At 36.3% G+C, this 57,671-nt stretch carries 58 protein-coding genes, 6 tRNA genes and 1 other annotated feature (2 of these 65 only partly in view); of the genes, 60 read left to right on the forward strand and 4 right to left on the reverse strand.

The window, feature by feature from the left end:
* From aroE to D8M04_RS01725, 9 genes are all read left to right on the forward strand, one after another.
* On the forward strand, positions 1-672 hold the 3' portion of the coding sequence (gene aroE / locus D8M04_RS01685) for a shikimate dehydrogenase (RefSeq protein WP_121520784.1). Its footprint begins 174 nt before the window's first position; only the last 672 of its 846 coding nucleotides appear in the window; the start codon falls outside the window, past its left edge; its stop codon occupies positions 670-672.
* A gap of 1 nt (position 673) precedes the next feature.
* Positions 674-964 carry a ribosome assembly RNA-binding protein YhbY gene (yhbY, locus tag D8M04_RS01690; RefSeq protein WP_121520786.1) on the forward strand — a complete coding sequence of 97 codons (291 nt, stop codon included), beginning with the start codon at positions 674-676 and terminating at the stop codon, positions 962-964.
* A gap of 12 nt (positions 965-976) precedes the next feature.
* Positions 977-1,543, forward strand: a complete 567-nt coding sequence (locus D8M04_RS01695) for a nicotinate-nucleotide adenylyltransferase (RefSeq protein ID WP_121520788.1) — start codon at positions 977-979, stop codon at positions 1,541-1,543.
* Entirely contained in the window at positions 1,533-2,108 is a 576-nt protein-coding gene (yqeK, locus tag D8M04_RS01700; RefSeq protein ID WP_121520791.1) for a bis(5'-nucleosyl)-tetraphosphatase (symmetrical) YqeK, read from the forward strand. Before D8M04_RS01695 ends, yqeK begins: the two co-directional genes overlap by 11 nt.
* Positions 2,109-2,465 (forward strand): ribosome silencing factor, encoded by a 357-nt coding sequence (gene rsfS / locus D8M04_RS01705; RefSeq protein WP_121520794.1) that lies wholly within the window; start codon positions 2,109-2,111, stop codon positions 2,463-2,465.
* Positions 2,466-2,469: 4 nt separating this feature from the next.
* On the forward strand, positions 2,470-3,216 hold the full coding sequence (locus tag D8M04_RS01710; RefSeq protein ID WP_121520796.1) for a class I SAM-dependent DNA methyltransferase: 747 nt from the start codon (positions 2,470-2,472) through the stop codon (positions 3,214-3,216).
* Positions 3,217-3,423: 207 nt separating this feature from the next.
* Complete coding sequence (locus D8M04_RS01715; RefSeq protein ID WP_246001089.1) at positions 3,424-3,927, forward strand: helix-hairpin-helix domain-containing protein; 504 nt, start codon at positions 3,424-3,426, stop codon at positions 3,925-3,927.
* A 111-nt stretch (positions 3,928-4,038) separates the two neighbouring features.
* Positions 4,039-4,602: a ComE operon protein 2 gene (locus D8M04_RS01720; RefSeq protein WP_121520798.1), complete on the forward strand. Its 564-nt coding sequence runs from the start codon at positions 4,039-4,041 to the stop codon at positions 4,600-4,602.
* 13 nt (positions 4,603-4,615) lie between these two features.
* The gene (locus D8M04_RS01725) at positions 4,616-6,898 is read left to right on the forward strand and encodes a DNA internalization-related competence protein ComEC/Rec2 (protein ID WP_121520800.1); all 2,283 of its coding nucleotides are present in this window, start codon (positions 4,616-4,618) and stop codon (positions 6,896-6,898) included.
* Between the two features lie 96 nt (positions 6,899-6,994).
* On the opposite strand, the gene D8M04_RS01730 is transcribed toward D8M04_RS01725, so the two are convergent.
* Entirely contained in the window at positions 6,995-7,129 is a 135-nt protein-coding gene (locus D8M04_RS01730) for a YqzM family protein (protein WP_121520802.1), read from the reverse strand.
* Between the two features lie 403 nt (positions 7,130-7,532).
* Between D8M04_RS01730 and holA the strand changes: the two genes are divergently transcribed.
* Entirely contained in the window at positions 7,533-8,555 is a 1,023-nt protein-coding gene (gene holA / locus D8M04_RS01735; protein WP_121520804.1) for a DNA polymerase III subunit delta, read from the forward strand.
* Between the two features lie 265 nt (positions 8,556-8,820).
* Here the strand turns inward: holA and rpsT are convergent, their stop codons facing one another.
* Positions 8,821-9,087, reverse strand: coding sequence for a 30S ribosomal protein S20 (gene rpsT / locus D8M04_RS01740; protein ID WP_121520806.1), 267 nt, complete (start codon positions 9,085-9,087; stop codon positions 8,821-8,823).
* Between the two features lie 218 nt (positions 9,088-9,305).
* On the opposite strand from rpsT, the gene gpr reads away from it, so the two are divergent.
* From gpr to D8M04_RS01930, 38 genes are all read left to right on the forward strand, one after another.
* Positions 9,306-10,406 carry a GPR endopeptidase gene (gpr, locus tag D8M04_RS01745; protein ID WP_121520808.1) on the forward strand — a complete coding sequence of 367 codons (1,101 nt, stop codon included), beginning with the start codon at positions 9,306-9,308 and terminating at the stop codon, positions 10,404-10,406.
* A 115-nt stretch (positions 10,407-10,521) separates the two neighbouring features.
* A complete protein-coding gene (gene spoIIP / locus D8M04_RS01750) occupies positions 10,522-11,679 on the forward strand; it encodes a stage II sporulation protein P (protein WP_121520810.1) in 1,158 nt (385 codons plus the stop codon).
* Between the two features lie 9 nt (positions 11,680-11,688).
* Positions 11,689-12,015, forward strand: a complete 327-nt coding sequence (locus D8M04_RS01755) for a hypothetical protein (RefSeq protein ID WP_121520812.1) — start codon at positions 11,689-11,691, stop codon at positions 12,013-12,015.
* Between the two features lie 253 nt (positions 12,016-12,268).
* Positions 12,269-14,077, forward strand: coding sequence for a translation elongation factor 4 (gene lepA / locus D8M04_RS01760; RefSeq protein WP_121520814.1), 1,809 nt, complete (start codon positions 12,269-12,271; stop codon positions 14,075-14,077).
* 95 nt (positions 14,078-14,172) lie between these two features.
* Complete coding sequence (hemW, locus tag D8M04_RS01765; protein ID WP_121520816.1) at positions 14,173-15,333, forward strand: radical SAM family heme chaperone HemW; 1,161 nt, start codon at positions 14,173-14,175, stop codon at positions 15,331-15,333.
* Between the two features lie 90 nt (positions 15,334-15,423).
* Positions 15,424-16,455: a heat-inducible transcriptional repressor HrcA gene (gene hrcA, locus D8M04_RS01770; protein ID WP_121520818.1), complete on the forward strand. Its 1,032-nt coding sequence runs from the start codon at positions 15,424-15,426 to the stop codon at positions 16,453-16,455.
* Between the two features lie 98 nt (positions 16,456-16,553).
* Positions 16,554-17,120, forward strand: coding sequence for a nucleotide exchange factor GrpE (gene grpE, locus D8M04_RS01775; protein WP_281277103.1), 567 nt, complete (start codon positions 16,554-16,556; stop codon positions 17,118-17,120).
* 36 nt (positions 17,121-17,156) lie between these two features.
* Positions 17,157-18,992, forward strand: a complete 1,836-nt coding sequence (gene dnaK / locus D8M04_RS01780) for a molecular chaperone DnaK (RefSeq protein ID WP_121520822.1) — start codon at positions 17,157-17,159, stop codon at positions 18,990-18,992.
* Between the two features lie 565 nt (positions 18,993-19,557).
* Positions 19,558-20,685 carry a molecular chaperone DnaJ gene (gene dnaJ, locus D8M04_RS01785; protein ID WP_121520824.1) on the forward strand — a complete coding sequence of 376 codons (1,128 nt, stop codon included), beginning with the start codon at positions 19,558-19,560 and terminating at the stop codon, positions 20,683-20,685.
* A 61-nt stretch (positions 20,686-20,746) separates the two neighbouring features.
* Entirely contained in the window at positions 20,747-21,682 is a 936-nt protein-coding gene (gene prmA, locus D8M04_RS01790; protein WP_121520826.1) for a 50S ribosomal protein L11 methyltransferase, read from the forward strand.
* Between the two features lie 27 nt (positions 21,683-21,709).
* The gene (locus D8M04_RS01795) at positions 21,710-22,471 is read left to right on the forward strand and encodes a 16S rRNA (uracil(1498)-N(3))-methyltransferase (RefSeq protein ID WP_121520828.1); all 762 of its coding nucleotides are present in this window, start codon (positions 21,710-21,712) and stop codon (positions 22,469-22,471) included.
* A 16-nt stretch (positions 22,472-22,487) separates the two neighbouring features.
* The gene (deoC, locus tag D8M04_RS01800; protein WP_121520830.1) at positions 22,488-23,159 is read left to right on the forward strand and encodes a deoxyribose-phosphate aldolase; all 672 of its coding nucleotides are present in this window, start codon (positions 22,488-22,490) and stop codon (positions 23,157-23,159) included.
* A gap of 142 nt (positions 23,160-23,301) precedes the next feature.
* Positions 23,302-23,478 carry a 30S ribosomal protein S21 gene (gene rpsU, locus D8M04_RS01805; protein WP_047183793.1) on the forward strand — a complete coding sequence of 59 codons (177 nt, stop codon included), beginning with the start codon at positions 23,302-23,304 and terminating at the stop codon, positions 23,476-23,478.
* 14 nt (positions 23,479-23,492) lie between these two features.
* Positions 23,493-23,939 carry a GatB/YqeY domain-containing protein gene (locus D8M04_RS01810; RefSeq protein WP_121520833.1) on the forward strand — a complete coding sequence of 149 codons (447 nt, stop codon included), beginning with the start codon at positions 23,493-23,495 and terminating at the stop codon, positions 23,937-23,939.
* 201 nt (positions 23,940-24,140) lie between these two features.
* Positions 24,141-25,481: an NfeD family protein gene (locus D8M04_RS01815; protein ID WP_121520835.1), complete on the forward strand. Its 1,341-nt coding sequence runs from the start codon at positions 24,141-24,143 to the stop codon at positions 25,479-25,481.
* 26 nt (positions 25,482-25,507) lie between these two features.
* A complete protein-coding gene (gene floA / locus D8M04_RS01820; RefSeq protein WP_121520837.1) occupies positions 25,508-26,497 on the forward strand; it encodes a flotillin-like protein FloA in 990 nt (329 codons plus the stop codon).
* Positions 26,498-26,526: 29 nt separating this feature from the next.
* The gene (locus tag D8M04_RS01825; RefSeq protein WP_121520839.1) at positions 26,527-27,042 is read left to right on the forward strand and encodes a hypothetical protein; all 516 of its coding nucleotides are present in this window, start codon (positions 26,527-26,529) and stop codon (positions 27,040-27,042) included.
* Between the two features lie 148 nt (positions 27,043-27,190).
* Positions 27,191-27,472: a sporulation protein YqfC gene (gene yqfC / locus D8M04_RS01830; protein WP_121520841.1), complete on the forward strand. Its 282-nt coding sequence runs from the start codon at positions 27,191-27,193 to the stop codon at positions 27,470-27,472.
* 19 nt (positions 27,473-27,491) lie between these two features.
* Complete coding sequence (yqfD, locus tag D8M04_RS01835; protein ID WP_121520843.1) at positions 27,492-28,718, forward strand: sporulation protein YqfD; 1,227 nt, start codon at positions 27,492-27,494, stop codon at positions 28,716-28,718.
* Between the two features lie 2 nt (positions 28,719-28,720).
* Positions 28,721-29,680 carry a PhoH family protein gene (locus D8M04_RS01840; protein WP_121520845.1) on the forward strand — a complete coding sequence of 320 codons (960 nt, stop codon included), beginning with the start codon at positions 28,721-28,723 and terminating at the stop codon, positions 29,678-29,680.
* A gap of 160 nt (positions 29,681-29,840) precedes the next feature.
* Positions 29,841-31,979, forward strand: coding sequence for an HD family phosphohydrolase (locus D8M04_RS01845; RefSeq protein ID WP_342772610.1), 2,139 nt, complete (start codon positions 29,841-29,843; stop codon positions 31,977-31,979).
* Positions 31,980-32,444, forward strand: coding sequence for an rRNA maturation RNase YbeY (gene ybeY / locus D8M04_RS01850; protein WP_121520847.1), 465 nt, complete (start codon positions 31,980-31,982; stop codon positions 32,442-32,444). It begins immediately after the preceding gene.
* Positions 32,434-32,799 (forward strand): diacylglycerol kinase family protein, encoded by a 366-nt coding sequence (locus tag D8M04_RS01855; RefSeq protein WP_342772611.1) that lies wholly within the window; start codon positions 32,434-32,436, stop codon positions 32,797-32,799. Before ybeY ends, D8M04_RS01855 begins: the two co-directional genes overlap by 11 nt.
* Positions 32,800-32,969: 170 nt before the next feature.
* A complete protein-coding gene (gene era, locus D8M04_RS01860; RefSeq protein ID WP_121520851.1) occupies positions 32,970-33,872 on the forward strand; it encodes a GTPase Era in 903 nt (300 codons plus the stop codon).
* A 97-nt stretch (positions 33,873-33,969) separates the two neighbouring features.
* On the forward strand, positions 33,970-34,113 hold the full coding sequence (locus D8M04_RS01865) for a YqzL family protein (protein ID WP_121520853.1): 144 nt from the start codon (positions 33,970-33,972) through the stop codon (positions 34,111-34,113).
* 51 nt (positions 34,114-34,164) lie between these two features.
* A complete protein-coding gene (gene recO / locus D8M04_RS01870; RefSeq protein ID WP_121520855.1) occupies positions 34,165-34,908 on the forward strand; it encodes a DNA repair protein RecO in 744 nt (247 codons plus the stop codon).
* A 147-nt stretch (positions 34,909-35,055) separates the two neighbouring features.
* Positions 35,056-35,227 (forward strand) — a binding site (T-box leader).
* Positions 35,228-35,383: 156 nt separating this feature from the next.
* Positions 35,384-36,262, forward strand: coding sequence for a glycine--tRNA ligase subunit alpha (gene glyQ, locus D8M04_RS01875; protein ID WP_121520857.1), 879 nt, complete (start codon positions 35,384-35,386; stop codon positions 36,260-36,262).
* A complete protein-coding gene (glyS, locus tag D8M04_RS01880) occupies positions 36,263-38,347 on the forward strand; it encodes a glycine--tRNA ligase subunit beta (protein ID WP_121520859.1) in 2,085 nt (694 codons plus the stop codon).
* 86 nt (positions 38,348-38,433) lie between these two features.
* Positions 38,434-39,063, forward strand: coding sequence for a transcriptional regulator CcpN (ccpN, locus tag D8M04_RS01885; protein WP_121520861.1), 630 nt, complete (start codon positions 38,434-38,436; stop codon positions 39,061-39,063).
* A 30-nt stretch (positions 39,064-39,093) separates the two neighbouring features.
* The gene (locus tag D8M04_RS01890) at positions 39,094-39,894 is read left to right on the forward strand and encodes a pyruvate, water dikinase regulatory protein (protein WP_121520863.1); all 801 of its coding nucleotides are present in this window, start codon (positions 39,094-39,096) and stop codon (positions 39,892-39,894) included.
* A 468-nt stretch (positions 39,895-40,362) separates the two neighbouring features.
* The gene (gene dnaG / locus D8M04_RS01895) at positions 40,363-42,177 is read left to right on the forward strand and encodes a DNA primase (protein WP_121520865.1); all 1,815 of its coding nucleotides are present in this window, start codon (positions 40,363-40,365) and stop codon (positions 42,175-42,177) included.
* A gap of 4 nt (positions 42,178-42,181) precedes the next feature.
* On the forward strand, positions 42,182-43,315 hold the full coding sequence (gene rpoD, locus D8M04_RS01900) for an RNA polymerase sigma factor RpoD (protein WP_187695392.1): 1,134 nt from the start codon (positions 42,182-42,184) through the stop codon (positions 43,313-43,315).
* 85 nt (positions 43,316-43,400) lie between these two features.
* Positions 43,401-43,931 (forward strand): hypothetical protein, encoded by a 531-nt coding sequence (locus tag D8M04_RS01905; protein ID WP_121520869.1) that lies wholly within the window; start codon positions 43,401-43,403, stop codon positions 43,929-43,931.
* 104 nt (positions 43,932-44,035) lie between these two features.
* Positions 44,036-44,410: a cytochrome c550 gene (cccA, locus tag D8M04_RS01910; RefSeq protein WP_121520871.1), complete on the forward strand. Its 375-nt coding sequence runs from the start codon at positions 44,036-44,038 to the stop codon at positions 44,408-44,410.
* 639 nt (positions 44,411-45,049) lie between these two features.
* A complete protein-coding gene (locus tag D8M04_RS01915) occupies positions 45,050-45,787 on the forward strand; it encodes a tRNA (adenine(22)-N(1))-methyltransferase (protein WP_121520873.1) in 738 nt (245 codons plus the stop codon).
* Positions 45,762-46,877 (forward strand): Nif3-like dinuclear metal center hexameric protein, encoded by a 1,116-nt coding sequence (locus D8M04_RS01920; protein WP_121520875.1) that lies wholly within the window; start codon positions 45,762-45,764, stop codon positions 46,875-46,877. Before D8M04_RS01915 ends, D8M04_RS01920 begins: the two co-directional genes overlap by 26 nt.
* A 20-nt stretch (positions 46,878-46,897) precedes the next feature.
* Complete coding sequence (locus D8M04_RS01925; protein ID WP_121521682.1) at positions 46,898-48,211, forward strand: DEAD/DEAH box helicase; 1,314 nt, start codon at positions 46,898-46,900, stop codon at positions 48,209-48,211.
* Positions 48,212-48,235: 24 nt separating this feature from the next.
* Positions 48,236-49,129 (forward strand): deoxyribonuclease IV, encoded by an 894-nt coding sequence (locus tag D8M04_RS01930; RefSeq protein ID WP_121520877.1) that lies wholly within the window; start codon positions 48,236-48,238, stop codon positions 49,127-49,129.
* 71 nt (positions 49,130-49,200) lie between these two features.
* Here D8M04_RS01930 and D8M04_RS01935 read toward each other — a convergent pair whose 3' ends face one another.
* Positions 49,201-49,485, reverse strand: coding sequence for a DUF2624 domain-containing protein (locus D8M04_RS01935; protein ID WP_121520879.1), 285 nt, complete (start codon positions 49,483-49,485; stop codon positions 49,201-49,203).
* Positions 49,486-49,627: 142 nt separating this feature from the next.
* On the opposite strand from D8M04_RS01935, the gene D8M04_RS01940 reads away from it, so the two are divergent.
* The gene (locus D8M04_RS01940) at positions 49,628-49,978 is read left to right on the forward strand and encodes a hypothetical protein (RefSeq protein ID WP_121520881.1); all 351 of its coding nucleotides are present in this window, start codon (positions 49,628-49,630) and stop codon (positions 49,976-49,978) included.
* 45 nt (positions 49,979-50,023) lie between these two features.
* Here D8M04_RS01940 and D8M04_RS01945 read toward each other — a convergent pair whose 3' ends face one another.
* A complete protein-coding gene (locus D8M04_RS01945; RefSeq protein WP_121520883.1) occupies positions 50,024-50,350 on the reverse strand; it encodes a hypothetical protein in 327 nt (108 codons plus the stop codon).
* A 65-nt stretch (positions 50,351-50,415) separates the two neighbouring features.
* Between D8M04_RS01945 and D8M04_RS01950 the strand changes: the two genes are divergently transcribed.
* The 11 genes from D8M04_RS01950 to D8M04_RS02000 all read left to right on the forward strand — a co-directional run.
* Positions 50,416-51,051: an NfeD family protein gene (locus tag D8M04_RS01950; protein WP_121520885.1), complete on the forward strand. Its 636-nt coding sequence runs from the start codon at positions 50,416-50,418 to the stop codon at positions 51,049-51,051.
* A 177-nt stretch (positions 51,052-51,228) separates the two neighbouring features.
* Positions 51,229-52,854: a Na/Pi cotransporter family protein gene (locus D8M04_RS01955; protein ID WP_121520887.1), complete on the forward strand. Its 1,626-nt coding sequence runs from the start codon at positions 51,229-51,231 to the stop codon at positions 52,852-52,854.
* Between the two features lie 215 nt (positions 52,855-53,069).
* A tRNA-Asn gene (locus tag D8M04_RS01960) sits at positions 53,070-53,144 on the forward strand.
* Between the two features lie 3 nt (positions 53,145-53,147).
* A tRNA-Met gene (locus D8M04_RS01965) sits at positions 53,148-53,224 on the forward strand.
* Between the two features lie 16 nt (positions 53,225-53,240).
* Positions 53,241-53,316, forward strand: a tRNA-His gene (locus D8M04_RS01970).
* 13 nt (positions 53,317-53,329) lie between these two features.
* Positions 53,330-53,406 (forward strand) — tRNA-Ile (locus D8M04_RS01975).
* A 7-nt stretch (positions 53,407-53,413) separates the two neighbouring features.
* Positions 53,414-53,506 (forward strand) — tRNA-Ser (locus tag D8M04_RS01980).
* Positions 53,507-53,545: 39 nt separating this feature from the next.
* Positions 53,546-53,621: transfer RNA gene (locus tag D8M04_RS01985), tRNA-Phe, on the forward strand.
* A gap of 385 nt (positions 53,622-54,006) precedes the next feature.
* Positions 54,007-54,618: a superoxide dismutase SodA gene (gene sodA, locus D8M04_RS01990; protein WP_121520889.1), complete on the forward strand. Its 612-nt coding sequence runs from the start codon at positions 54,007-54,009 to the stop codon at positions 54,616-54,618.
* A 92-nt stretch (positions 54,619-54,710) separates the two neighbouring features.
* Positions 54,711-55,982 (forward strand): MFS transporter, encoded by a 1,272-nt coding sequence (locus tag D8M04_RS01995; protein WP_121520891.1) that lies wholly within the window; start codon positions 54,711-54,713, stop codon positions 55,980-55,982.
* Positions 55,983-56,033: 51 nt separating this feature from the next.
* A protein-coding gene (locus D8M04_RS02000) for a peptidoglycan D,D-transpeptidase FtsI family protein (protein WP_121520893.1) crosses the window boundary here: on the forward strand, positions 56,034-57,671 show its 5' portion. It continues 522 nt past the right edge of the window; only the first 1,638 of its 2,160 coding nucleotides appear in the window; it begins with the start codon at positions 56,034-56,036; the stop codon falls past the right edge of the window.

Consider the following 57,671-nt stretch of genomic DNA (forward strand, 5'->3'; position numbering starts at 1 on the left):
GGATTTAATGTAACTGTTCCTTATAAGCAAAAAATAATTCCCTTCTTGGATAAAATAGATGAGTCCGTAGAAAAAGTAGGTGCAGTTAATACAGTTGCCTACGAGAAAGGAAAATGGGTTGGGTATAACACGGATGGAATGGGATATGTTCGTTCACTTGAAAGTAAGTTTTCCGATTCCCTTCTAAATAAGGAGCAACGTATCTTGTTATTAGGTGCTGGTGGAGCTGCAAGAGGTATCTTTCACGGATTGATTGATAATGGTTTTAGGTATATCGATTTTGCAAATCGCACAATGGATAAAGCTCTGTCCATCAGAAACAGTACAGCAAAACCAATTCACTCTAACATTATGACCTTAGAAGAAGTAGAAAAGCATATTCATTCTTACGATATGATAATTCAAACAACTTCTGTAGGAATGAATCCAAACTCGGAACAGTCCATTATTAATTTAGAAAATATTAGAGCAGGTAGTATTATCAGTGATATTGTTTATCAGCCTATTAAAACGAAGTTCCTCAAGCTTGGTGAGAATTATGGAGGCAGAATTCATTTTGGGCATACCATGCTTTTATATCAGGCGCAGCTTGCCTTCGAAATATGGACAGGAAAAAAAGTAAAAGCAGATACGATGGATGAAAAATTACAACAAATTTTGGAAGGAAGATAATATGTTAACAGGTAAACAGAAGCGATTTTTAAGATCAGAAGCACATCATTTAAAGCCAATTTTTCAAGTTGGAAAAGACGGTGTAAATGATAATATGATTAACCAAATAAAGGATGCGCTGGAAAAGCGAGAATTATTAAAGGTAAGTGTGCTCCAAAATTGTATGGAAGATAAGGATTCAGTAGCTGAACAAATAGCAGAAGGTACAAATGCTGAAATTGCCCAAATTATTGGGAACAGTATTGTACTATACAAGGAATCAAAAGAAAATAAACAATTGCAATTACCATAAGAGGGAAAAGAGATGAAGCGAATCGGAATACTGGGAGGGACATTCGATCCCCCTCATCTTGGTCATTTATTAATTGCAGAAGAAGTACGTGTGAAACTGGATTTAACAGAAATCTGGTTCATACCTACATATACTCCTCCGCATAAAGATAATGCAAAAACAGATGCTAGTCATCGAATTAACATGCTGGAAATTGCAATTGCCAATAATCCATACTTTAAGATCAACACAATTGAAATTGAAAGAGAAGGAAAATCATATACGATAGATACCATTACGGCTTTGGGAGAAGATTATCCAGACTATCAGTTCTATTTTATAATTGGCGCTGACATGGTAGAGTATTTACCCCATTGGGAACGCATTGATGAACTTGTTCAGTTAATCCAATTTGTTGGAGTAAAACGGGAAGGCTATAAATTGGAAACGAAATATCCAGTAATTGAGGTTGATATTCCATCCATTGATATATCTTCATCTATGTTAAGGAAACGACTAAGATCAAATCAACCAGTTAAATATATTGTCTTAGATGAGGTCTATCGTTATATTAGGGAGATGGGCTTATATGAAAATTAACCAGGCAATAGAAATAGTGGAGCCTCACTTAACGAAAAAAAGATTTGAACATACATTACGTGTAGCTGATACAGCAGTAGACCTTGCGGAAAAATATAATGCATCTAAAGAAAAGGCGAATCTTGCAGCAGTTTTCCATGACTACTGCAAATATCTGCCTTTACCTGAAATGGAAAGATGGATTAAAAATAGTATTTTACCGAAAGATTTATTATTGTATCACCATGAATTATGGCATGGACCGGTTGCATCTTTATTAATAGAGCGAGAACATGGAATAAATGACTTAGATATTAAGCAAGCTATTTATTATCATACAACTGGTCGAGCTAATATGACTAAATTAGAAATGATTATTTTCTTAGCTGATTATATAGAGCCAGGTAGGAGTTTTCCAGGAGTGGAAGAAGTAAGGGAATGGGCGGAGAAAGACTTAATCCAAGCTTGCAGAATGGCTTCCAGGAATACAATACAATATTTAATGAGTAAAAATGCAACGATATATCCTGATACATTTTATGCATACAATGATTTAACGAAACGTTTAGATGGAGGGAATAAATAGATGGAAAACAAAGAACTGCTACAAGTAATTGCAGAGGCTTGTGATGATAAAAGAGCTGAAGAAATTATTGCACTAGATATGAAAGAGGTTTCTCTGATTGCTGACTATTTCTTAATTTGTCATGGAAACAATGAACGACAAGTCCAGTCTATTGCAAGAGCGATTAAGGAAAGAGTAGAAGAGAATGAGGTAGAGGTGAAAAGGATAGAAGGCTTCGAACAAGCTAGATGGGTATTAGTCGATGTTGGTGATGTGGTTTGTCATGTATTCCATAAAGATGAACGTAGCTATTATAATTTAGAGCGCTTGTGGGGAGATGCTGACCGGGTATCGCTGCAAATAGGTTTAGAAGGATAAAACAATGGCATATCAACAAATGGCATATTTGTACGATAAATTAATGAGTGACGCCCCCTATGATGAATGGGTAGAATTTACATTGCAGCTCTTAGGTAATCGGAACGTTAGATATATTGCAGATTTAGGGTGTGGGACAGGAGAGATAAGCCTTCGCTTAAAAAAAGCCGGATTTGAAGTCGTAGGAATAGATAATTCTTCTGATATGCTTACCTATGCTGAGCATAAAGCGCGCAATGAGAATGTACCTATTCAATGGCTTCACCAAGATTTAAGAGAGCTTTCGGGTATAAATGGAATAGATGTAGCTGTTAGCTATTGCGACGTTATTAATTATATTACGGAAGAGCAAGATATTAGAGAGGTATTTAATAAGACTTATGAAATGTTAACAAGTGAAGGTATTTTTATTTTTGATATCCACGCGCTTTCCCATGTAGAGAGTCATTATGTAAACCAAACTTTTGCTGACGTATTAGAAGATGCAGCCTATATTTGGTACTGCACAGAAGGCGAGGCACAAGGCGAGATGTACCATGATTTAACGTTCTTTGCATTAGATGATGGAAAGTATAATCGCTTTGATGAATATCATCACCAACGAACTTATCCTATTCCTTTTTATAAGAAATTATTACAGGATACAGGTTTTCAAAATATTAAAGTGTTCGCAGATTTTTCCTTAAAACAGAATAATTTAAGTGAAGATAATAAACGAATATTCTTTTTTGCAGAAAAGAGTAAGGGATAATGCTACTATTCCTTACTCTTTTTCATATGCAGGAAAATGTTTGCTTATGTCGAATATACGATGTGACCCCATTTTTTCCATTCCGTTAAAAACTAAAAAGGATGTGTTCTCCCCTTGATCAATCTTCTAAAACGGTACTCACTCTATGTTCTCATTGGTATTATTGTCATTATGTTTTTTGTCTTGACAAAAGAGGAGCAAAGCATAATGACAGAGCAAGAAGTGGATTTTCCGTCAGATATCCCGCAAGATGAGCTGCAAAGTGAAAATTCTCCTATAAATGAAGACACGGTATTAGTCGATGTGAAAGGAGAGGTAGTAAATAAAGGTGTTTACCAGGTAAATTCGAATGCTAGAGTTAATGATGTTATAAGCAAGGCTGGGGGCTTCACAGCAAAAGCAGATGAAACTCAAGTTAATTTGGCGCAAAGAGTCCAAGATGAAATGGTCATATTCATTCCTGAAAAAGGAGAAGGAACTCAACAAATCATGGAAGGAGCTTCTAGTACAGGTACAGATAAGATCCGAATAAATTATGCAACACAGGAAGAAGTAGAAAAGCTAAGCGGAATTGGACCATCCAAGGCTGCTGCAATTATTGAACATAGAGAAGAACATGGTTTTTTTCAAACAGCTGATGACTTACTAGAAATTACTGGGATTGGTGAAAAAACAGTTGAAAATATTAAAGAAGAAATTCAAGTCCCTTAAAAAGAGAATCCGCCAATAGTGTTCTAGCTTTACTTCACCCTATTTATTGATATTGACGAGCTTTCGTTGGGACATGTACACTAAAAGGAGCATACGAAGGGAATGAGTATAATGGAAAGAATTTCTTGGGACCAATACTTTATGGCGCAAAGCCAGTTACTAGCTTTGCGGAGTACATGTACAAGACTTATGGTCGGTGCAACAATAGTAAGGGATAAGAGAATTATTGCAGGGGGTTATAATGGTAGTGTTTCTGGTAGTGTCCATTGTGTTGATGATGGTTGTTACGTCATTGATGGCCATTGTGTAAGAACAGTGCACGCTGAGGCGAATGCTTTACTCCAATGCGCAAAGTTTGGAGTAGCAACCGATCTTGCGGATATCTATGTTACACATTATCCATGCCTCCAATGCTGTAAGCAAATCATACAAGCTGGTATCAAGACAGTATATTATGCAGAGGACTATCGTAATCATGAGTACGCTATTCAGCTATTTGAAGAAGCGGGAGTGAAGACGGTTAAAGTAACCTTAGATTATCTTGCTGTAGATACAAACTATAAAGAAAAGAATGCATTCGTAAACGGCCTATTAGACGAATTAGAAAAAACAGCGAATAATCGTAACGATGTAGAAACATGGAAGGAAGAAGCAGAAAGATTATTCTCTAAATAAAGGAGAGTGTGGTGTGAAAGGGTATTGGTATATTGCCGCCTTCTCCATCATTGCAGCGGTGCTATCTGTGTATTTCAAACAATATCTCTTTAGTATAGCTTTCATCATATGGTTATTTTCTTTGCTCTATCTAAAGCGATTAAGGAAACGAATCCTATTTGTTTCCTTAGCGCTCCACTTTATCTTTGCTCTATCTCCCCCTCTTAATCCGGCAATTTCGAACGAGTTATCCACACCAGAGGAAAGTGTCATCTATGGAAAAGTTGTCACTCCTCCTACCATCACCGAACAAAAACTTGAATTTACTGTTGAAATCTACAACAGTAAAGAAAGATACCAAATTTTATATTTTCCTAAAACCGAATTGAGCTCGGATTCTGTTGATGCTAAATATGGATCGAAGTGTAAGATTATAGGAGAACTAGAGCGACCTAAGGAAAGTAGAAACCCTGGTCAATTTGATTACCGTGATTTTCTTCTTAAAAAAGGTATCACACACCAATTAATATTAACTGATCTAAATAATATTGAATGCCATGGGACTAGTTTTATGAATCGGTTTTATAAATTACGTTTGGATATGATAGAAGTGGTTGAGAACAAACTTAGCCCTTATACAGCGTCATGGCTCAATTCATTAGTTTTAGGAGAAGATTCGAAACTGGATGAGGATACAGTAGAACTGTTCCAACGATGGGGACTTTCTCATATCATAGCAATTTCAGGTACTCATATTGCGCTATTCCTAGCTTTTCTTTATTTTCTCCTAGTAAAGTTAAACATCCTTACTAAAGAAAAGGCCGGGTGGCTTATTATCTTTCTTTTGCCAGTTTATGCAATCTTGGCAGGAGGGGAACCTTCTGTATGGCGCGCAAGCATTATGGTTGTGTTAGTGATTTCGATTCAAAAGGCGAATCATGTAGTTAGCCCAATGGATATTATATCCATCGTATTTATCCTTTTTATGTTTGTGGAACCTTCTAATGTCTTTCATGTTGGTTTTCAATTATCTTTTATTGTTACAGCAAGTATAATCTTGTCTAAAAAGTGGGTAGCCCAAACAGACAACTCGATTATGCAGGCATTAAAAATTTGCTTTATTGCACAAATGATTATTATTCCATTACAATTCTCTTATTTTTCTTATTTTCAACCGTTATCTATTATTTTAAACCTGATTATTATTCCTTATTTCTCCCTTCTTGTTATCCCATTTATGTACGTTTTACTTCCCATTACTATATTATTATCCGATGTTTTCCTCTCTCAGCTTGATCGGTTATTTATAAACCTAAATGAGATTGTCATCTCCTTTATTAACTGGGTTGATTCTGTCGCAAATTATCCTTGGGTTAGTGGTTCTTTCACTTTAGAATGGTCGATTATTTATTATGTAATTTTATTAGTTTTAATGGCAAACCTAGAACAAGCTAGGTTAAAAAAGGCATTTCTCGCAGGTTGCATGCTTACTGCTTTACTTATCATATTTCTACTTCGACCTTATTTTTCACCTGCCGGAACGGTAACGATGCTTGATATTGGCCAGGGTGATGCATTTGTTATTGAATTACCCTTTCGAAAGGGAGTTATTATGGTTGATGCAGGTTCCAGAATGTCGTTTGAGAATGGAGAAGCATCAAGTTCTGTCTATAAACAAGTTATCAAACCATATTTACAGGAGCGCGGAATAAGAAAGATTGATGCTTTATTTTTAACACATGAGGACACGGATCATGTTGGCAGTGTGCCATACATTATAGAGGATGTAAAAGTTGATAGTGTATTTATTAGTCCGTATTATAAGATGACGAGTGAAGAACTTTTATCTTTTAAAAAGAATAAAGTGATAGTAAGGAAAGTGGGGAAGGGGAGTAAAATTCATATCGGAGAACAAACGATCTCTGTGTTAGCGCCTGCAAAAAAATATGGTTCCTCCAATAGCAATTCCTTGGTTCTTTATACAGAAATTGGCGGTTTAAATTGGTTGTTTACAGGAGATGTAGAAGGTGAAAGTGAACTAGCCATTGCAGAACAATACCCTAATCTGGAAGTTGAAGTATTAAAAGTTTCCCATCATGGCAGCAAAACAAGTACCAATCCTGAACTTATAGGTGAGATTGCTCCGGAAGTTGCCCTTATTTCTGTTGGTGAGAATAACATGTATGGTCACCCGTCCCCTCAAGTTATTGAAACTTTAAACAATGCAAGGATACCTATCTTTAGAACGGATATTCACGGAGCAGTACAGTATAAATTTAAAGGAAAAGCAGGAACATTTTACAGTCATTTGCCATAGAATATCATCGGATGAACATTGAACCTCTACATGACACAAAGAAAAAAAGAGACTGCGCTTTCATTTCAGTCTCCTTTCTTTGGCGTATTCCATACATTAACGAGTAACTACACTAATTACAACACCAATTGCAAAAATAAGTACAAAGAAAATAAAAGAAAAAACAAACCCATTGATAGAATCTACAACATCATTATTTTTTGATTGTGGATTTTGTTCAAATTCGTTCATTTTTACCCCTCCTGTTTCATGAATAAGTATATAGGAAATAAATGCAAAAATCTACTTAAGAAAGAAAATTGTCACAAAATAAAGCTGTTTAACCAGAATTAGAAAGACTTAACAACTATACTTTTGTGAAGAAGACATAAGCTATACTCAAATATCGTTTGCCAGCTTGTTTCTAGGGCAAGCAGACAAACGTTTATATAGATTTAGGGGGAGATTTGCTCTTATAAAGATCAGCGAGGATTCCCCCTTTACTATTACTGCCTTTATCATTTACCATATAATATAGATGGATAAACAAACTGGCTATTACTTCCTGCTCGTCCCTCATTTACACCACTATTTTTGTGAGGTAGGAAGTACAGCCAGTATGTCTGCTATTAAAGGAACAATGGAGTGAATATGAATGTCCTACATAGAAACATTAAAGAAGTTAAAGAAGAATAGTATTTCCCCGATCTATTTTATTTATGGTACTGAGAACTTTTTTATAGAGAATATTAAGAAGGAAATGATGAAGCAAGTTGTAAATAACAATGAAGATAATATATCTGTGTATAGTTTAGATGAAGTCCCTATTCAAGAAGTAATCCAAGACGTTGAAACTTATCCTTTTTTTGGTGAAAGAAAGCTAGTCATAGCAAATAATCCAGTTTTTTTAAAATCTAAATCAGAAAAATTACCATTTGAGCACGATTTGTCTGCATTAGAATTTTATTTAACAAACCCGGTTGATTATACAGTTTTTGTTATAATAGCTCCCTTTGAAAAGCTGGACGAACGGAAGAAAATAAGCAAATCATTAAAGAAATATACATCGATGGTAAATTGTGAACCAATTAAAGAGAGAGAAATACGGGCATGGATTGAAACAATTATTAATGGGCTTCACATTACACTTGATAAAGAGGTATATGACCTGTTGGAGGCTGAATTCTCTACTAACCTTCAGTTATTAGAAGTGGAGTTAGAGAAGCTGGCATTGTATGCTGGAGAAGAGGGACATATTACAAGAGAAATAGCGGAGAATATCATTGCACATAACATAAATAGTTCCTCATTACGGTTAGTGGATGCTGTGATAGAGAATGATTTAAAACGAGCAATCTCGATTTTTAAAGATTTACAAATCCTTAAAGAAGATCCCATCGCTCTGATCGGTCTATTAGCTTTTCAATTTCGAACTATACTAAGAGTTAAATTACTTAAACAAAAAGGTTACTCGCAGTTTCAAATGCAAAAACAATTAAACGTGCATCCCTATGTAATTAAAATTGCATTGGGAAGGGAAAGGCAATTTACTATCCAAAAATTACAGCAAATTATCAACCAATTAGCAAATACAGATGCGATTATGAAACAGGGGAGAATGGAAAAAGAGATTGCGTTTGAGCTATTGATATATAATATCATTTATAAAGCAGCGTGAACTTGTCAATTAGTAAAAAAAACGATCCTTAAGGGGATCGTTTTTTTACAGTCTAGCAAATTATAAAATGAACGAACTGTGGATATTTCTTATCATTAAGAAAAGCCAAGTCCGGCTCCAGCGCCCAGCAACTAGCAAACTTCACACTCCTCCACTACGATAAGTCAACATCGACTCCCTACGGTCGTCGTGTTTCCTTTATCTCATTGCGGAGCGCTCCAGTTTGTACGTTGCTAAACGGGCGCTTGCGCCTTTGTTCCAATAATTATGCACCTAAACCATTTACTTTATTAGTTAGACGAGTTTTTTGGCGATCTCCATTGTTTTTATGGATAATACCTTTTTGAACTGCTTTATCAATATACTTCATTGTATCTTTTAATGCAGCCTTTGCGTTTTCCGCATCATTTGCCTCAACTAAAGCTTCAACGTTTTTGATAGCTGTACGCATCTCAGATTTTTGTGATTGATTTGCTACACGCTTTTTATTATTAATACCAATACGCTTGATTGCTGATGGGTTATTTGCCATTCTTTTCACCTCCTAAACAGGATATGATTAGATTTCAAATTGAACATTGGTCAAATTAGATCTATTCATTGATATCCATTCTAAAGAAAGATAACAAATGATATTTTACCAAAGGATTTCACTCTTTTCAATAGAAATGTTATTTACTTCCTGATTTTGTATGTTTTTCGTGAACTTGAGAATTCTAATATTAAGATTATAGGAAAGGAAGTATGTAAGTGGAAGATAAAGTCGTACCATACCAAGTAAGAACGGATTTAGCGGTTGAAGCAAGGGATATGTATGTTCAGACAGATCAAAAAGAACAAAGGAGTGAACTGAAAGGCGTTACGTTTAAAGAAAGACATCAAGATGATATAAAAATCTCCTACGTTGAGGTTGATCAAGAAGGAGCTAAATTAATTGGGAAGAAGCCAGGTTCTTATGTAACCATTTATGCTGATGGTGTGAAAAGGCAGGACACCAATCGCCAAACAGCAGCTGCCAAGATTTTAGCGAAAGAATTAGAAGAATTACTTAAAAAGAATCAAATTGCGCTGGATGGAGTTGGTTTGATTGTTGGATTAGGTAATTGGAATGTAACTCCAGACGCTCTAGGCCCAATGACAGTTGAGAAAACATTAGTAACTAGTCATCTATTTAGGCTGCAGTTTGAATCAGTGGCAGAGGGGTATCGACCAGTAGCGGCAGTGACACCTGGAGTAATGGGAATTACTGGAATTGAAACAAGTGATATTATTTATGGGATTGTTGAAAAGTTAAAACCAGACTTTGTTATCGCTATAGATGCACTTGCAGCTAGATCTATCGAACGCGTAAATGAAACCATACAGCTATCTGACTCAGGAATTCATCCGGGTAGTGGAGTAGGCAATAAACGAAAGGAACTAAGCAAAGAAACACTTGGTGTACCTGTTATAGCTATCGGAGTTCCAACAGTAGTAGATGCGGTTACTATTACTAGTGACACAATTGACTTTATGTTAAAGCATTTTGGAAGAGAGTGGAATGAAAAGGACCAGCCGTCGAAAGCATTGGCTCCTGCTGGGATGCGTTTCGGTTCTAAGAAATTAACGGAACAAGATCTTCCCAATCAAGAAAAACGACATACATTTATGGGGATCGTAGGAAATTTATCAGATGAAGAAAAAAGAAAACTGATTACAGAAGTACTCACCCCCATTGGACATAATTTAATGGTAACACCTAAAGAAGTAGATGGATTTATGAAGGACATGGCAACTCTAGTTGCTGAAGGAATTAATGCAGCATTACATGAAAATGTAGATGTGACAAATTTCTCTGCTTACTCCAGGTAATCTCTATTATATCTACTAAATTTAAAAATTCAGTCTCGTACTTTCTCTTTTTTGTTCTACTTTTTGACCTTTACTCATAGAGTTTAATAAGCATAAGGTCAGGAAGGGTGGAAACATGCCTTATAAATATAAGGAAAGAGGAAAAAGCATTTATAAACAGGCTGGGTTGTACTTAATAAGTATTTGTTTATTATTTATTCTTATTGGCATATTTACTACGATTCAACCTGCATATCGCATCTCCTCCGATGTTATCTCAAATTGGACAAGTGATATTGATGGGGCAGTGTTTATCCATTTATTTGGAATGGAAAATAAAGCTTTTAATAAAGCTTTTGATAATGAGACACAATTACCAACGCTTTCAGGTGCTGCATTTGAGGTCGTAACAAGTCTTAAACCAAACGATCCTAGAAGTTTACTTGGTAATGAAATACCTGGATTTGCTGTCTTTGACAATAGAATATTAATTGCTGGAGAAGGAACAGATTACACAAACATCCCGTATGAATCATCCCCGCCACTGGAGGAAGTTCTCAAAGACAGAGAAGCTGTTTTAGAAGAGCCAGAAGAAAAGAAAACACCGGAACCAAAGGGAAATGGCCAATCGACAGGAGATAAAGATGTTGTGTTTATATACAACTCACATAATAGGGAGTCCTTTCTCCCTCATCTTCCAGGTGTAACCAATCCAGATGCTGCTCATCATGACGAAGTAAATATTACAAAAGTGAGCGAACATTTAGCACAGTCACTTGAAGCTAAAGGTATTGGGGCTATGGTTGACGAAACGGACATTATTGGAAAAGTGTTAAAAGAGAACCAGATGGAATATTGGCAAGCGTATGAAGCGTCTAGAGGAGTTGTAGAAGAAGCATTCGCTACAAATCGTAATATTCAATTTATTTTTGATTTACACCGTGATGCTCTACCGAGAGAGAAGACCACAAAGGAAATAAATGGCGAAGATTATGGAAGAGTTGTATTTGTTGTAGGAAATGAACATGAAAATTATGAGAAAAATTTTGCTCTAGCAACAGAAATACACAACTTATTAGAAGAGAAATATCCTGGTTTAAGCAGAGGTGTTATCCCACAAGGGGGAGCGGGCAACAATGGTGTCTATAACCAAGATCTAACAGAAAATGCACTTCTAGTTGAATTCGGAGGAGTAGAGAACACGCTAGAAGAATTGTATAGATCTGCTGAAGCATTGGCAGAAGTATTTAGCGAATTCTATTGGGAAGCAGAAGCTGTAAATGCCGATGTATAGGGGGAAAAGATGTTGCGAATCATAAGCACAATTTTATTATTGGCGGTCTTCTTTCTTTCAGGTGCTGTGTACGGAATGAATCAGGAAGATAACAAATTCAAGCTTTCGGAGAATCCAGAAGTTTCGATAGAAGAAAATATCGCTTTAAGAACAGAAGAAGATGAGATAATTAGCTATTCTAACCCAGTTGATCAATCTGTTTCAGAGGATGTTCTTTCTGCTGAGGGTAAGGTAGAATACACACAAAAAACGGCATCCTTTTTAGAAACCAGTGTACAAGGGTTCTATGAGATAATTGTCACTATTTTATATCAGATAGCAAATATATTTTTTTAATGACAATAGATATATCAAGTAAATTGCAATCAGCGGAAGCTTTTCATCTTCGCTGATTGTTATTGTATACGAAATAATTGGGTTTCCACCTCATATACTTTGGGTCTATAAAGGTCATGCAGTGCATAAATCCCAGTTGAAAAGGTAATGATTGAATATCCGCGAGTCAATTGCTATAATCAACATTATTGATTACCGTTTTATTTTAGCTTCTCTACTCTGGTAGAAAAGCAATGTAGGAGTGAACATCAGAATGGGGAACAAACAAAGGAAAGTTCGAAACTTTTCAATTATAGCTCATATTGACCACGGTAAATCCACTCTAGCCGACCGTATTTTAGAAAATACGCAAACTCTTTCTAAAAGAGAAATGAAAGAACAAGTATTAGATGGAATGGATCTAGAGCGTGAACGTGGAATTACGATTAAGCTGAATGCTGTACAGCTGAAATATATAAGTAAAGATGGCGAAGAATATATTTTCCATCTAATAGACACACCTGGACATGTAGACTTCACATATGAAGTATCACGAAGTCTAGCAGCATGTGAAGGTGCAATTCTTGTTGTTGATGCTGCACAAGGAATTGAAGCACAAACATTGGCAAATGTTTATTTGGCGATGGAAAACGATTTAGAAATTATTCCTGTTATTAATAAAATTGATCTTCCTAGTGCAGATCCAGATCGAGTTAAACAGGAGTTAGAAGATGTACTTGGTATTGATGGTGACGAGGCGATATTAGCTTCTGCGAAAGCGAATATTGGAATCGAGGACATTTTAGAGCGTATAGCAGAAGTAGTTCCGGAGCCTGCTGGAGACCCAGATGAACCACTTAAGGCGCTTATTTTCGATTCTTTATATGACTCTTATCGTGGTGTCATTGCATATGTTTGTATTAAAGAAGGTTCGGTTAAAGTCGGTGACAAAATAAAAATGATGGCGACTGGTAAGGAGTTTGAAGTGAATGAGGTCGGTGTGTTCACGCCAACTGCAACCAAGCGCGATGAATTAACCGTAGGCGATGTAGGTTATATCACGGCTTCTATTAAACATGTGGGGGATACTCGAGTTGGTGACACCATTACTAATGCGAATCGTCCTGCTGCTGAAGCATTACCAGGCTATAGAAAGTTAAATCCAATGGTTTATTGTGGGCTATATCCAATAGATTCAAATGATTATAATGATTTACGTGAGGCATTGGAACGATTAGAACTAAATGATTCTGCCTTACAATATGAACCAGAAACGTCTCAAGCATTAGGTTTTGGTTTCCGTTGCGGTTTCTTAGGTCTATTGCACATGGAAATTATCCAAGAACGGATTGAGAGAGAATTTAATATTAGTTTGATTACTACAGCACCAAGTGTTATTTTCGAGGTCGAAAAAACAGATGGAGAAGTTCTAAATGTAGATAATCCATCCAAAATGCCTGACCCTCAATCCATTCAAGAAATAAGAGAACCATATGTGGAAGCGACGATCATGGTTCCGAAAGATTATGTCGGAGCAGTTATGGAGATTTCCCAGAAAAAGCGTGGAAACTTTATTGATATGCAATACGTGGATGATATCCGAGTTAATGTTGTATATCATATACCATTATCAGAGATTGTTTATGACTTTTTTGACCAATTGAAATCCCAAACAAAAGGGTATGCATCCTTTGATTATGAATTAATCGGATATCAGCAATCAAAACTAGTGAAAATGGATATTCTATTGAATGGGGATACAATTGATGCGTTAAGTTTTATTGTACATCGTGATTTTGCATATAATCGCGGGAAGCAAATTGTAGAAAAATTAAAAGAGCTTATTCCACGTCAACAATTTGAAGTTCCTGTTCAAGCAGCAATTGGAAATAAAATTGTAGCACGTTCTACTATTAAAGCTGTTCGTAAAGACGTAACTGCTAAGCTTTATGGTGGAGATATATCTCGTAAGCGTAAATTGTTAGAGAAGCAAAAAGAAGGTAAAAAACGTATGAAAATGGTTGGTTCAGTGGAAGTACCTCAAGAGGCATTTATGGCTGTACTGCAAATGGACGAAGATTAAAATTAATTTAGGAGGGAAAGCTTTGATGCATGAGAGTGCGATTCGAGGTTTTCCTCTTTTCATTTGCTCGCAACGCAATAAGGAGAGAAGAAAAGATGGAACAAGTCCAATCGGTTTATATTCATATTCCTTTCTGTCAGCAAATTTGTCATTACTGTGACTTTGTGAAATTTTTTTACAATGAAAAATTAGCAACAGAATATTTGTATGCATTAGAAAAAGAGATAAATACAAGTATAAAAGGGAAGAAAAATAAAGTTAAAACTATCTATATAGGTGGAGGAACTCCAACAGCACTTAATTTTGAGCAATTAAAATTTTTATTGAAATTAGTAAACGAGAAATTTGACATTGCTAGCTGTGAAGAATTTACTATTGAAGTAAATCCAGGTGATATTGATGAACAAAAAACAAAATTGCTAAAGGAATATGGAATTTCTCGTATTTCATTTGGTGTACAAGTGATGGACGATGATTTGTTAGAAGAACTGGGGAGAGTGCACCGCGTTCGCGATGTATATCATACCGTTGATTTGTTTTATCAACAAAATTTCACGAATATTAGTCTTGATCTCATGTATGCCTTACCTCATCAAACTGTAGAGCAATTTAAAGCATCGCTTGATGAAGCTCTCACATTTAAGCTTCCTCATTATGCTACTTATGGGTTGCAGATTGAGCCGAAAACGGTATTTTATTTAAGGCACCAAAAAGGAAAATTACACCGTCCATCAGAAGACGATGAAGTTCATATGTACGAATTATTAAGAGAAACAATGGCTTCCCAGGGCATAAAACAATACGAGATAAGTAATTTCGCAATTCCAGGGTATGAGAGCAAGCATAACCTGACATATTGGGGTAATGGATATTATTATGGATTCGGTGCTGGAGCCCATGGTTATTTGCCAGGGAAGCGAATAACCAATATCAGACCATTGCCTGCTTACGTAAAGAAAGCTTATGAAGATGGTAAACCAGTATTACATGTAGATGAAATCACTCTAAAAGAGAAAATAGAAGAAGAAGTATTTTTGGGGTTGCGGCGAATGAAGGGAATAAACACAGAAGAGTTTAACAGGAAATTTGGTATATCTTTTGATACATTATATAAACAAGAGTTAGATACTTTAATGGAACGTCAGTGGCTTCAAAAGGAAGAGTATTCATATCGGCTAACGGATCAAGGATTATTAATTTCAAATCAGGTCTTTGAGAAATTCATGCTAGATGATGTAGATTTAGCCTTCGTCTAATGCATCATAATTGACAAAAAAATAAGGATTTGATACTTTATTATTAGTATTAGCACTCTGTCGGTGCGAGTGCTAACAGGGGTGAACATCATGCTAACTGATAGGCAATTATTACTCTTACAATTGATTATCGATGATTTCATTGAAACAGCTCATCCAGTTGGTTCGCGTGCACTTTCAAAAAAAGACAAAATCCCATATAGTGCTGCTACAATTAGAAATGAAATGGCAGACTTAGAAGAATTGGGCTTTTTGGAAAAAACCCATTCATCTTCAGGAAGGGTACCATCTGAAAAAGGTTACCGATATTATGTGGATCATTTGGTTTCCCCGATTTCTAACCCAGAAGGTATTAAGTTCATTAATGACATAATGAAGGATGGTTTCTTTGAATTTGAACAAATCGTCCAAATGTCAGCTGAAGTATTATCTGAACTAACAAATTATACCTCGATTATTCTTGGGCCGGAATTAAACAGCACGAAACTAAAACAAATACAAATTATTCCACTAACATCTCATACTGCTGTCGCCATCTTAGTGACAGATACAGGACATGTGGAGCATCGTTCTTTCTCCATTCCAGATGTTATACAACCGTCTGTGATTGAAAAAATGGTTAATATTTTGAACGATAGGCTTCAAGGGGTGCCAATAGTACAGTTGGAAGAAGTATTTCACAAAGAAATTACTAATCTGATGAAGAAGTATATCCAGGATTTTGATAAGTCTTATGAATATTTGAAATCTATTTTTACACAAGAGCATCCGGTTAAAATTTATGTTGGTGGGAAATCCAATATTTTGTTGCAGCCGGAGTTTAATGATGTAAATAAAATTCGTGCATTCTACGCCATGATGGATAATGAAAATGAAATCGCGAATTTACTAAAGAACTCGAAGCATGGTATTGAAGTAACTATTGGAAATGAAAATGAGTTTGAGGCAATTAAAGATTTTAGCTTAATTACTGCTTCTTATCAGCTTGGTAAAGGGCAATTAGGAACCATTGCGCTTATAGGTCCTACTCGAATGGAGTATAAAAAGGTCATTTCCTTATTGTCGAGTTTATCTAAGGAGATGAGTGAAGCGCTATATAAATGGTATAAATCCTACAAATAAGTTCACTTGTTTACCTAATGGTAGGGTGGCCAGCCTTACCATCTTTTTTGGAGCACTATCACGAGAAGTGATGAATAGCCGATTAAGTTATAGTGGAGGTGTCATTGGTGGAAGAAAAAAATAGTGCATTTAACGAGGAAGAAAATGAGGAAGTAGTTGAAGAGACTAGTTCTGTTGAAAATGAAGATAGTAATGTTGAATCAGCAGCCGCAGAACTAGAAAGCGAAATGGAAGCACTAAAAAAAGAAAAAGATGAAACTTTTCAAAGACTACTAAGGCTTCAAGCGGAATTTGACAATTATAAGAAGCGAACGCAAAAAGAAAAAGAAGCTGATAGAAAATACAAATCTCAAGACCTTGTAACAGAGTTATTACCAGCTATTGATAATCTGGAACGCGCGCTAGAAATAGAAGTTACCGACCAGACAAAAAGCTTAGTAGATGGTATTACAATGGTACTTAGACAATTCATTGAAGCATTGAAATCACAAGGTGTCGAAGTTATTGAAACAGAAGGAAAAGAGTTTGACCCAAACCTTCATCATGCAGTAATGCAGGTTGAAGACGACTCAGCCCCTTCTAACATTGTGGTAGAGGAATTGCAAAAAGGGTATATACTTAAGGACCGTGTTGTAAGACCAGCAATGGTAAAGGTAAATAAATAATAATACTTGGAACAGTTGTTAAGGAGGAATTTAGTTATGGGTAAAATCATTGGTATTGACTTAGGTACAACAAATTCTTGTGTAGCCGTAATGGAAGGTGGAGAAGCGGTTGTTATTCCTAATCCAGAAGGAAACCGTACGACTCCATCAGTAGTAGCTTTCAAGAATGGCGAAAGACAGGTTGGAGAAGTTGCAAAACGTCAGGCAATTACTAACCCTAATACAATCCAGTCTATTAAACGCCATATGGGAACAGACTACAAAGTAAAAATCGAAGACAAAGAATACACACCGCAAGAAGTATCAGCTATAGTTTTACAATACATTAAATCATATGCAGAAGATTATATTGGTGAAACAGTAGATAAAGCTGTTATTACTGTTCCTGCATATTTCAATGATTCCGAACGACAAGCTACAAAAGATGCAGGTAAAATTGCTGGCCTTGAAGTAGAGCGTATTATTAACGAACCAACGGCTGCTGCTTTAGCATACGGTATTGATAAGAATGATCAAGATCAAACAATCCTAGTATTTGACCTAGGTGGTGGTACATTTGATGTTTCCATTCTAGACATCGGTGATGGAACATTTGAAGTTATTGCAACTGCTGGGGACAACCGTCTAGGTGGAGATGACTTTGACCAAGTTATTATTGATTACTTAGTTGAAGAATTTAGAAAAGAAAATGGCATTGACCTTTCTAAGGATAAAATGGCAGTACAACGCTTGAAAGATTCAGCTGAAAAGGCGAAGAAAGATTTATCTGGAGTTACTCAAACACAAATTTCATTACCATTTATTACTGCAGGGGAAGCAGGTCCATTGCATTTAGAAACAACCCTTTCTCGTGCGAAATTTGAAGAGTTATCTTCTGAATTAGTTGAGCGTACTATGGTACCAACACGTAAAGCACTACAAGATGCAGGATTATCAACAAATGAGATTGATAAAGTGATCCTAGTAGGTGGTTCTACACGTATTCCTGCAGTGCAAGAAGCGATTAAGAAAGAAATTGGCAAGGAAGCATCCAAAGGAGTAAACCCTGATGAAGTAGTTGCTTTAGGTGCAGCGATTCAAGGTGGAGTTCTTCAAGGAGATGTTAAGGATGTTCTATTACTAGATGTTACACCACTTTCATTAGGTATTGAAACAATGGGTGGAGTATTTACGAAGTTAATTGAGCGTAATACAACAATCCCTACAAGCCATTCTCAAGTATTCTCTACAGCAGCAGACAATCAAACTGCAGTAGATATTCACGTGCTTCAAGGAGAACGAGAAATGGCTCAATATAATAAAACACTTGGTCGTTTCCAATTAAGTGATATTCCACCAGCACCAAGAGGAGTACCACAAATTGAAGTGTCATTTGATATTGATGCAAATGGTATCGTAAATGTACGTGCAAAAGATTTAGGAACAAATAAAGAACAATCTATTACTATTAAGTCTTCTTCAGGACTATCTGATGATGAAGTAGAACGTATGGTACGTGAAGCAGAAGAGAATGCAGAAGAAGATAAAAAGCGTCGTGAAGAAGTTGACCTTCGCAACGAAGCTGATCAACTTGTATTTACAACAGATAAGACATTGAAAGATTTAGGAGACAAGGTTTCTGAAGATGAAAAACAAAAAGCAGAAACTGCTAAAGAAGAATTGAAAAAAGCTTTAGAGGGCAATGACATCGAAGAAATTAGAGCTAAGAAAGATGCTCTTCAAGAAGAAGTACAACAATTGTCTGTTAAACTTTATGAACAAGCACAGCAACAAGCACAAGCTGCACAAGGAACAGAACAAGCAGGAAATGCAGATGATGATGTAGTTGATGCGGATTATCAAGAAGTAGATGACGATAAAGATAACAAATAATAATTGATGATTGTCTAATTAAAAGTCAAAGTCAGGAATCTCTTGGCTTTGACTTTTTTTCTCAAAGCTATGTTACAACTATGAAGCTTACGTAGAAAATAGATAAATTTCTGATTTAGTTAATTCGGTTTTTAGTGGATAACCGAAACACACTGGAAATATGTGCTGGTGATTTCCGCTGAGGGCAGTACGCTTTCCGCGGGCAACGCCTCAGCCTCCTCGGAAGAAAACCACTTCCTGCGGGGTCTTCGGCTGTTGCTTTTCCCGCAGGAGTCGACTGCCCTCCGCTATAATCACTTCTATATGTGGAGTTGTGTTTCCTAATTTAGCACCATACCAGCGTAGTGTATTTCCGGAGCGGTGTTACCCACGTTTTGAATTAAGTTAATACACAGTTACTATAAACTTTGCTGTTAATTTAATTCACATTAACTATCAATTTAAAAGAATAAGCATCAAAAGGATTTTTATTGATTAACTTGTTGCACACAAGTATTTGCTACAGTAACATGTAGATGATAATATAAAATTTATTCAGGTAGTGAGTCGGGAGAGTGATTTGTCAGTGAGTAAGAGAGATTATTATGATGTGCTTGGATTAGAAAAGGGTGCTTCAAAAGAAGATATCAAAAAGGCATATCGTAAATTAGCAAGAAAATACCACCCGGATGTAAATAAAGAAGCAGATGCGGCGGATAAATTTAAAGAAGTAAAAGAAGCATATGAAGTATTAAGTGATGAAGGAAAGCGTGCGCAATATGACCAGTTTGGCCATGCAGGACCTAATCAAGGCTTTGGTGGCTTTGGAGGAGGAGCGGAAGACTTTGGCGGCTTCGGAGATATTTTTGATATGTTCTTTGGTGGTGGAGGACGCAGGCAAGATCCAAATGCTCCTCAACAAGGTGCAGATCTTCAATATAGAATGGTCTTAGATTTTGAAGAGGCTATTTTTGGGAAAGAAACCGATATAACCATCCCCAATGAGGAAACATGTGAGACATGTGACGGTTCTGGTGCTAAACCTGGAACGAAGGTTGAAACATGTTCACACTGTCATGGGAGTGGTCAGCTAAATCAAGAGCAAAACACGCCATTTGGCAGAGTGGTAAATCGCAGAGTCTGTCATTACTGTGGTGGTAAAGGGAAAGTTGTTAAAGAAAAATGTAACACCTGTGGTGGGGCAGGAAAAGTGAAGAAGAATAAAAAAATTCATATTAAAATCCCTGCAGGTATTGATGAAGGGCAACAAATTCGAATTGCAGGTAAGGGAGAGCCTGGTGTGAATGGCGGACCTGCTGGAGATCTGTTTGTTGTAGTTCAAATCAGACCACATGATTTCTTTGAACGCGAGGGAGATAATATTTACTGTGAATTACCAATTAACTTCGCACAAGCTGCACTTGGAGATGAGTTAGAAGTCCCTACTGTTCATGGAAAAGTGAAATTAAAAGTTCCTTCTGGCACCCAAACTGGAAAAATGTTCCGCTTAAAAGGTAAAGGAGCACCGAATGTACGGGGCAGAGGACAAGGTGACCAGCTTATCAAAGTACGTATTGTAACACCTACTAACTTAACAGAGCGTCAAAAAGAACTTCTTCGTGAATTTAATGATTTGCGAGGTAACGATTCTACAGACGAACAAGACGGTTCCATCTTTAAGCGATTTAAAAATGCGTTTAGAAACAATGATTAACGGTGTTGTCCAGACAACATCGTTCTACATATTTGTAATTATATGAAATGGGTGGTTATAAATGAAATGGTCAGAGATTTGCATCCTGACAACTAATGAAGCAATTGAGCCAATCTCCAACATTCTTCATGAAACAGGAGCAAGTGGACTAGTAATTGAGGATCCTTTAGATCTAGTGCAATTACATAATGATCAGTTTGGAGAAATATATGAACTGGATCCAAATGATTATCCCGAAGAAGGAGTCCGTATTAAAGCATACTTACCCGTAAATAGTTTCTTGGGAGAAACTGTAGAGGAGATTAAACAAGCCATTAATAATCTTTTGATTTATGATATTGACCTTGGCAAAAATCAGGTTACATTATCTGAAGTTAATGAAGAAGAATGGTCTACTGCGTGGAAAAAGTATTATAAGCCAGTAAAAATTTCCAAGAGAATTACAATTACCCCGACCTGGGAAGAATATAATCCTGTTGATAGTGATGAACTCATTATTGAACTTGATCCAGGTATGGCTTTTGGAACTGGTACCCACCCAACAACTGTTCTAAGTATTCAAGCATTAGAGCAGTATATTGAAAAAGACGATATAGTCATCGATGTTGGCAGCGGTTCAGGTGTATTAAGTATTGCCTCCGCATTATTAGGAGCGAGTAAAGTTCATGCTTTTGATTTAGACGAAGTAGCAGTTAAAAGTACTAAATTAAATGCAAAGGTCAATAAACTTAATGATGTTATTTTTTCTAAGCAAAATAACTTACTTGATCATATAGACTTAAAAGCCAATATCATTGTTTCTAACATACTTGCCGAAATTATTGTCCGTTTTGTGGATGATGCTTGGAATAACCTTGTACCTGGGGGCTATTTTATTACCTCGGGTATAATCCAAAACAAAAAAGAATTGGTAAAGGATACATTAGTTCAACAGGGATTTGAAATCATAGGAATGAATGAAATGGAAGATTGGATATCCATTATAGCTAGAAAATAACCATGATATAAGAAGTAGGTGCAAAGATTGCAACGATACTTTGTTTCATCGAGTAACTGGAATGGAAATGAGGTTACTATCCAAGGAGAAGACGTTCACCATATTGTGAAAGTGATGCGTAATAAGCCAGGAGACAACATTATCTGTAATGATGAGCTAGGCAAATCTGCCATTTGTGAAATAAAACAAATGGAAGTTAGCAGTATAATAGCAGAGGTCTTAGAGTGGCTCGACGAAGATGTGGAAATGCCAATTCATGTAACCATTGCACAGGGTCTTCCTAAAGGGGATAAACTTGATTTAATCTTGCAAAAGGGTACAGAACTAGGTGCCTCAGCTTTTATCCCTTTTCAATCTGATCGTTCTGTAGTTGTTTGGGATAATAAGAAGATTGTAAAGAAAATGACACGTTTCTCGAAGATTGTAAAAGAAGCCAGTGAGCAGAGCCATCGTACCAGAATACCGACTCTCCATGAACCAATGAATCTGGACGGAATTATAAAAGAAGGATTACTTTATGATAGAAAAATTTTTGCATATGAAGAGGAAGCTAAGGGAGAGCATTACCATTCATTCGCTTCTATCTTAAAGGATCTGGTTAAAGGTCAAAAACTGCTTATTGTTATTGGACCGGAGGGTGGATTTTCAGAAACAGAAGCACAACAATTAAAGAGCAATGGATTTGAAACCGTACGATTAGGACCAAGGATATTAAGAACAGAAACTGCTCCCTTATACGCATTAGCAAGTATTTCTTATCACTTTGAAGAATTTCATATTAATGAATGAAAGAAGGAAGTTTTGGATGGATATTCAATTAGCCAAATATATTGACCACACGTTACTTAAACCTGAATCAACAAAGAATCAGATTGATAAAATTATTAATGAGGCAAGAGAATATGAATTTGCATCCGTATGTGTAAATCCGTATTGGGTATCCTATTGCTTCGAAAAGTTAAAGGATACTCCTGTAAAAGTATGTACGGTAATTGGTTTTCCTCTGGGAGCTACTTCAACTGCATCAAAGGTCTTTGAAACGAAGCAAGCTATTAAAGATGGTGCTAAAGAAGTTGATATGGTTATAAATATTGGAGAGCTTAAATCAGGTAATGATAATCAAGTTAAAGCAGATATAGCAGCAGTAGTAAATGAAGCGAAGACTTCTGCTATCACAAAAGTGATTATTGAAACAGCATTATTAACGGATGAAGAAAAAGTTCGGGCTTGTAAGCTGGCAAAAGAGGCCGGTGCCGATTTTGTGAAAACATCTACAGGTTTTTCTAGTGGGGGAGCAACTGTGGAGGATATTAAATTGATGCGGGAAACAGTTGGACCAGATTTAGGTGTGAAAGCTTCTGGAGGTGTCCGTGATTACGATGCTGTTAAAGCAATGATAGAGGCAGGCGCAACACGCATCGGAGCAAGTTCAGGAGTAGCAATTGTAAATGGAGAAAAGGGTACTTCAGAATACTAAATGCTAGCCATCCATTTATTTTTAGAAAAAGAATAAGTTGACCAATTTGTGGGATTATATTATACTTTAAAAAGGCATGTGGGAGGACTTTACATATGCCCTTACAATTTTGTTTTTGTGCTTCGGAGGGAGGGAAATTAGCATGTCAAATACAACTCGCGTTCGTAAAAACGAGTCTCTTGAAGATGCTCTTCGTCGCTTTAAGCGTAGTGTGTCAAAAAGTGGTACACTATCAGAATATCGTAAGCGTGAATACTATGAAAAACCTAGCGTTCGCCGTAAGAAGAAATCTGAAGCTGCTAGAAAGCGTAAATACTAAGAGGGTGCTACTGCATGGCGTTACTGGAAACATTGAATCAAGATATGAAGCAAGCGATGAAAAACAAGGATAAAGAAACCCTAAGTGTTATTCGCATGATTAAAGCTTCCATTCAGAATGAATCAATTAAACTTGGAAAAGATACTCTTACTGAGGATGAAGAATTAACCATTCTCTCTAGAGAGGTAAAGCAAAGAAAAGATTCCCTCCAAGAATTCAAATCAGCTGGACGCGATGATCTTGTAATTAAGGTTGAAAATGAATTATCTGTTGTTAAAAGATATATGCCGGAACAGCTTTCTGAAGAAGAACTAATTAAGATTGTTCAGGAAACGATTCAGGAATTAAACGCTTCTTCAAAAAAAGAAATGGGTAAAGTGATGAGTGCGGTTATGCCAAAAGTAAAAGGTAAGGCAGACGGAACTCAAATAAAAGACGTTGTTTTACAACAATTAAAATAATTTATCAGAAAAACTGTCGTCCACGGATGACAGTTTTTTATTATTCCATTTATTACATAATAAGCAAGGAAAGATCCCGAAATTGCTTTTATATGTCTAACTGATTGTGATAGTATCTAGTTAGGAAATAATTCATTCCAATATGAAACCTTTTTTTATTTAAATACGTAATTATATTGTTAGTCAATAAGGGGGTGATACATGTTGGTATCAAAAAGGCTACCTTTATACATAGTACTCATTAGCTTAATGGTATTTGCAGTAATAGCAATATTAACAGATGTCTCCACCATAGCAGAAGCCGAAGAAGGTGAAGGCGAGCTTGTTTATATTATACCCGTCGAGAAGGAAGTGGAAAGAGGGTTAGAAGCCTTTTTAAAAAGGACAACAAACGAAGCGATAGAAAACGGTGCTGACCACATCGTTCTAGAAATCGATACACCAGGAGGAAGAGTTGATTCAGCAGGTCAAATTGGCACGCTCTTACAAAATCTGGAATTGCCAACCACTTCTTTTATCGTCAATGAAGCATTATCTGCAGGTTCATATATTGCGTTAAATACGGATAATATATATTTTGTACCGCATGCAACAATGGGGGCAAGTGGCGTAATTAATAGTGATGGAACTGCAGCAGATAAAAAAGCTCAATCTGCATGGATTGAACGGATGAGTGCTGCAGCAGAATCGAATGGTAGAGACCCACTTTATGCTGTTGCCATGGCTGACCCTAGCATTGATTTATCAGAGTACGGAGCACCCGAAGGAGAATTTCTTACTTTAGGCCCACAAGATGCAGTAGAAGTTGGTTATGCGGAAGGAATAGTAAATGATCGGGTTGAATTACTCCATGAACTTAATCTTTCTCGCGCAACAGTTGTTGAAACACAACCTACACTTGCAGAGGAAGTTGCACGCTTTCTCACTAACCCGGTTGTTTATTCTATCCTGCTTTCTATAGCCAGTTTAGGCTTGATCGTGGAGCTTTATTCTCCTGGATTTGGTGTACCAGGGACAATGGGATTAATCTCTCTTGTTTTATTCTTTTACGGACATATCGTTGCTGGCTTAGCAGGTTGGGAAGCGATTATACTCCTGGTTGTAGGTATTATCCTTATTATTGCAGAATTCTTTGTCCCTGGGGGTATTCTTGGTTTCCTAGGGGTTGCTGCTACTGTCTGCTCTTTACTAATGTCTGGCTACGATATAGGTCAAATGGCTATGAGTGTAGGGATTGCCTTTTTAGTTGCGATTGTCGCAAGTGTTATCCTCTTTAGGAGAGTTGGTTTAGATAAAGGTGTATTTAGGCACATCATTCTAAAAGATAGCACAACCACTGAAGAAGGCTATGTTTCATCTATTAACCGACTTGAGTTAATAGGATTAGAAGGGGAGGCTATCACTTCATTACGTCCCTCTGGCATAGGTGAATTTGATCATGAAAGAATTGATGTGGTTTCAGAAGGAGCCTATATAGAGAAAGGAACAAGATTAAAAGTAGTTAAGGTGGAAGGTCACCGTGTTGTAGTTAAAAGGTTATAAAATCTAAAATATTAGGAGGAAATTCTATGGATCTTCAATTATTGTTTCCAGTAATTATTATTGCAGTCATTCTGATTGCTGCAGCGATTTTGTTCACATTTATTCCTGTAGCACTTTGGATTAGTGCTCTTGCTGCAGGGGTAAAAGTAAGTATCTTCACGTTAATTGGGATGCGTTTACGTCGAGTAGTACCAAACCGAGTAATCAATCCCTTAATTAAGGCACATAAAGCGGGACTTAATGTAACAACGAACCAATTGGAAAGCCATTATTTAGCAGGTGGTAACGTTGACCGTGTGGTTAATGCATTAATTGCAGCCCATCGAGCTAATATTGAACTTACATTTGAACGCGCAGCTGCAATTGACTTAGCTGGCCGAGATGTTTTAGAAGCTGTACAAATGAGTGTAAATCCAAAAGTAATTGAAACACCATTTATTGCTGGTATTGCAATTGACGGGATTGAAGTGAAAGCGAAAGCGAGAATTACTGTCCGTGCAAATATTGACCGCTTAGTCGGTGGTGCTGGTGAAGAAACAATCATTGCTCGTGTCGGAGAAGGGGTTGTCAGTACGATTGGTGGGTCCGATACCCATGCAAAGGTCCTAGAGAATCCAGATATGATTTCCCATACCGTATTATCTAAAGGCTTAGACGCAGGAACTGCATTCGAAATCCTGTCGATTGATATTGCTGATGTAGATATTGGCAAGAATATTGGTGCTATTTTACAAACAGACCAAGCAGAAGCGGATAAAAATATTGCTCAAGCTAAAGCAGAAGAACGCCGGGCAATGGCCGTTGCACAAGAGCAAGAGATGGTTGCGCGTACTCAAGAAATGCGTGCAAAAGTTGTGGAAGCAGAAGCAGACGTACCACTAGCCCTTGCAGAGGCATTGCGTTCTGGGAAAATGGGTGTAATGGATTACTTAAATTATGAAAATATAAATGCTGATACAGATATGCGTGATACAATTGGTAAGTTAACTAAAGACAATGATGATCATGATAAATAATCGTTGTATTTACAGAAGGAGGGATTAGGGTGGAAGGATTATTAGATTTAATCTTTGAAAACTTTTTTGTTATATTAATTCTTCTATCAGGTCTATTAGGGTTGTTCGGCAAAAATGAGAAGGATAAAAAAACAGATAAGCCTCATCCAAAAAGGCCTTCTCCTTCAAACACAACAATGGAACAAAAAAGTCAGAGAAAAGTTCAAGAGCCCAGTTCCCCGATACCGACTACGATCTCTATAGAGGATCAGAAGAAAGAACAGATGGAACGTTTGGCGAGTCAGTTAAAAACGGATGTAAAAGCTTCTATGGAAGCAATAAATGGCCGTGAAATTTCCAATCATAGTTTTGATGCCTTTAAGGGGAAGGAACTACAAAGAAAGGCTGAACAATTATCAGAGGAACAAAAGAAATTAAAGAGAGAGATTGGAAATAACCTAACAAAAAAGGGCCTGGTTCAAGGAATAATCATGTCAGAGGTGCTTGGGCCTCCGCGTGCCAGAAAACCATTTCGAACTGTTAGTGATGAACGGAAATTCAAATGAAGAAAAACCATCAACCTATTTAGGTTGGTGGCTTTTTTTATACCAGGAAACAGATGCTTATGTTATTCTCCAATATTTTACTTTCCTTCTCAAATGTTCTTAAACGTTATTTACTCTCATATGATGTATGTGAGAGGGGGATGCATACATGAAAAAATGGCAACAGCGCGTTCGATCCTTATTAATTAATTCTTTTGCACTTCCTTCTGATGTCATTCTTGAATTGCCTCGAATCACAGTTATTGGCCAAATTCATGTTTATATTGAAAATCATAAAGGATTAGAAATTTATTCAGATACAGAGCTTAAGTTAAAAGTGAATAAGGGGTATGTGCAAATAACCGGTAATGCTTTTGTATTGAGAATGATGCTTCCAGAGGAAATATTACTCGAGGGTACGATTACTGATATTAAATTTATACCAAGCTAAACATGTCTAGGAGGGAGCAATGAAACAAGTTCAGGGCACATTTATAACTGGCTATGTAACTATTTTAATTCGTGGACATTATCCAGAGCTTTTCTTTCAGAAATGTACAAACCATGGTATTACTGTATGGAATATTAAAAAAATAAATAATGAAGCCTGTGAAGGAAATATGAAACTTTCTGATGTCAAAGAGGTTAGAAAGTTAATTAGGAAAACTCATTATAAGCTTTCATTTATCCAGAAGAAGGGATATCCCTTTCATTATAAGCGGTTTATTAGAAAGAAACCGCTCCTTTTTGGATTGATTATAAGTTTATTTTTTATATTTTTCCTTTCCAATATAATATGGGATATTCGAATATCTGGGGTACCAAAAGATATAGAAGAGAAGATAGAAAAGCAACTAGAGCAGTATGGGATTCATAAAGGCGCCTGGATATTTTCTATTGATTCGCCAAATTCTATTCAGCAAGAGCTAATTAAGGATGTCCCGGAATTATTATGGGTAGGTGTCAGTCAAAAAGGGACAACCTTTATGTTAGAAGGAGTAGAGAAGTTAGTAGTAAAAGAGGAGAAGCCATTGGAACCAAGGAATTTAATTGCTTCTAAAAAAGGTGTTATTTCAAACATTTATGTTGCTAAGGGATTGCCGATGGTGAGTGTAAATGATTATGTAGAGCCAGGTGATATGCTAGTCTCTGGTAAAATTGGAGAAAATGAGATTGAGCAGGAAGAGAAAGATGATGAGGGGAAAGAAATGAATTATGACTATGTTGCAGCAGAAGGTGATATTACTGCTAAGACGTGGTATGAGGTGAATGTAACAGTGCCTTTTCATTATAATTATGAAGAGTTAACTGGTCGTAAAGAGAAAAAGTATCACCTGAAATTTGGTGATTTTCAATTGCCAATCTGGGGATTTCAAGCTCCAGAATTTGAAAATATTCATTATGATCCCTACGAAAAGCCAATTCATTTTTTTAAGTGGAAATTGCCTGTGGGCTTTGTAGAATCCACCCTAAGTGAAAAACAAGTATTCCAAGGAAAACGAACAAAAGAAGAGGCTATTCAAGTTGGAGTGGAACAAGCGAAGTCAGAATTACTGCTTGGTTTGGGCCCAGAAGCCAAAATATTAACAGAAAAAGTTTTGCACGAAAGTATAGAAGATGGTAAAGTAAATTTAAGCATATATATTACAGTTGAGGAAGAAATTGCTACAGCTCAACCTATAAATCAAGGAGATTGAATATGTCGGAAAACCTTACAGAGATTGATTTACAATTATCAACACCCAATGATGCTTTGGCGTTATTCGGGGCAAACGACAAACACCTTAAATTAATTGAAAAACAACTCCAAGTTTCCATAGTAACAAGAGGGGAGCTGGTAAGAGTCTCTGGTGATAAAGAGGCTATCACTCTTGTGCAAGAGATATTAATTACATTGCTAAATGTAATTAATAAAGGTATAACGGTATCCGAACGAGATATTGTATATGCTGTTGATTTGGCTAAAAATGGAAAGATTAATCAGCTAGAGACATTATTTGAAGATGAAATTACGAAAACTGTTAAGGGGAAATCGATTCGAGTAAAAACACTTGGCCAGAAAAAATATATTGCTGCTATTAATAATAGTGATCTAGTATTTGGAATAGGGCCTGCCGGTACTGGGAAAACATATCTTGCAGTAGTTATGGCTGTTAAAGCATTAAAAAGCGGACATGTAAAACGAATTATACTCACAAGGCCTGCCGTAGAAGCTGGCGAAAGCCTTGGATTCTTACCAGGAGATTTGAAAGAAAAGGTAGACCCTTATCTGCGCCCATTATACGATGCCCTGCATGATGTTTTAGGTGCGGAACATACACTTCGTTTAATAGAAAGAGAAACGATTGAAATAGCTCCATTAGCATACATGCGTGGGCGTACGTTAGACGATGCATTCGTCATATTGGATGAAGCACAAAACACAACAACCGCTCAAATGAAAATGTTTCTTACCAGGCTTGGTTTTGGATCAAAAATGGTAATTACAGGAGATATTACGCAAATTGACTTACCTAAAGGGGTTACCTCTGGTTTACAGGTGGCAGAGAATTTATTATCTCAGGTTAAGGGTATATCCATTATTCATTTAAACCAAACAGATGTAGTTCGCCATCCACTCGTACAAAAGATTATCGAAGCTTATGAAAAAGAGGTATAGATTCCCTATGATAAGACCCAATTATAAAGGGGTCTTATTTGTACGTTAGAAGCAAATTTAAGTGGATAATGTAGAGGAATACGAACCCATCAAGAAAGAAGGAGCGAGTGTAATTCGTTCTATTGTATTTATTACCTCCGTGATAAGGTAGGGGAGAAAGTTGAGCAAAAGGTACAATAACTTAAAGTCATATTTTGGAAAGATGAAGAATGGTATTCTGATTTATCTGACAGTTATCGTGCTAGGGGTTAGTTTCTTTGTCATGACACTTAATAATGTCTTCACTGAAACATATGATATAGAGCGATTTAGTTTAGCGTCAGAAACCATACGTTCCCCGATTACAATAGAAAATGAGCAAGAAACCGAAAGAAAAACCAGAGAAACGGTCCAAGGGGTTGCAGATCGATATAAGATTTCGGATGAAGTAAGTCAGGAGCAATTGAGTTATATACGAGAAATTTTTGACGCAATTTCGATTCTCGAAAAGAAAAGCAATGAACAGGAAAAAGAGAATAGTAATGTAGTTGTACCAATTACAAACCAAATGAAAATCGAACAATTAAAACAAATCCTATCGGAAAATATTACATCAAATATAAGTGATTCAACCTTCCTCGCTTTAATAAATGTGCATCCGGAAGATCGTACGACAGGGAGCGAGATTTTTTTAAATGCAGTGGAAGAAACACTAGGAAATGGAGTTAGGACAGAGAATATCCAGACAGCGATTTCAAATGTAAATGAAGCAATCAAATATAATACAACAATAAATGAATCATTAAAAGAACCTTTAATGGATCTTACTAAGTTTGCAATTGTGGAAAATTCCTTTTTTGATGTTGAGAAAACTAGCGAAGCAAGAAAAGAAGCTGCAAGCAGTGTAGAACCAGTGATGATTCGCGCAGGAGAAGTGATCGTGCGGGAAGGACAAACGATCACGAATGAAATTTATGAGAAATTAAATTTAGTCGGTCTGTTGGATAAAGAGAGGAACGTTTTCCCAATTGTTGGACTAGTTCTCTTGATTGTTGTACTATGTGGAATGATTGTGTATGAAATGAAATTGTTAGATAAGCAACGTGATTTAGATAAAAGCAAGATTATTTCCATCATCAGTATTCCTTTTATTAATATTTCCTTAATGAAAATTGTTAGTCTATTTATGACAGAAGAAAACCATTTATTTCTTATTGTTCCAGCTGCAACGAGTGCATTATTGACAAAATTACTAATTAATGACCGAGTTGCATTCGTATTATCAGCAATTAACGCTATTTTTGGCAGTATTATTTTTAATGGAGAAATAGCGGGTAGCTTAAACACGGAAGCAGGTATATATTTCTTTATTTCACAACTTGCTGCTATATATCTGTTAGTGAATGTAAAGGATCGAACTGCTATCTTAAAGACAGGATTTGGAATTACGGTAGTAAATCTCTTAATCGTACTAATATTCATATTTCTATCCTTTGAAAAATATTCACTATTAGATTTAGTTCTGCATTCAAGTCTCGCTATAGCGTCGGCACTTCTTTCAGCTGTCTTAACAATTGGACTGCTGCCTTTCTTTGAAACTGGGCTAGGTATATTATCAGATATAAAATTGTTACAATTATCAAATCCAACTCAACCTTTGCTAAAGAAGATTCTGACAGAAGCTCCCGGTACTTATCATCACTCGGTAATGGTTGCAAATCTTAGTGAAACAGCTTGTGAAGCAATTGGAGCAAATGGGCTGCTAGCTAGAGTTGGAGCATATTACCATGATATTGGAAAAACAATCAAGCCTCAATACTTTATTGAAAATCAATTGTCTATCCGTAATCCACATGATTTTATAGAGCCTAAGGAAAGTGCAGACGTTATTATCCGTCATCCTTATGATGGGGCTGAGCTGTTAAGAAAGCATAAGATACCAAAAGAGATTATTGATATAACTATGCAGCATCATGGGACAAGTTTACTAAAGTTTTTTTACTACAAAGAAAAGGAAAGTAATCCAGATGCAGAAGAGTCTAGATTTAGATATCCTGGGCCCAAGCCTCAGACAAAGGAAGCTGCCATTGTATGTATTTGTGATTCAGTAGAGGCGGCAGTAAGGGCATTAAAAGACCCCACTGAGGAAAAGATAGAAGAAATAGTAGCAGCAATTATTAAGGACAAGACAACAGATGGACAATTAGATGATAGTCCAATCACATTAAGGGAATTAAATCAGATACAAAGAACAATCTGTGAAACCCTAAAAGGTATTTTTCATTCCAGAATTCAATATCCTACAAAGGAGGCTAATTAAATGAATATTGATTTTCATGATAGTACAAATAAAGTGGAAACGGATGATATTGATCTGTTAAATCGTCTATTGGAGTTTGCGGCAGAAAAGGAAAATGTCCCGAGAGAAGCTGAAATCTCTGTAAACTTTGTTGATAATAAGGAAATTCAAGAATTAAACCGTAACTACAGACAGAAAGACGTACCAACTGATGTCATTTCGTTTGCGATGCAAGAGAAAGTAGAAGGAGAAATGTCTATTATTGGAGAAGATATCCCATTAACACTAGGAGATATTGTTATTTCACTTGATAAGGCAAAAGAACAGGCGGATGAATTTGGTCACTCACTACAGAGAGAGTTGGGCTTTCTGGCTGTTCATGGCTTACTTCATTTACTTGGGTATGACCATATGAATAAAGAAGATGAGACCAAGATGTTCGGCAGGCAAGAACAGATTCTAGGTGAATTTGGACTTGAGCGTTAAGAAACGTAACATAGGTTTCTCTTATGCTTGGAGTGGCATTAAACAGGCTTTCCAAGAGGAAAGGAATTTCCGTATACATCTTGTAAGTGCCATTCTTGTTATAATGACAGCCGGAATGCTGCGCTTCCAAGTTCTAGAGTGGGCTATTTTAATATTAGTAATTGGACAGGTACTAGTTGCTGAGTTAATTAACAGTGCGATAGAAAGAATGGTGGATTATTTTAAACCAGATTATCACCCTGCAGCAGGATTCATTAAAGATGTAGCCGCAGGTGCCGTATTGGTTGCTGCAATAATAGCAATCATGGTAGGTTCATTTTTGTTTTTACCAAAGTTATATGATACTTTTATGTAACAAGCCCAGGATCCAAGGGCTTGTTTTAATTTTCTTGTTTGAGGAATAAAATAAGAAGTGACTTAACAGATAATATAGAGAGATTTTTTTAGAGCTTTTGTCGAAAAGATGAAAACGAGTACCATAATGTAGTATTATAAATATGAATGACACGCTTCGGAGGATTAGACATGGAAAATAATTATAAATCAGGATTTATAGCAATAATTGGCAGACCAAATGTAGGGAAATCTACTTTTTTAAATAGGGTTATCGGACAGAAAATAGCGATAATGAGTGACAAACCACAAACAACCAGAAATAAAATACAAGGTGTATTAACATTAGATGATGCACAGATGGTATTTATTGATACTCCAGGAATCCATAAACCAAAACATCGTTTAGGGGATTTTATGATGAAGATTGCGGAGAATACCCTGAACGAAGTGGATGCGATTCTATTCATGATTAATGCTAAAGAGGGGTATGGAAAAGGGGATCAGTTTATTCTGGACCGTTTAAGTAAAGTAAATAGTCCAGTTTTCTTGATTATTAACAAAATAGACTTGATACAACCTGAAAAATTGCTTGAGCTAATTGAACAATACAAAGATAAAGGGAATTTTGAAGAAATCATCCCAATATCTGCTCTCCAAGGAAATAATGTGACACATCTTCTTGAAGTGCTAAAAGGTCATTTGCCAGAGGGACCACAATATTATCCAAAGGACCAAATAACGGATCATCCGGAACGGTTTATCATAACTGAATTGATCAGGGAAAAAGTATTGCAATTAACAAAAGAAGAAGTTCCGCACTCTATAGCTGTAGTGATGGAGAATTTAGAAAAAAGAGATTCAGATACTATTTTCATTCAGGCAACCATCATCACTGAGCGAAAAACACAAAAAGGTATATTGATCGGAAAACAAGGAAGTATGCTGAAAAACATTGGTAAGAATGCTAGGAAGGATATTGAATCACTTCTGGGTTCCAAAGTATATTTAGAACTATGGGTTAAGGTGAAAAAGGATTGGAGAAATAAGCAGAGTCAATTGCATGAGTTTGGTTTCCGTAATGATGAGTATTAAATTAGCATACATGGTAATTTTTTTAACTAATTAATAGTTCCAGTGTGGTCATGCTAAATATAGAGTTACATTATAAAACTTAGAAAGGTGGGTTTTGATGATCGACCTTACATGGAAACTTTTTAGTCAAACAGGAAATATTGAAACCTATTTGTTATATAAAGAGTTGGAATTTGAAAGTAGACAAGGGGATTTGCAGGAAGATAATAATGAAGAAATACCTTTGGAAACAAAAATGTAACTTTAATTGGCACGGGCAGACTGGATACGATGGAAAAAAGGATGAAGCTTGGTGCTAGAGAAAATTGATGGGATCATTGTGAAAACAAAAGATTATAGTGAGACACATAAACTGGTTACTATTTTTAGTAAACGACTTGGGAAATTTACAGCATTGGCTAGAGGAGCAAAGAAACCTAGAAGTAGAATGGCTGCAGTTGCGCAGCCTTTTATCTACGCCCAGTTCTTTGTTTATGTAAACAAAGGTTTAAGTACAATCCAACAGGGAGAGGTCATTGATTCCTTTCGCAGTATTCGTGAAGATATCATTAAGACGGCATATGCTGCCTATATTATGGAGCTTACAGACAAGATTTTAGAGGACAAATCTCCTGATGCCTTTATTTTTGACCAATGTTTAAAAACGATGCAATGGATAGGGGATAAGGAAGATGCTGAGATTCCTATTATGATGTACGAAATGAAGCTGTATAAGAAAGGCGGTTTTGCCCCATCTGTACGTGGGTGCAGTAATTGCAAGAATACAGAAGGGCCCTTTTGGTTTTCTTATAGGGAAGGTGGTTTGCTTTGCAGTAGATGTAACCATCTTGACCAAGAAGCTACTTTGCTGCCTGAAGCAATTCCTAAATTACTCTACATGTTCCTTGAAGTCGGATTGGAAAGGGTAGGAAATATTTCTGTAAAAGATGACAATCAGAGAATTTTGCGTCACCTTCTAGATTCTTATTATGATCAGTATGGCGGTTTCTATCTGAAGTCCAGAAAATTTTTAAAGCAATTGGATAAATTTAGATAAAGAGGAAGGAGCCATCTGATTAGGACAACAAGGACTTGTCTACAGTTGGCTGAGCACTGATAACATAATTTAATTGACAGATTGAGATGGATAAAGTATTATTTTTAAATAAAGAAAAACATATTTATATATAAAAATGATTACATATGAATTGCAATGATAGAGATGAGTACCTATTTACCCCATTTATAGCGAGTTCAGGTTGGTGAAAGCTGGATATTAGGGGAATAGGGAAGGGCACTCTTGAGCAATGCAAAGATAAAGCGGCTCGAAGTATGGAGCAAGTAGGGTGGAACCGCGGCAAAAAGCCGTCCCTATGTCTATTTTATTAATAGACATAGGGACGGCTTTTTGCCATATTTAAGTATAAATCTATTCAGCAATATAATAACAGGTATGAGAAAACTACCACATTTGCTAAAAGTTGAGCTAATGAGGGTAAATCTAATTAAATTAAATAATGGAGGTTTATCACATGAATATACAAGAAATGATTTTAACGCTTCAAAATTATTGGGCAGACCATCAATGTGTTCTCGTTCAGGCTTATGATGTTGAGAAAGGAGCAGGAACGATGTCGCCAATGACGTTACTCCGCAGTTTAGGACCCGAACCTTGGAATGTTGCATATGTAGAGCCTTCAAGAAGACCAGCAGATGGAAGATATGGTGATAATCCGAATCGCCTATACCAGCATCATCAATTTCAAGTAATTATGAAGCCATCTCCAGACAATATTCAAGAATTATACTTGAATTCACTTAAGCAATTAGGCATCGATCCATTAGAGCATGATATTCGCTTTGTCGAGGATAACTGGGAAAATCCTACATTAGGCGCTGCGGGTTTAGGCTGGGAAGTATGGTTAGATGGAATGGAAATCACTCAATTTACCTACTTCCAGCAAATAGGTGGATTGGAGGCCAACCCTGTTACTGTTGAGTTAACTTATGGAATTGAACGTCTTGCATCTTATATACAAGATAAAGAGAATGTTTTTGATTTGGCTTGGAATGAATCATTCACTTATCGCGATATCTTTTATCAGCCAGAATTTGAGCATTCTAAGTATACATTTGAAGAATCAAACACAGACATGCTGTTTGAACTGTTTTCTATGTATGAACAAGAAGCGAAATCTACTATGGAGAAAGGGCTCGTTTTTCCTGCTTACGATTATGTATTAAAATGCTCTCACACATTCAATTTGCTGGACGCTAAAGGGGTTATCTCTGTGACCGAGCGTACGGGTTATATTACAAGAATACGTAATTTGGCACGGAAGATTGCCAAAGCTTATGTTGATGAGAGAGAAAGACTCGGTTTTCCGATGCTAAAGAAGGAGGACAAGTAAATGGCTAAAGATATTTTGTTCGAAATTGGCTTAGAAGAACTTCCTGCACGATTTGTAGATAGTGCAGAACAACAATTAAAGGAGAAAACAACATCCTGGTTAAATGAACTTCGTATAGACTTTCATTCTATCAACACTTATTCTACTCCGAGGCGGTTAGCTGTATTGATTCAAGGAGTAAGTGAGGAGCAAACAACGATCGAAGAGGAAGCAAAAGGACCTGCTATGAAGATAGCACAAGACGAGCAAGGGAACTGGACCAAAGCTGCGATTGGTTTTACCAAAGGTCAAGGAGCTTCGGTTGATGATATTTATGTGAAAGAGATAAAAGGAACAAGCTACATTTATGTAAAAAAACACGTTGAAGGGAAACCAACAGAAGAATTATTACCGGGCTTTAAACATATTATTGAATCTATACAATTTGGTAAGAACATGCGTTGGTCTACAGAAACATTAAGGTACGCACGACCGATTCGTTGGCTTGTTGCGCTTTACGGCTCCAAAGTAATTCCATTTGAATTAGCATCGGTTAGAACAAACAATAAAACATATGGACATCGATTCTTAAGTGGAGAACTTACTATTAATGATCCATTAACATATGAATCCTTGCTAAAAGAGAATTACGTCATGGTTAATCCAAAGGAAAGAGAAACAGAAATATTAAAAGGAATTCATCAAATAGAGGAAAAAGAGAATATTTCAATTCCTGTTGACGAAGATTTATTGAATGAAGTTCGTAATTTAGTGGAGTACCCTACAGTATTTGTCGGTTCATTTGAGGAGAAATATTTGCAATTACCTGCAGAAGTTCTTATTACCTCTATGAAGGAACATCAACGTTACTTCCCTGTTAAAACAAAACAAGGTGAATTACTTCCAAAGTTTGTTGGTGTCCGAAATGGGGATGAAAATGGAATTGAAACGGTTGTCAAAGGAAACGAAAAAGTACTTCGTGCAAGACTTTCTGATGCCGAATTTTTCTATGAAGAAGATCAAAAACACAGCATTGATTTTTATTTAGAAAAATTGCAGAAAGTTGTATTTCAGGAAAAATTAGGTACGTATTCGGATAAAGTGGAAAGAATTGTCGAGATTACAAAAGAAATATCGTCGCTACTGCAGCTTGACAAAGCTATAGAACATCGAGCAATCCGTGCTGCTGAGATCTCGAAATTTGACTTGATGACAAATATGGTAAATGAATTTACTGAGCTGCAAGGTGTAATGGGAGAAAAGTATGCACTCATAAAAGGTGAAGAGCAAGAGGTTGCACAAGCCGTTCGGGAACATTATTTACCTAAGCAGTCCCATGGTGAAATGCCAAATCATGTTATCGCTTCAGTGGTCAGTGTTGCGGATAAACTGGATACGATTGTTGGCTGTATTGCTATAGGTCTTATGCCAACAGGTTCTCAAGATCCATATGCCCTGCGCAGACAAGCAACAGGTATTTTGCGAATTGCAGGAAAAAATGAATGGAATATTTCAGTAGAACAATTACTTGACGTGGCACTTGTCGTTTATCGTAACAGTAAGTTAGCAATAGAAAATCCCGAGCAAGTTATAGAGAAGTTAAAAGAATTTTTCCAATTAAGAGCAGCATTCTTATTAAAGGAAGAAAACATCGAACAAGATGTTATTCAAGCTGTACTAGAGAAAGAGATTGGAATCTTTGATTATACACAGAAAAAAGCAAATTTATTATCGAAGAAACGTTCTGACGAGACATTTAAGCCTGTTGAAGAGGCCTTTGTACGTATATTAAAATTGGCCAATAAAGCAGAAACTGCTGAAGTCATAAAAAATGTATTGGAAACTGAATCAGAAAAAGATTTATATAAAACATATCAGGAAATTGTAGATGCTTATCAACATGCTGCAATAAATAAAGATGCTGAGCTTGCTCTGGATACCTTAAGTCAGCTAGCTGACCCTATTCACCTCTTCTTTGAACATAATATGGTGATGACCGATGACGAAAAAGTAAGAAATAATCGACTAGGCTTAGTTAAACAAATTGCAATGTTAATTGAGTCGTTTGCTGATTTATCCCTTGTCGAGTGGAAGCAGCATCATTAAAACAGAATAGCATAGTTTCCCTTTTCACAATTAATCGTATATAATAATTATAAATAGTATGTCATATTTAGTAAGGCGGTGAAAAGGTGGAATTATCTAAAAGGCAAGAGAGAATCATAGAGATCGTTAAAGATAATGGCCCCATTACTGGTGAAAATATAGCTGAACAATTAAATTTAACAAGAGCTACTTTAAGACCTGATTTGGCAATCCTTACAATGTCAGGCTTTTTAGAGGCAAGACCAAGAGTAGGTTATTTCTATACAGGAAAGACTGGATTCGAATTAATCACAGAAAAAATTAAAAAATTCCATGTACAGGATTTTATGCAGATACCAATTGTTGTAAAAGAAGAAGTATCTGTTTATGATGCGATATCTACGATGTTTTTAGAGGATATTGGAACGTTGTTTGTTGTAAATGAAGATAGTTGTCTTACAGGAGTGTTATCCAGAAAAGATTTGTTACGTGCGAGTATAGGACAGCAAGATTTAAATTCAATTGCTGTACATATTATTATGACACGGATGCCAAATATAACAGTATGCAGGAAAGAAGATTTAATATTAGACGTTGCCCAGAAGTTAATTAACAAACAAATTGATGGATTACCTGTTGTAAAAGATACAAATGCAGGTTTAGCAGTTATTGGGAGAGTAACAAAAACCACGATTACAAAGGCGTTTGTAGAGCTTACAAAAGAAAATCATGTGTAAGCAAAATCATTCATGGGGGTGTAATGCCGTATGGCAGAACAGTTTGTTTATGTGTTATCAGATTCAGTTGGAGAAACTGCTGAGCTAGTAGTTAAAGCAGGATTAAGTCAATTTAATGGTATTGATTATAAAATATCGCGTATTCCATATATAGAAGATAGAAAGCCGATTGATGATGCTCTTCAGTTAGCAAAGGAAAATAATGGATTGATTGGTTTTACCTTGGTAGATCCTGCGTTAAGAGAATACTTAAACGAAAAAGCCATTGAATTTGGTATAGAATGCATAGATATTATGGGACCAATGATTGCTTCAATGGAAAAAGTATTTATGAAATCACCTCGCTTAGAAGCTGGATTAGTCCATAAATTGGATGAAGATTATTTTAAAAGAGTAGAGGCAATTGAATTTGCGGTTAAGTATGATGATGGAAGAGACCCAAGAGGGATTGCTCGCGCAGATATTATTTTAGTTGGTGTGTCACGAACTTCTAAAACCCCGCTTTCTCAATATTTAGCTCTTAAACGATTAAAAGTAGCGAATGTACCTATTGTTCCAGAGGTGGATCCACCAGAGGAACTCTTTATGGTTGATCCGTCAAAATGCATTGGTTTAAGAATTAATCCTGAGAAATTGAACGAAATAAGAAAAGAACGGTTAAAAGCCTTAGGGTTAGGAGACCAAGCGACATACGCAAATTTAGACAGAATTCACCAAGAACTTGACTATTTTAACAAAGTAGTGGATAGAATAGGATGTAAAGTTATAGATGTTTCGAACAAAGCAGTAGAAGAAACAGCGAATGTCATCTTGCATACGATTCATAAATAGGTTAGAAAAAGCCTATATGGCGTACTGAAGGTCAAATCTATAATGTAAATAAAAATTTATTTGCCTAGACCAATCTCATTACATTGAAACAACCTTTACAAAGAAGAAACATTCTACCCCCGAAGTAGAATGTTTCTTCTTTTAGGACAATAGGAAAATCATTTTAATAGAAATTTTACAAACGTTGTATTATAATAATATTTTGTGTAAAGATATATATTATAAAAAGACTAGTTTTAGGGATTTTCAGAAAAGTGAAACATTCATGTTTAAGAAGGATTCTTTTGTTTTATGTAGAATTATATCTATATAATTTACAATGCGAGAGTTTGCATTCGTTCTATTCCTATGGAACATGAATATAATATCTTTTGGGTAACAAAAGTTTTTCTTTTTTAATGAAAAAAATGTCGAAACATGAAGGATTTTCTTAATGCATAACGAATATTAATTATATGGTGGTATTATATGGCTTATCAGATACCAGAAGAAGTAATTGAAGAGGTACGTAAATCCAATGACATTGTTGATGTCATTGGAGAATATGTCCAATTAAAAAAACAAGGAAGGAACTATTTTGGGCTTTGCCCATTCCATGGCGAAAAAACACCATCCTTTTCAGTAACACAAGACAAACAGATTTTTCATTGCTTTGGGTGCAATAAAGGTGGAAATGTTGTTACATTCATGATGGAAATAGAAAGTTTTTCTTTTGTAGAAGCTATTCGCTTTTTAGCAAATAGAAGAGGTATACCATTACCTGAAATAGACATCAATGCTAATAACACTTCATCTAAACAAGAACTAGATATTTTAGCTGCTTATGAATGGCTTACAAAGCTCTACCATCACCTTATTAGATTCACTAAAGATGGCAAGGAAGGATATCAGTATCTAAGAGATAGAGGAATAAGTGATGAAGCAATTGACACTTTCCAACTTGGCTTTGCTCCAAATGTACGGGATTTTACTGTGCAATTTCTAAAAAAGAAAGGATTTAATGAAGCATTACTTGTCAATGCAGGTTTAGTTTCTTTGCAAAATGACAATAGTGTAATTGACCGTTTTCGTGGTCGTGTCATTTTCCCTATTCGGAATCATATTGGAAAACCAATTGCATTTGGTGGCAGATCAATTGCTGGTGGTGAGCCGAAGTATTTGAATAGTGCTGAAAGTGAGCTGTTTCAAAAAGGAAAGTTACTTTATAACTTTGATTTAGCAAAGAAGCATATTCGTAAACAAAATGAAGTAGTATTATTCGAAGGCTATATGGATGTTATCTCATCTTACCAAGCGGGTGTACTCAATGGTGTCGCTACATTAGGTACTTCCCTGACTGAATCCCAGGCAAAGTTACTGAAGAGGTATGTAGATACTGTAATAGTATGTTACGATGGGGACCGCGCAGGTGTTGAAGCCACATACAAAGCAGCTAATATTTTGCGCAAAGCAGGTTGCCAAGTGAAAGTGGCCAATCTCGAAAATGGTCTTGATCCTGACACTTATATTCAAACATACGGTGGAGAAGCGTTTAAAAATGAGGTTATTAAGGCAAGTAATACGTACCTAAGCTTCTATATGAGGTACATGAGGAAAGATTTTAATTTAAGTCTTGAATCGGATCGTCTTGCCTATCTTGATATTATCCTCAATGAGCTTGCAAAGCTTGAGAGTGTTGTGGAGAGGGAATACTACGTTAGAGAGATAAGTAAAGAACATAATCTCTCCGTGGAATCACTATCTTCCGAAATTGAATCAATCCGCGATAAACAGGGATATTCTAAGGATAAGAGTGAAGAGAAACGATATACTAATAGGGCAATCAGAAAGCCCACTAATAATAAATTATTACCCGCATATCATAATGCAGAAAGAAAGCTATTATCTTATATGCTCCAAGATGTTTATATAGCGGAGAAGGTTCAACAAGAATTAGGTGCAGGTTTCAATGTAGATGCACATAAAATAATTGCCACATATTTGTTTGCTTTCTATGAAGAAGGAAATAAATCAGATGTTAGTTTATTTGTTGAAAAGCTAGAAGAAGCTGATTTAAAACAATTAGTTACTGAAATGGCAATGTCGGAAGTAACCGAGGAAATAAGTGATAAAGAAATTAACGATTATATACGAATTATTAAAGCACAACATCTTGACATTGCGAACATCCAATCACTCAAGCAAGAGCAAAAACTAGCCGAACAACAAAATGATCCAGTAAAGGCAGCACAAATAGCAATGCAAATTATAAATATAAAAAAACAGTTGAAGCAAACAAATTAAATTCATGGAAGGAGGGGGACTCTTGGCTAATAACGAACAATCAAAGACAAAAGAAATAGATCAAACATTAGAGCAAGCTAAAGAACAATTACTGCAAATTGGTAGAAAACGCGGTACTTTAGTTTATGAAGAAATTGCTGATCGATTATCAAACTTTGAAATGGATTCACACCAAATGGATGAATTTTATGAATATCTTGAAGAGCAAGGTGTGGAGGTAATTGGAGAGTCTGAAGATGACCCTAAAATGAAAGAGATTGAAAAGGATGAGGACGTAGATGTAAATGATCTAAGTGTCCCATTAGGAATAAAAATAAATGATCCTGTCCGCATGTATTTAAAGGAAATTGGGCGTGTGAATTTATTATCTGCAGCTGAGGAAATTGAGTTAGCAAGTCGAATTGAAGAAGGCGATGAAGAAGCAAAACGTCGTCTTGCAGAAGCAAACCTTAGACTTGTGGTAAGTATTGCTAAACGATATGTAGGTCGTGGAATGCTGTTCTTAGATCTTATCCAGGAAGGCAATATGGGCTTAATCAAAGCGGTAGAGAAATTTGATTACCGTAAAGGATTTAAGTTCAGTACTTATGCAACATGGTGGATTCGCCAAGCAATTACAAGAGCGATTGCGGACCAAGCTAGGACAATACGTATTCCAGTTCATATGGTAGAGACTATCAATAAGCTAATACGTGTGCAACGTTCCCTCTTACAGGATTTAGGTAGAGAACCTACACCAGAAGAAATTGGGGAAGAGATGGATCTGCCACCAGATAAAGTAAGGGAAATATTAAAAATAGCTCAAGAACCCGTTTCATTGGAAACACCGATTGGTGAAGAGGATGATTCTCATCTTGGTGACTTTATTGAAGACCAAGAAGCAATATCACCATCTGATCACGCAGCGTATGAACTTTTAAAAGAACAATTAGAAGATGTGTTAGATACTTTAACAGATCGGGAGGAAAATGTGCTGCGTTTGCGCTTTGGATTAGATGACGGAAGAACAAGAACACTGGAAGAAGTTGGAAAAGTGTTCGGAGTTACTAGAGAGAGAATCCGTCAAATTGAAGCGAAGGCGCTACGTAAGCTAAGACATCCTAGTCGTAGTAAACGGCTTAAAGACTTCCTAGACTGATGATGAGATAGTCATTGAGTGCTTTTATGTAATCAATGGCTATTCTCTATGTACTTTTATGGTTGCTGTTAAATGAGGTGATTTGATGTCAGATGACAGAATACGTACGATTATAAACGAGATTGAATTTTGGAAATCTCACAAACTGCTGCCGGAAAGATACTGTGATTACTTATTGGCATTGTATACTAATGGTGAAGATAAGGGAGAGTTAGAAAAACCTCAACCAAAAAAATGGATTACCTTTATGCAAATCGGTTTAACTGTCCTTTTGTTACCGTTTTCTTTCCTTGTCATTTATTTTACGAGATTTCCATCCTTTTTGCAACTAGGCTTTTTAATTCTTTTTCTCTTTTACGCTGCCATTACATATATATACTTTAAGAATCGCGAAATTTCGTCCCATCATTTATCATTAATAATATTTTTATCTTTGTTATTATTAACGTCGGTTTATGCAGGGAACATATGGATTCCAGATACATACGTAATCTTTTCCATTATCATGTTAAACTTTGTTTTTTGGTTTTACATTAGCAGCAGAAAACATTTACTTTACCTTAAAATTTCTAGTATTATCGGCATAGTTTTTTCCATTGTTATCATTATTTTATAAAATTTTACATCATTATCCTTTAATATTTTTGGGTTTTCGAGTAAACTAAATATAGTCTTCTATTTATAGAAAATATAAAGGGGATTACATAAGGAGGAACCAAAATGAAAAACCCAATTATACCTTATGCAATTATTGCTGTAATAGGGGTGCTAGCTGTAATAATTATATCGTATGTTGGTGCTGGGCAAAGAGAGGCTATTCAGAATGAAGAAGAGGGCGGAACAGGGACTGAACAAGCTGCAGAAGGTGAAGTAGCGACAGATCCTGAAGAGATTTTCGCAAGCAATTGTGCCGCATGTCATGGTGCTGACCTGTCTGGTGGAGCAGGACCTGATTTAACACAAGTTGGATCGAAATATTCTTCTGAAGAAATTGTAGACATTATTCAAAATGGTACTGGTACAATGCCTGCTCAATCACAGGTTGCAGCTGAAGAGGCGACCGCTTTAGCTGATTGGTTAGCAGAGAAACAATAATAGAATAGTCTAATGTTAAGCTTTCTGCGTAAACAGAAAGCTTTTCTTTTTCATTCATTTGGAGACAATAATATTAATGAAGAGTAACTTGTAGATAGACTTCTGATTAGTTTAATTCAGTATAGTGCATAAAACCCGCTTCAGAAATACACTGCGCTTTCCACGGGCGGCTGCTGAGCCTCCTCGAGACTGTCGTCTCTGCGGGGTCTCACCTAGGCCTGTCCTCCCGTAGGAGTCTCCGTGTATTTCCTCCGCTAATTTGTGCTTTAAACCTTCTCATTATTGAAAGAGAATGGACTGATAAACTTGAAGTGATTGTAGCGGAGGGCAGTCGACTCTTGTGGGAAAAGCAACAGCCGAAGATCCCGCAGGAAGCGAGGGGTTCAAAGGCTAAGAACGCCCCATCCTGGGGCAACGCCTATCTGACCAACGTCCTGTTGGCCCGAGGCTGAGGCGTTGCCCGCGGAAAGCGTACTGTCCGTAGTGGAAATGACCAGCGCAAATTTCCAGTGTGTTTCGGTAATGTATTATACATTATTTTGAATTAAGTTAATTCGCACTTTCTACCAACCCAAATACGTAAGTTTAAACAAATAAACTAAGAACAATAATAAAATTAACATAAGTGAGGAACGTAATATGATTCAAAACATCCAATTGTCCAATCGTTTATTAAAGGTTGCATCGTTTATTCCAAAAGGAGCATTTTTTGCTGATATAGGTTCAGACCATGCTTATCTACCATGTTATGTTTGTCAAAAGGACAATACTGCAGAAGCAATTGCTGGCGAAGTGAATGAGGGACCTTATCAAAGTGCTTTACAAACAGTTCGTACCCATGATCTCATAAAAAAAGTGGATGTGAGACTTGGTGATGGCTTGCAAGTAATTAAAGATGCAGAAAAGGTGGAGCATGTTGTCATTGCAGGGATGGGAGGATCTTTAATTGAAACTATATTAGAAGAGGGCAAAAGTAAATTGATTCATACGAAGCAAATCATTGCCCAACCTAATATAGATGCAAGAAGTGTAAGAAGATGGCTGGATGACAATGGCTTTACCATTACGAATGAAACGATTGTCGAGGAAAATGGACATGTATACGAGATCATGGCAGCTTCAGCCGGGCAACAGGATAAGACACCTTATCAAGAATCAATAAAAGAAAGGCAGCTTTTATTCGGACCGATATTATTAGAAAATAAAACAAATAGCTTTTATAATAAGTGGAAGCATGAACGTAGCAAGCTTGAAAGAGTCATTATGCAAATGAGACAAGCAAAACAAAAGGATGAAATAAAAATTTCACTCTTTGAGAAAGAATTACAATGGATTGAGGAGGAATTGCAAGATGAAAGAACAAGTGAATCACATTGATATCTTTCGCTACATGGAAGAGTGGGCACCAAGAAAATTAGCCTACGACTGGGATTCAGTTGGATTACAAGTTGGTTCCTATAATCATAAGGTTAAGAAAGTAATGGTAACATTAGATGTAATGGAATCTGTTGTAGATGAAGCAATTGCTGAAAGCGTTAATCTCATTATTTCCCATCATCCAATGTTATTTAAGCCTCTAAATCAACTCAATTTAGATACTCCAAAAGGCAGAATGATTAAAAAGTTAGTTGAAAATGATATTACGGTTTATTCAGCTCATACCAATCTAGATATTGCTAGTGGTGGTGTGAACGACATCTTGTGTGAATATATTGGAATTGAAAATACAGAAGTACTCCTTAAAGAAAAAGCAGAGCACCTTTTTAAAGTTGTTGTTTATGTACCAGAGACACATGCCGATGTAGTAAGAGAAGCTCTGGCAAAGAGTGGAGCAGGTCATATAGGCAATTATAGCCACTGTACATTTCAAAGTGATGGCCAAGGTACTTTTAAACCCTTAGAAGGTACTAACCCTTTCATAGGGGAAGAAGGTCAACTAGAATATGTTGATGAAGTAAAAATCGAAACAATTGCTCAGGAAGGAAAATTATCTGAAACGATTTCAGAATTGGTTAAGGCCCACCCATATGAAGAACCTGCATATGATGTCTTTCCTTTGCGAAATGAAGGACAACAATATGGAATAGGAAGAATTGGTACACTGCCAGTAGCTATGTCGTTGAAGGAATTAGGCGAAAAAGTGAAGCAAGAATTAGAAATGGAGCACATACGTATAACTGGCGATTTTAATAAAAAGGTAAGGAAAGTCGCCGTTTTAGGTGGTAGTGGAGAGAAATATATCCACTTGGCTAAACAAAGAGGTGCTGATGTTTATATAACAGGTGACATGTCATTTCATTATGCGCAGGATGCCTGGCAAATGGGATTATCTGTAATTGATGCTGGTCATTATATAGAAAAAGTAATGAAGGATAGAACAAAAGATTATCTGAACAAAAGATTAAAGGATCTATCGATCGATGTGATTACATCGAATACGAAAACGGACCCCTTTCAATTTATCTGAAAGAAGGAGATTTGAATATGATGAATGAAAAATACTTTGAGAGGTTTGGCTTAGAAGAGGATATGCTAAATGTCATATCAAACCTTAACTTTGTCAAACCAACAGAAATTCAGGAAAAAGTAATTCCTGCTATCTTAAAGGGAGAGAGTGTAATTGGTCAGTCGCGGACGGGATCAGGTAAGACACATGCATATTTACTTCCATTATTTAATAACCTAAATGCTGATAAAAGAGAAGTGAAATTTATCATTACTGCGCCAACACGCGAATTGGCTACACAAATTTATAATGAAGTTCGTAACATTATCCAATACGCAGGCAAAGAGGGTGTATGGATTGCTAAGTTGCTCGTAGGTGGCACAGATAAGCAAAAAATGATAGAAAAACTAAAGGAACCGCCGCACATCATCGTTGGTACTCCAGGAAGAATCTTAGATCTCGTAAATGAAGAAGCGATTTCGATTTATTCAACGACTTCCTTTGTCATAGATGAGGCAGATTTAATGCTTGATTTAGGTTTCATTAACGAAGTGGATCAATTATTAGTCCGTACAAAGAAAGATATTCAATTATTGGTATTCTCAGCTACTATACCAATACGTTTGCAGCATTTCTTTAAGAAATATTTAGAAAATCCGACCTATATAAAAATAGATGATTATTTATCACCAGAAACGATGGAACATAAGCTTATTGCCAAAAAGCATCGTAATGTGGCTGATATTATAAAGGATATATCAAAGACAATTAATCCATATTTAGCTATTATTTTTACGAATGGAAAAGAATTAGCTAATGAGTTAGCAGATCAATTGCAGGAACGCGGAATAGAGGCAGGACTCATCCATGGTGGCTTAACTCCACGAGAAAGAAAAAGAGTGTTAAAAGAAATTCAAAACCTGCGTTACCAATATATTGTTGCGACTGACTTAGCATCTAGAGGAATTGACATAAAGGGAGTAAGCCATGTAATTAATGCGCAATTACCGAAAGAAGAAGAATTCTATATTCATCGTGTTGGGCGTACAGCAAGAGCTGGGATGGAAGGTACAGCAATAAGTATTTATGAAGACGAGAATATTGATCTAATTCACAAGCTAGAAGAAAAAGGACTTTCTTTCGAATACGTTGATATAAAAAATGGTCAGTTGACTGAAGCCAAATCTTGGAATGAGCGACATCTAAGAACGAAAACCTCAACAGATCTTGATAAAGAGGCTTGGAAAAAAGTTAGAAAAACCACAAAGGTTAAACCTGGATATAAGAAAAAAATGAAAAAGCAGCAGGAATCTATTAAGCGTCAATTATCGAAAAAAAACAGATATAAAAAGTAATGGCAGATTGGAGAGGATTTATCTATGTTAAAAATAGGGTCACACGTTTCCATGAATGGTAAAAAGATGCTTCTAGGATCAAGTGAAGAAGCTGTATCATATGGAGCAAATACTTTTATGATTTATACAGGTGCTCCTCAGAACACACGAAGAAAACCAATAGAGGAATTAAATATTGAATTGGGATTAGAGCATATGGCCGAAAACGGCATAGCTGATATTGTAGTACATGCGCCATATATTATAAATATTGGAAATTCAACTAAGCCCGCTACTTTTGAATTAGGGGTTAACTTCTTGCGGAGTGAAATTGAGCGTACACAAGCTATTGGGTCGAAGCAAATTGTTCTGCATCCCGGTGCGCATGTAGGAGAAGGTGCAGAAATTGGAATCAAAAAGATTATAGAGGGATTAAACGAAGTGCTATTAAAAGACCAAGAGGTTCAGATCGCATTAGAAACGATGGCTGGGAAAGGTTCTGAAGTTGGTAGAACCTTTGATGAGTTAGCTGCCATTATAGATGGTGTTACCCATAATGAAAAATTGTCAGTTTGCCTGGATACTTGTCATATTCATGACGCAGGCTATAACATTGTAGAAGATTTTGATGGGGTACTAAATGAATTTGATAAAACGATTGGGATAGATCGAATTAAAGTTGTTCATGTGAATGATAGTAAAAACGAAAGAGGAGCTCATAAGGACCGTCATGAAAATATTGGATTTGGACATATTGGGTTTAAAGCATTACATTATATAATCACTCACCCGCAACTGGAAGATCTTCCAAAGATATTAGAAACTCCATATGTAGGTACGGATAAGAATAACAAAAAAGCACCTTACAAGTTAGAAATCGAGATGATTAAAAATGGTGTATTTGATGAGGAACTTAAAAATAAGATCATGAATGTATAATAAGATAAAGGCTAAAGGATATATCTAGAAAAGACTGGGACAAAAGTGTTTACTTAAGTCCCAGCTGTTTTCTACTCAAATAAATGTCCCAACCCATATGAATCTACAATCTCATGGAGTAATTTTTTGGCCTTTAGTGCGGTTGACCTATCCGTAATTGCTTCCAAATCCTGAAACATCTTTTCTCTATCACGTGCTTTAAATGGATCTAGACTCGATTGCTTTAGGTATTTTGTAATTTTTGCCGCTTGCGCATTTGTTAAAGAAAATCCGTATTGTTTTCCATAGTGGAGTAACTCATTTTCGTTAATTTGTTTAATTTTTGTCTTAACTAATTCTTTAATAAAAAAAGACATCAAACCACCCTCGCTAACATTCATTTAGTAGTCTATGTTATATCTGTAAAATGGTTCCATTCCATCCACGACCTTACAACATATATTTGAGATATCTCCGCACACTATTACTGTACCTCAACAACAAAAGGAGGTCAGTGATATGGCTGATGAGAAAAACCGTATAGAAGGCGCACCTAACCATGGAGAAGGAATTTATAACCGAGAACCAGATAGCTCAAGAAATGAAGAGTATGCAGCCGAATTTACTGCAAACGATTATGATGTAAGAAAAAGTGTAGAGACTGAAGATGAAGCCATTACCATGTATGGCTGGATAGGAATCGCACTCTCCGTTATTTCCTTTTTTATATGGCCTATCGTTTTAGGAGCAGCGGGTATTATTATGGGGTTTGTTTCTAGAAGTAAAGGAGCAGATACTCTCGGAAACATTGCAATCGCTGCAGGTGCAATCTCTATCTTAATCTCACTCTTTATATTACCTTTTGTATAGTATTAAAAGGAGGCCACCTCGGTCTCCTTTTTTATGGTTTTGTGGCTATTCGTAAATGGGGAAGTAATACCATTCTCCAACTTTTATATGATATGGATCAGATGTTGGGTTAAGTTCCATGAAATCAGTAAGGATTTTCTCAGGAGAGAGAGATGTTTTGGATTCGTTTATTGACTCTACGATAGAAAGCAGGGTATCGCCACTTTCTGCTTTTAACCTTATAATTGTATAATTGTTTATATTTTTATCGGTTAAAATCACATCTGACCTATAATGTTCTATCTGATTCGTGCCTAGAGATAAATCTTTATATACACTTGTTATAAGAAGTATAATGGCAATATAAAGAATATATTTTTTTAAGATTTGCATGGTATTCTCCTTTGAATGAAACTTTTTTTATTTGATTACGTATTTTGAGTAAGGGAGGAATTAGAATGGAAATATTTGAATTAGCGTGGATTGGTCTCATCATAACCAGTTTAGGTACACTTTTCTTAATTGGAGAAGTCTTAGTAAATGCAAGAGGTGTTTTTGCTTTACTTGGTATAGGATTTATGTCTGTTTACTTTGGTGCATATGTAGAAACAGATTCTTTCATTATTATGCTTATTTTATATTTTATTGGTTTATTCCTAATTATTTTAGACGGGAAAGTAATTAATGACGGAACGTTTGCTACCATTGGATTTGTTATTATGCTTATCGCGGTTGCCATTGCTGCTCCCGATTTTACATCTGGGCTTTATTCTGTTCTTGGAGTACTTATTGGTACTGGTGCCTCCTTTATCTTTCCGAAGGTATTTAAAAAGAGACAAATGTGGACTAAGCTTGCTTTAAAGGATCAATTAACAAGTGAAGCAGGTTATAATTCCATGAATATGGAATACGGAAAGCTTTTAAATAAAAAGGGAAGGACATTAACTGATTTACGTCCTGTAGGAACAATACGCATTGATGGAAAGGATTATAGTGCGATATCGAACGGTCAATGGATTCAAAAGAACACCATCGTTTCCGTAGTGCAAGTTGATGGAACAAAGATACTTGTCGAAATAATAGATGAAAAATAATAATTTCAACTCGTTTCTTAAATAAGGAACGAGTTTTTCTTTTTTTATTGAAGTACTAAAATTCTGATTGTAAATTTAATGTAAAGAATAAACAAAAACTTTACAAAAACTTTACTTAACTTTAGTATAGATAACGGAATCTAACTTTTTACCAATAAAAGAAGGGATGTAACTTATTTGGAAATCGATATACAGACTCTGCTTTTTGAATTTTTCGGGGGGTTAGGAATATTCCTTCTTGGTATTAAGTTCATGGGAGATGGTTTGCAAAAATCAGCTGGAAATCGCTTAAGAGATATTCTTGATCGGTTTACTTCTAATCCTTTTTTAGGAGTATTAGCAGGGATTATTGTTACTGGCTTAATTCAGAGCAGCTCTGGTACGACAGTTCTTACCGTAGGATTAGTTAATGCAGGCTTTATGACGTTAAGACAAGCAATAGGTGTCATTATGGGTGCGAATATTGGAACCACGGTTACAGCTTTTATCATTGGTATTGATATCGGGGAATATGCATTACCCATAATTGCAATTGGTTCATTGATTATATTCTTTATTAAATCACCAAGAATGGTTGCCATTGGACAAGCTATTTTCGGCTTCGGAGCTCTATTTTTGGGATTGGAATTAATGAGTAATGGTATGAAGCCTTTGAGCTCTCTAGCGACTTTCCATGAACTAACCATGAGTATGAGTGAAACCCCCATATTAGGTGTACTTATAGGCACTATATTTACTATGATTGTACAAAGTTCTAGTGCCACAATCGGAATTCTTCAAAGTTTATACGCGGAAGGTGCTATCACCCTTGAAGCCGCTTTGCCAGTATTATTTGGAGATAATATAGGAACCACAATAACTGCAATTCTAGCAGCTATAGGTTCCACAGTCGTCGCAAAACGAGCTGCACTTACACATGTTATTTTTAATCTTATAGGAACAACTATATTCATGTTATTATTGATACCATTTACAAGCTATGTTGTATTCTTACAACAACAGCTTGCATTGAACGAGGAAATGACGATTGCCTTTGCTCATGGAAGTTTTAATGTAATTAACACTATTATCCAGTTACCGTTTATAGCTGTACTTGCCTGGATTGTAACTAAACTTATTCCCGGTGAAGATTCTGTTATCCAATATAAACCAAAGCATTTAGATCCTATTTTTATTGAACGGTCTTCTTCTTTAGCTTTAGAACAGGCCAAATTAGAGGTCGTACGAATGGGGGAATATGCCTATAAAGGTTTGGAAGAGACAAGCTTATATCTTACTACTAATCAGCCAAGGCATTCAGATACAGCCATTCAAATTGAGAGCGCAATAAATAACTTAGATCGAAGAATAACCGACTATCTTGTACAAATATCAAGCGAATCACTAACCGAAGCGGAAAGTTCAAAACATACAACTTTAATGGATACGGTACGGGACATAGAGCGAATTGGTGACCATTTTGAAAATATTATAGAGTTAATTGACTATAAAATAACTAACAAGGTCAATCTCTCAAAACAAGCATTTGAGGATTTAAATAGCATGTTTGATTTAACGCTGCTAACGGTTAAACAAGCGGTTAGTGCTCTGGATAAATTAGATAGGGAGAAAGCAATCGAAGTTGTGCAAAAAGAAGAGCAGATAGATAATATGGAAAGAGAGTTTCGTAAAAACCATATTATCCGCATGAATGAAAATCTGTGTAATGGTTCAGCGGGAATTGTTTTTGTTGATATCATAAGCAATTTAGAGCGAATAGGAGATCATGCAGTAAATATTGCTGAAGATGTCTTAGGGGAATGAACTAGTAAAGAAGATAGACGCTAGTCTTTCTTCTTTGCTGGGTTTATAGATATATGAAATTTTATATTGCTTTTTTTATTGGTAAATGCTATTATAATTATTGTCGTTTCAAATTGAAACAATATAGTAGGAATTTTAAAGTAATAATAAACAATTGACAAAGAGTCACAGAAATGATATATTAAATATCGTTGCTGCAAAACAAAGTTAAATATTCCACAGTAGCTCAGTGGTAGAGCAATCGGCTGTTAACCGATCGGTCGTAGGTTCGAATCCTACCTGTGGAGCCAAATGGCGGCGTAGCTCAGCTGGCGAGAGCGTACGGTTCATACCCGTGAGGTCGTGGGTTCGATCCCCTCCGCCGCTACCATTTATATTTTACTTTGGCGGTCGTGGCGAAGTGGTTAACGCACCGGATTGTGGCTCCGGCATTCGTGGGTTCGATTCCCACCGGTCGCCCCATATTTAAGCTTTAGGACCCTTAGCTCAGTTGGTTAGAGCTATCGGCTCATAACCGATCGGTCGCAGGTTCGAGTCCTGCAGGGTCCACCATTTACTCGGAGGTATACCCAAGTCTGGCTGAAGGGATCGGTCTTGAAAACCGACAGGCGGGTCAAACCGCGCGTGGGTTCGAATCCCTCTACCTCCTCCATACTTAATACATAAATCTAAAAAAGCGAAAACTTCATAAGGCTTGGTAGCTCAGTCGGTAGAGCAGAGGACTGAAAATCCTTGTGTCGGCGGTTCGATTCCGTCCCGAGCCACCAGTATAGACAAGCAGTTGCTTGTTTTTTTGTTTGCTAAAGTTTACCTTTACATCGAGGTAGCAAAACTCGAGGGTAACTTCAAGGGGAGTGCGCACAACGCATAGTAAGTTTTTTCAGAATCTTTAGGAGCAAATGGAGTCTTTACATACTTGCCAAAGTATTATCCAGTCTGTTTTCATGTTAAAGGTATATATCAGGCTAATATTCCATATTCTTCTTTTGAATATAATAATCATCGATTCGTTAACTGAAAGTGTTAAATATTAAAATTTTTATTACTTTTTATAATAAATACGAGCAAATAATTTGCAACGATCAACAAGCAGTGATATCTTCTAGATAAAGGGCTTGCCCTTAATTACCATTATTAGGGAGGAAGATACAAATGGCAAAATACGAATTACCTGAGCTACCATATGCATACGATGCATTAGAGCCTACAATCGACAAGGAAACAATGAACATACACCACACGAAGCATCATAACACCTATGTAACTAAGCTTAACGCTGCAGTAGAAGGATTATCTGATCTTCAAGATAAATCAGTAGAAGAGCTTATTTCTAATCTTGATGCTGTTCCGGAAGAACAACGTACAGCAGTACGCAATAACGGTGGTGGACACGCTAACCATAGCTTGTTCTGGAAATTACTTTCACCTAATGGTGGCGGTGAACCAACTGGAGAACTTGCTGAGAAAATCAATAGCACGTTTGGAAGCTTTGATTCATTTAAAGAAAAGTTTGCAGATGCAGCTGCAGCGCGTTTTGGTTCCGGTTGGGCATGGCTTGTTTTAAACAATGGCGATCTAGAAGTTACTAGCACTCCAAACCAAGATTCTCCTTTAATGGAAGGAAAAACTCCTTTATTAGGTCTTGATGTTTGGGAGCATGCTTATTACCTTAAATATCAAAACAAACGTCCTGACTATATCTCTGCTTTCTGGAATGTAGTAAATTGGGATGAAGTTTCTAAAAATTACACAGAAGCTAAATAATATTTGATTGTAAAACACGAGGGATTTCCCTCGTGTTTTTGTATATCTAATCCTTTATCGTTCACACTAAGAAGGATAAAGGAGAATTAGATATGCAGAACATACTTCAAGGTTTTCGTGACAAATTAAATATTAATAAAGATTTATTGCTATTGTTGTTAATAGGTGGACTATATTCTTTAGGAATATTTTTATCGAATACATTTGTTAACATTTACCTATGGAGGCAATCTGGTGAATTTATGACGATTGCTATGTATAATTTAGCTATTTATCTGTTTCAAGCAGTAACCTTTATTCTTGCGGGACGTTTAGCAAAAAAAGTGGATCGGATTATTGTTTTAAGGTTAGGTGTTACGTTTTTGTCTTTGTTCTTTCTTTGTGTATTATTCATTGGGGAAGCTTCATCGACCTATAACTTTCTTCTAGGAAGTCTGCTCGGCATCGGCTATGGTTTTTATTGGTTAGCATTTAACGTACTTACCTTTGAAATAACTGAACCTGACACAAGGGATTTTTTTAATGGATTCTTAGGGATCTTACAATCCCTTGGTGGAATGGTCGGTCCAATAGTAGCTGGTATTATTATCTCCAGAATGAATGGCAGTGTAGGCTATACAACGATTTTTACAATATCCTTTATTTTGTTCATCTTGGCAGTAGCATGCAGTTTTTTTATTCAACGCAGAAAGGCTGAAGGCTCATTTTTTTTTAAACGGGTCTTGATGGAGAGAAACAGGAATAAGAACTGGCGTAGAATTCTTTATGCGCATGTATTTCAAGGTCTAAGGGAAGGTGTCTTTGTTTTTGTCATCTCGATATGGGTTTTTGTTGTAACACAAAGTGAATTAGCACTGGGGACCTTTAACTTATTTCTATCAGGTTTATCTGCAGTCCTCTATTTTGTAGTTACCAAATTCATTAAACCTGCAATGCGAAAGAAAGCCATTTTACTCGGTGCAGTCTTATTATATTTGTCTATTTTCATCATCCTTTTTGAGGTGAATTATACCCTGTTAATGGTATATGCAGTTGTAATAGGGATAGCCTACCCAATCATTAATGTTCCATATATATCGCTTACCTATGATGTAATTGGTAAAGCGTGGAAAGCGGGAGAGATGCGGATTGAATATATTGTTGTTAGAGAGCTATTCTTAAATATTGGCCGCATTATTTCAGTGCTTGCATTTATCTTTCTCATTTCAATCGTTGAACCAGACTTCGCAGTTTCTATTATGTTTGTTATTTTTGGCGCAGGTCATTTGTTTGTTTACTTCTATATCCGGAATATCTACTTGGGGAGTTCTTCCAAAAAAGAAATATTAATGAAGGAGCAGATAACAGACGAAAAAAACCGCTAGATGTGATAATATAATATTTGAAACGTGATTTTGCATTTTTGGGGGAGAAATATGAGTACCAATAAAAAGAAAAAGAAGAAAGCACAGCTTCCCTTCCGGATAAATATTGTATTTTTTATCATATTTTTACTGTTTTCCGTACTTATACTACAATTAGGTGTTGTTCAAATTTTAAATGGGGAAGACTTTCAGAAAGAAATTGAACGAACGATCAAAGATACAACGAAAATACCGGTCCCAAGAGGGAAATTCTACGATCGTAACCATAATATTATAGTAGATAATGAACCGGTTTATTCTATAACCTATACACCACCTAAAGGAATTCAAGCTGAAGACAGGTTAAAGGTTGCCGAGGAGTTAGCTAATTATATTACAATGGTTCCGGAAGGGGAAGACGCGGAAGAATATTTTGACAGGTCATTAACGGAGAGGAACCTGAAAGAATATTGGTATTTGAAGAATCAAGAAGAAGCTGATGAAAGGGTGTCTACTGAAGAAGCTAGCGAGTTAAATAATGCTGAAGTGTATAACCTGACATTAAACCGAATTACAGAAGAAGAAATTAGTGACTTTACTCTTCAAGAAAAAGAAGTCATTGCAATTAAGAAAGAATTAGATAAGGCTTTTTCTTTAACGCCACATACGGTAAAAAATGAAGGTGTGACAGCTGAAGAATACGCTCAAGTATCTGAGAATTTAAGTGAACTTCCGGGTATTAATGCTACTACCGACTGGAACCGGACTTATCCATATGATGAGACACTGAAAAGCTTGCTGGGAGGTATCACTTCACAAGAAGAAGGTATACCTGCTGAGAGTGAAGATTACTATTTAACTCGAGGCTATAGCAGAAATGACAGAGTAGGTAAAAGCGGTCTGGAGCAATACTATGAAAGTCTATTAAAGGGCAGGAAAGAGCAAATACAATATACGACTACCAAGAACGGTACGGTTATAGGAGCAGAAACCGTGGTGGAAGGTGAAAGTGGAAAAGACTTGGTGCTTTCAATCGATATGGAGCTCCAAGAAGCAGTAGACGAGATCCTTCGTGAAGAATTGAAAAATAATGTTTCTGGGAACCCACATTTAGAAGATATGTTAGCTATCGTATTGGACCCCAATACTGGTGAACTCCTTGCGGTCTCAGGTCAGCATTATGATAGAGATTCAAGTGAATTTTCAAATGTAGCATTCAAAAACCTTTATGATGCTCATATGTTAGGTTCTACGATAAAGGGCGCAACAGTACTGTCGGGTTTACAGTCGGGTGTCATTTCACCAGGACAAGTATTCTATGATCAACAATTCTACGGTGGTGGTACGTTATTCCGTTCCTGGACAACAGGTATCGGTGCCGTAGATGATATTAATGCATTGAAGCGATCCTCAAACGTTTATATGTTTTACATTGCATTAAGAATGGGTGGAGATTATCGTTATCCTTTCCCAAGTAGAAGTACGCTAGCAATAGATAATGAATCTAAATTTGAAGCTTTTCAGCAATTTAGAAATTATTTTGCTCAATTAGGACTTGGGGTAGAAACGGGAGTGGATTATCCATATGAAGCAACTGGATTTGCCGGAACAAATCCTCAAGCGGGGAACTTGCTTCACTTTGCAATAGGACAATATGATACATATACAAATATACAGCAAGCCCAGTATATTTCGACTATTGCTAACGGG

Source organism: Oceanobacillus piezotolerans (assembly GCF_003665065.1).
Classification (GTDB): domain Bacteria; phylum Bacillota; class Bacilli; order Bacillales; family Amphibacillaceae; genus Oceanobacillus; species Oceanobacillus piezotolerans.

Excerpts from the sequence above, each read along its gene's own strand:
- yhbY (WP_121520786.1), top strand. The coding sequence starts at position 674 with ATGTTAACAGGTAAACAGAAGCGATTTTTAAGATCAGAAGCACATCAT.
- D8M04_RS01695 (WP_121520788.1), top strand. The coding sequence starts at position 977 with ATGAAGCGAATCGGAATACTGGGAGGGACATTCGATCCCCCTCATCTT.
- yqeK (WP_121520791.1), top strand. The coding sequence starts at position 1,533 with ATGAAAATTAACCAGGCAATAGAAATAGTGGAGCCTCACTTAACGAAA.
- rsfS (WP_121520794.1), top strand. The coding sequence starts at position 2,109 with ATGGAAAACAAAGAACTGCTACAAGTAATTGCAGAGGCTTGTGATGAT.
- D8M04_RS01710 (WP_121520796.1), top strand. The coding sequence starts at position 2,470 with ATGGCATATCAACAAATGGCATATTTGTACGATAAATTAATGAGTGAC.
- D8M04_RS01715 (WP_246001089.1), top strand. The coding sequence starts at position 3,424 with ATGACAGAGCAAGAAGTGGATTTTCCGTCAGATATCCCGCAAGATGAG.
- D8M04_RS01720 (WP_121520798.1), top strand. The coding sequence starts at position 4,039 with ATGGAAAGAATTTCTTGGGACCAATACTTTATGGCGCAAAGCCAGTTA.
- D8M04_RS01730 (WP_121520802.1), bottom strand. The coding sequence starts at position 7,129 with ATGAACGAATTTGAACAAAATCCACAATCAAAAAATAATGATGTTGTA.
- holA (WP_121520804.1), top strand. The coding sequence starts at position 7,533 with ATGTCCTACATAGAAACATTAAAGAAGTTAAAGAAGAATAGTATTTCC.
- rpsT (WP_121520806.1), bottom strand. The coding sequence starts at position 9,087 with ATGGCAAATAACCCATCAGCAATCAAGCGTATTGGTATTAATAATAAA.
- spoIIP (WP_121520810.1), top strand. The coding sequence starts at position 10,522 with ATGCCTTATAAATATAAGGAAAGAGGAAAAAGCATTTATAAACAGGCT.
- D8M04_RS01755 (WP_121520812.1), top strand. The coding sequence starts at position 11,689 with ATGTTGCGAATCATAAGCACAATTTTATTATTGGCGGTCTTCTTTCTT.
- lepA (WP_121520814.1), top strand. The coding sequence starts at position 12,269 with ATGGGGAACAAACAAAGGAAAGTTCGAAACTTTTCAATTATAGCTCAT.
- hemW (WP_121520816.1), top strand. The coding sequence starts at position 14,173 with ATGGAACAAGTCCAATCGGTTTATATTCATATTCCTTTCTGTCAGCAA.
- hrcA (WP_121520818.1), top strand. The coding sequence starts at position 15,424 with ATGCTAACTGATAGGCAATTATTACTCTTACAATTGATTATCGATGAT.
- dnaK (WP_121520822.1), top strand. The coding sequence starts at position 17,157 with ATGGGTAAAATCATTGGTATTGACTTAGGTACAACAAATTCTTGTGTA.
- prmA (WP_121520826.1), top strand. The coding sequence starts at position 20,747 with ATGAAATGGTCAGAGATTTGCATCCTGACAACTAATGAAGCAATTGAG.
- deoC (WP_121520830.1), top strand. The coding sequence starts at position 22,488 with ATGGATATTCAATTAGCCAAATATATTGACCACACGTTACTTAAACCT.
- rpsU (WP_047183793.1), top strand. The coding sequence starts at position 23,302 with ATGTCAAATACAACTCGCGTTCGTAAAAACGAGTCTCTTGAAGATGCT.
- D8M04_RS01810 (WP_121520833.1), top strand. The coding sequence starts at position 23,493 with ATGGCGTTACTGGAAACATTGAATCAAGATATGAAGCAAGCGATGAAA.
- D8M04_RS01815 (WP_121520835.1), top strand. The coding sequence starts at position 24,141 with ATGTTGGTATCAAAAAGGCTACCTTTATACATAGTACTCATTAGCTTA.
- floA (WP_121520837.1), top strand. The coding sequence starts at position 25,508 with ATGGATCTTCAATTATTGTTTCCAGTAATTATTATTGCAGTCATTCTG.
- yqfC (WP_121520841.1), top strand. The coding sequence starts at position 27,191 with ATGAAAAAATGGCAACAGCGCGTTCGATCCTTATTAATTAATTCTTTT.
- yqfD (WP_121520843.1), top strand. The coding sequence starts at position 27,492 with ATGAAACAAGTTCAGGGCACATTTATAACTGGCTATGTAACTATTTTA.
- D8M04_RS01840 (WP_121520845.1), top strand. The coding sequence starts at position 28,721 with ATGTCGGAAAACCTTACAGAGATTGATTTACAATTATCAACACCCAAT.
- ybeY (WP_121520847.1), top strand. The coding sequence starts at position 31,980 with ATGAATATTGATTTTCATGATAGTACAAATAAAGTGGAAACGGATGAT.
- era (WP_121520851.1), top strand. The coding sequence starts at position 32,970 with ATGGAAAATAATTATAAATCAGGATTTATAGCAATAATTGGCAGACCA.
- D8M04_RS01865 (WP_121520853.1), top strand. The coding sequence starts at position 33,970 with ATGATCGACCTTACATGGAAACTTTTTAGTCAAACAGGAAATATTGAA.
- glyQ (WP_121520857.1), top strand. The coding sequence starts at position 35,384 with ATGAATATACAAGAAATGATTTTAACGCTTCAAAATTATTGGGCAGAC.
- glyS (WP_121520859.1), top strand. The coding sequence starts at position 36,263 with ATGGCTAAAGATATTTTGTTCGAAATTGGCTTAGAAGAACTTCCTGCA.
- D8M04_RS01890 (WP_121520863.1), top strand. The coding sequence starts at position 39,094 with ATGGCAGAACAGTTTGTTTATGTGTTATCAGATTCAGTTGGAGAAACT.
- dnaG (WP_121520865.1), top strand. The coding sequence starts at position 40,363 with ATGGCTTATCAGATACCAGAAGAAGTAATTGAAGAGGTACGTAAATCC.
- rpoD (WP_187695392.1), top strand. The coding sequence starts at position 42,182 with ATGGAAGGAGGGGGACTCTTGGCTAATAACGAACAATCAAAGACAAAA.
- D8M04_RS01905 (WP_121520869.1), top strand. The coding sequence starts at position 43,401 with ATGTCAGATGACAGAATACGTACGATTATAAACGAGATTGAATTTTGG.
- cccA (WP_121520871.1), top strand. The coding sequence starts at position 44,036 with ATGAAAAACCCAATTATACCTTATGCAATTATTGCTGTAATAGGGGTG.
- D8M04_RS01915 (WP_121520873.1), top strand. The coding sequence starts at position 45,050 with ATGATTCAAAACATCCAATTGTCCAATCGTTTATTAAAGGTTGCATCG.
- D8M04_RS01920 (WP_121520875.1), top strand. The coding sequence starts at position 45,762 with ATGAAAGAACAAGTGAATCACATTGATATCTTTCGCTACATGGAAGAG.
- D8M04_RS01925 (WP_121521682.1), top strand. The coding sequence starts at position 46,898 with ATGAATGAAAAATACTTTGAGAGGTTTGGCTTAGAAGAGGATATGCTA.
- D8M04_RS01930 (WP_121520877.1), top strand. The coding sequence starts at position 48,236 with ATGTTAAAAATAGGGTCACACGTTTCCATGAATGGTAAAAAGATGCTT.
- D8M04_RS01935 (WP_121520879.1), bottom strand. The coding sequence starts at position 49,485 with ATGTCTTTTTTTATTAAAGAATTAGTTAAGACAAAAATTAAACAAATT.
- D8M04_RS01940 (WP_121520881.1), top strand. The coding sequence starts at position 49,628 with ATGGCTGATGAGAAAAACCGTATAGAAGGCGCACCTAACCATGGAGAA.
- D8M04_RS01945 (WP_121520883.1), bottom strand. The coding sequence starts at position 50,350 with ATGCAAATCTTAAAAAAATATATTCTTTATATTGCCATTATACTTCTT.
- D8M04_RS01950 (WP_121520885.1), top strand. The coding sequence starts at position 50,416 with ATGGAAATATTTGAATTAGCGTGGATTGGTCTCATCATAACCAGTTTA.
- sodA (WP_121520889.1), top strand. The coding sequence starts at position 54,007 with ATGGCAAAATACGAATTACCTGAGCTACCATATGCATACGATGCATTA.
- D8M04_RS01995 (WP_121520891.1), top strand. The coding sequence starts at position 54,711 with ATGCAGAACATACTTCAAGGTTTTCGTGACAAATTAAATATTAATAAA.